Below are 57,670 nucleotides of genomic sequence, written 5' to 3'. Positions count from 1 at the left end.
TCCAACGCAGCGTCCATGTGTAGTTTCCGTCCGGCGGACAGACGTGGCGGTTCGGGCTCTTCCATTCGCAGACCGTCGCCCCGGCACTGACGGTGAAATCGACAATGATGCGATCACCCTGGATGCGGATCGCGCGGATGGCGCCTGGAATCTGTTCAACCGCGTCGTCACCATAGCCATACTGGCGGATGGCGGCATAGTCCTCTGCTTCCACCGGCGACAGGCTGTTCGGGTTCTCCTGGCCGCGCGGATCGATTGCCGTCAGCGCCGTCATCACCGCCACCACATTGCGTTGCGCGAAGCTGCCGCCGGTGTAGGTGGACGTATAGAAGTACACGACCTCGGCACGGCCATCGCCATCGAGGTCGGCAACAGCGGTCCACACCGGACGGAAATCGGATTCAATGTCGTCGCCGGGAATCAGCCGCAGGTTGGCTTCGGCGGCGAGGTAGGCCTGTACCAGGCTGGGCGGCGGCGCCACCCGCTTGGACGCGACAGGCGCGGCCGTCGCCGTCAGGCTGGACAGCGCCAGCGCAGCAAGCACCAGACAGATCGAAGTGGAGCGGAACGTCGCAGGTCCGTGCATGTCGTCCTCCATGAGTGTGCGGTCAGTCTAACCGCAGCTCCGGTGGCGCCCAGTCGTGCACGGCGCGGTTTCGCGCGATGCGTGAAAGGCATCCACACATGGGGTGGATCTACTGCGGGGTGTCCAACTCCATCGCGCGCATCACGATCGGTTTGGCCCAGTCCGGCGTGTGCAGCAGTTCGGCCACCGAGACCGGGTACTGCAGCTGGCCGCGCTCCATCGCCAGCACCGGGAGGGGCTCGGCGCAGCCTTCTGCGTCGGCCGGCGCGCTGTTGTCGTAGACATGCAGCTCAGCCAGGTGCGGCAGCAGGTCCAACAGGTTCTCGCGCGCCGAATCGAAGCGGGCGTGGATCTTTTCCACCGGAATATCGTGGCCACCGGCCTCTACCCGCGCCGCCACGCGGGCGATGTGCAGCTCGACCGTGGCCAGGCCACAGAACCAGATCGCGACGTGATGGTGCTCGCAGGCCTCGCGAAGCAGGCGTGGAATGGTGTTGCCACCCAACGTGGTCTCGAAGGCGAAGTCCGTGCCATCGGCCATGGCCTGGCGCAGGCGGCGGGTGCCTTCCTGCCAGGCCTCGGCATTGGCTTCGGGCAGCGGCCAGCCAGCCTCGACCAGGCGGCGGGTGAACGAATCGGGGTTGAACCAGCTCAGTCCTTCGGCTTCCAGCCAGGTACCCAGCAGCGAACTTTTGCCGGCGCCATTGACGCCGGCCAGCACCAGGATCCGCCCCATCGTTCAGAGCGGACGGCCGAGGGTGACCTTGCGGCCACGGCGGATCGGCTGGCCCAGCACCTTGCCCAGCCCCTCACCGCGCTGCAGGCTGGCCAGGGTCTGGTCGAACTCACCGCGCAGGCGCAGCAGTTCTTCACTGCGCTCACCGGCGTCACCGCCAGCGGCCTTGGCCAGCAGCTCCTGGTACGTGCGGATATCCACGATCACCGCTTCCGGATGATTATGGTTGGTGATGACCAGTGCCTGCTTCTCGCGCACGGTGCGCATCAGGCTCGGCCAGCCACGGGTCTTCACCGACGAGGCCGGGGCCTTTTCGAGGCCAGGCAGATCCAGCGGCAGGGTCATGGCACGGCTCCAGACGGGGATAGTTGAGGCCATTATGCCCAATTTGGCCCAATTGGGGATAAATGGACCTTTACCTGACGGAACCCTCCGCCGCCGCGCCCGGCGCATCGGTCTGCAGCAGGCTGTCGCGCTCCCGCAGCGGGAAGCGGATCCAGGCATCCAGGCCTTGTGGGTCAAAGCGCAGCTCCCCGCTGCCAGCCAGCTCGTACGGCACGCGCTGCTCGATCAGCGCCCGGCCCAGGCCGCGCTGGCGTGGCAGCTCCCAGTCCTCCACCTCGGCATGACGCTCGCACCAGTGCAGGCCCAGCCATGGCTGGCCGGCCTGAACCTGCAGATCCCAGGTGACCTCGATCCGGCCATCCTCATGGGTGAGCGCGCCATGCCTCAGCGCGTTGGTCGCTAATTCGTGGATCGCCAGGGACAGTACTTCGGCTGCTTTCGGCGGCAGCAGCACGTCCTCGCCCTGCAGGCGGTAGGCGGCCGCTGCCGGCGTCTGCGCAGCGATCTCCTCGTCGAGCATGCCACGCAGGCAGACGCCGGCATTGGCACCACGGGTCAGCAGGCTCTGCGTGCGTGCCAGCGACATCAGTCGCCCGCACAATCGTTCAGCGTATTCATCCACACTGCTGACCGACTCGCGGGTCCGCCAGGCAATGGCATGGATGGTCGACATGATGTTGCGCACCCGGTGCTGCAGTTCGGCCAGCAATACCGATTGACGCTCAGTGGCACGCTTGAGGTCGTCGATGTCCACCGCGATGGCAAATACCCCGCTGACCTCACCGTCGCCATCGCGCAGGGGCGCGGCAGCGACCCGGGTCCAGCGCGCGCGGCCATCATCATGCAGGTACTGGAACTCCAGCCCCGGCACCACGGTCTCGCCGCGCATTGCGCGGGCGATGGCGAAGTCGTCCGGTGCAATGGGGGTGCCATCGGGATGGCAGCCGTGCCAGCGATGCTGGTTGTCGGCGTCTCTGGAAGGCACCTTGCCGGTGGGCAGATAGGCGCGCATCTGATCGTTGGACAGCAGCATGCGGCCCTGCAGATCAACAATGCACAGGCCGACCGGCAGCATCCTGAAGGCCAGCTCCAGGCGCCGCTCGCTCTCGCGCCGCCGTAGTTCCTCGCGCTCGCGCGCGGCCAGCGCCAGATGCGCGGCGGTGGTCTCGAACATCGTCACCAGCACGCCGTTGATCCGCCCTTCCTCGCCGCGGATCGGGCTGTAGGTGATCGTGAACCAGATGTCTTCCAGCCGGCCGCGCCGGACCAGCGGGTACAGCTTGTCTTCGAAGGTGAGCGTCTCGCCCTGCCAAACCCGGGTATAGAGCGGCCCGTTGATGTGCCACACCTCGGGCCAGCACTCGCGGGTCGGCTGGCCGAGCCCGCCGGGATGCTTGTCGGCCAGGATCTCAGCATAACCATCGTTGTAGAGCTGCACCAGCTGCTCGCCCCACAGCACGATCATCGGGAAGCCATGGGCCAGCATCAGGTCGACAGTGGCGCGCAGGTGGGGCGGCCACTGCTCACAGGCACCCAATGGCGTGGACGACCAGTCGTGACGGGCGATGCGCGCGGCCATGCCATCGTGGCGCGCATGCAGGCGCGGCGCAGGTGGCATCGAGCCACGCAGCTTGGCAGCGTGGATGCCTTCAGGACGGCGCGACATGCCGCGCAATCAGGCGATGCCCGCAGAGACCTGCGGCGCCGCCACCAGCCCGGCCAGCTGCTGCACCAGGGTTTCGATGTGATAAGGCTTGGTACAGCGCGGCGCGCTGGCGAAGCGGCTGGGCAGGTTGTCGTCGTAACCGGAGGTCAGCAGAAAGGGCGTACCCGCCTCGGCCAGCCGATCGGCCAGCGGATAGACCTGCTCACCGCCCAGGTTGATGTCCAGCAATGCCACATCGATGGGATGGGTATCGACCAGCTGCCCCAGCGCCTGCAGGTCACCTGCCGGCCCCACCACCTGTGCGCCTTTCAGCTCCAGATAGTCGACCAGGAACATCGCGATGGCGAATTCATCCTCCGCCACCAGTACACGCAGCCCTTTCAGGCCCTCTGGTTTGTTGCCCGCTTCCAGCACGACCGGCGCTCCTCGATACACGCGGCCCAGCTCTGCCGCAACGCCCGCAGGATGCGCGAACCGGGCTACAAGAGCGCGTGATGATGGATGAAGATCGCGGCCACGGCCCGTTCACCGCGGCATTGCAGCGGCGTGTTCAGAAGGCCCGCTCCCACTTCAGGCTGAGCAGGCTGCGGTCGTGGCTGTACAGCCAGCCAACGTTGCTGTCGATGCGCGCGTAGCGCAGGCTCAGGCTGGGTACCAGCCCGGCCACGGCAAGGCGCTCGCTGCGCACGATGGCGATCAGGTTCTGTTCGCTGTCCTCACGCCGCGCCTCCAGCAGCGGACTCCACGCGTCGTAGTCGCGCTCGCGCAACGAGACGAATACGGTGGCGGTGGTGCCACTCCATTGCCGCGCTGCACCCAGCCGCACGCCGCGCTGGCGGTAGCCGTTGGCTGGGTTGGCAGCGCTGCTGTCACTCAGGTCCAGCCCGGCAAAGAGGGTCCAGCGCGGGTTGAGCGCACGGAACCAGGTGGCATACACCGCGGCCAGCTCACCGTCGTAATTGCTGGCCAGGCCACGCTGGCGATAGCGCTGGCGCTTCCAGTCGGCCTCCAGCTTGAGCAGGCTGCGCGCGTCCAGCGCATATTGCCATTCGCCATGCAGCCCGCTACCGCCTTGCAGGGCCCGGTTGCCGAGGCCCTGATAGTCATAGCTGGGGGCGATCTGCAGGGTATGCCGTGCGCTACGCCAGCTGTAACCCGCCTGCACGTTGGCATTGAGCTCGTTGTAGGCGCTGTGCCCGCGCCATGCCTGGCCGAATGCGAGGCCACGCACGTACACGCCATGGTGGCCCCTCAGGGCCCAGCGACGTTCGAGGTTACCGTCGTAGTCCAGGCCCATGGCGCGCTGGGCATCGGGAAGATTGCGCTGGATGATGCAGGTGTCGCCTACCCCGAACAGGCAGGTGCGGCTGGCCGAACTGCGGTTGATGTTGTCGCTCCATGCCGGGCCGGCGGACAGCGCGCCTTTCCAGCGCTGGCGCGCCTGCAGCGCAGCCAGATAGGCGTCCACCCGTCCGCGTACACCTGCGGTGGCAGGGTCATCGGCATTGATGCCATCCGCGATCGCCGTGAACAACGCCACCGCATCGCGATCGCGCTGGTCTTCGGCGTAGACGCGCGCAAGTTCAAGGCGGGCCGGCAGGAAATCCGGCTGTGCCTCCAGCAGCGCCTCGTACTCGTTGGCCGCGCGATGGTGATAGCCGGCCACCCGCGCCAGGCCGCCCTGCGCATAGTGGCGCAGCAACGGGTCGTGGCCAGGCAGTTCGATGTATTCATCCAGGAAGCGTTGCGCGGCGCCCCATTGCTGATGCTGCAGCGACAGGTACAGCGCCTGGCCCAGATCGTCGACCGTGCGCTCCACGCGCAGGGTCTGGCCGTCGATGGTGATGGTCGGTCGCTCCGACTCGGCCTGCTGCAGGCGCTGCTGGTCCTGCTGCTGGTGGCGCAGGTCGGTGCCCTGTTCGAGCACGCGGCGAAGATCGTCCTGCTGGGCGCGCACGTCGGCGGCCGCCAGCAGCAGTACGACAAGGAAGATGGGATGGCGCATGGTCGATCCGTGGTGGTGCATGCAGCGGGCCGAAGCAGGGACTGGCGGATCGCGGCTTGTCCCTGCCCTGCCCCGTCAGGGGCGTGGCAATCAGTTCTTGCTGCCGCCGAAGGCGGTATCGTACTGGCTGTTGCCGCTGAAGGTGGCGATACCGGCCAGGGCGGCCGCGTTGGCGCCGAAGAACTGCCCCTGGGTGGTGCCGGCAACGCTGCCGTTGGCGGTGGCCGAACCGGCGAACGATGCGTCGGCACTGTTGATGTTGGCAACGATGGCCAGGTTCAGGCCGTTGCCCGACAGCGCACCATCCAGGGTGCCGGCGCCGAAGTCGGCGTCGAAGGTGCCGCTCAGCAGGTTGCTGCCGTTGAACTTGTTCAGGCCAGCAACGGTGTAGGACGCCACGCCAGCAGGCAACGTGGTGCCGGCGCGGTCACCAACGAAGTAGACCTGGCGGTTGTTGAAGCCACCGGCGGCGCCATCCTTGGACCATTCACCGAACCAGACATCGCCACTGCCGACCTTGACGAAGTTGAAGTGGCCCATGCCGGCGTGGCTGCCCGGTGCGCCGGTGATCGGCATGGCCAGGGTACGTACCGTCACGCCATTGACGGTGGTCGGTGCCGAGTAGGCGCTCAGGCCCTGGAAGTCCACCGGCTTGGCCTGGGACACGGTACCGACACCGATACCGGCCTTGCCAGCGCGGTGCGGGCCGCCATTGACCTGCGATTCGCCAACCGCCACATACAGCTCGGCATCGGTCTTGGCACTGGCGGCACCGACGATATCGGCAGCATGCGCGGCACCGACCAGAGCCAGCGAGGCAGCAACGGCGAGAACCGAACGGGAGATCATTTTCATGGTATTGCTCCTTGGTTGAGGGAACTACGGGTACAACGCTTGAAGGTGGGAGATCAGAAGCGCGCGGTGACGCCGAGCTTCAGGGTGCGACCCGGGGCCGGCAGCGTGGACCGCGTGGCTGGATCGACGTAGTAGCGGTTGCCGAGGTTGCTGCCGACCAGTTCGACGCTGGCATGCTCGTTGAAGCGCCAGCGCGCATAGGCATCGACGGTGGTGATGTTTCCCCAGGTGAACGGCACGTTCTGCCAGAGCAGGCCGCTGCCACCGCTCAGCAGGCGGTCACGGTAGGCCTGCAGATCAGGGTTCTCGTGGCGCTGGTAGTGCACGATGCGGCTGCCAAGCTCCAGGCGCTCATCGAACAGGCGCGTGCCCAGCGACCAGTTGATCGACAGCTTGGGAATGGCCTGGGTCAGCAGGTAGCCACCGACGAAACCATCCTGCACGCAGTTCGGGACCAGGCCGCGGTTCGCATCCAGGAGCACCGCCGTGCTCTCGTCACACACCTCGTTTTCCAGCGTGCGGGTGATGCCCAGATCGGTGAAGAAGCGCCGGTTGTCGAAGCGGGCCTGCAGTTCGATGCCACGGATGGTCTGCTTGTCGATGTTGTCGAACAGGAAGTTGCCATCGCGCTCGATCACGTCACGGGTCTTATGCACGTAGTACGCCAGCTTGACGTCGGCATCGGCGGTGTTGCCGAACAGGGCCGACAGGTTGTGCACGTAGCCCACTTCGTAGTTGTAGGCGTGCTCGGGCTTGAGCGCATGCAGCGGATTGAGGCTGCCGGAGAAGGCGATGGTGCTTTCGAACATGCTCGGGAAGCGCACCGCTTCGCTGTAGCGCACGTAGGCACGGGCGGCCGGGGACAGGTGTGCAGTGGCCGAGAAGGTCGGCAGCCAGGCATGGTCGCGGCGGCGGCTGTTGCGTGCATCGACCGGCTGCGACTGTACGCTGTTGCCGATGTTGCAGACCTGGTCGCTGCCGGCGAACACCGGCTGCACGCCGGGAATGGCCGCCACTTCGCCATTGAGGCAGGGATTGCCGGCGCGGGTGTAGTTGCCATCGGCATCGGGTAGCCAGGGCCGCGTGTACCTGACCGGACGCGGCGTCTCGTACGGTGCCAGCAAGGCACGGATGCTGTCATCGATGAACCAGCCCATGCCGCGCTTTTCCCATACGGCGCGGCGTGCTTCCAACGCGTCGATGCGGGCCTGCAGATTGGCGGGACGGGGCGGCAACTCGTTCACGGTGTACTGCGCTTCCTTGCCACCTACGCCCTTGGTCAGCAGCTCGGGGTGCGCCTCGAGGAAATCGTCGAAGGCCCAGTAGCGGCTGTAGCGTACGCCTGCATTGAGGGTAAGGAAGTCGACCGGCCGCCACTCCAGGGTCAGGTAGCCCTCGCCCTCCTGTCGGCGCCCGGCACGCGGGAACATGCGCCAGCCATCGGTGGTACCGAAGTACGGATCGCTCGAGCCGAGCTTCTCGTACTGCCAGTTGCCGCCCACGGTCAGGTCCAGGGTCGAATGCAGGGCGAAGCGGTTGCTCAGGATCAGGCCGGTGCGGTCGTTGCGCGCGTTGGCCAGCGCGGTGTTGCGCAGGATCGGGCTGGCGTCCGGGTTCCATGCCGGATTACCCACTGCGAAGTTCGGGAAGCCGCCAGCACTGTAGGTATCGCTGTCCGTCTCGGTGCGCCACAGGTTGGCGTAGAGGTCCAGCCAGCGGCTGCCGGCCGGCTGGAAGCGGTATTCCAGGTTCCAGGCATCGGACGCAACCCGGCTGAGCGGCCACTGGATGCGCCCGTAGTCGGGCGCGGACAGGATGCGCGACGGCATGATCTCGCCGTAGTGCGACAGCGTGCGCCGCCAGGTGGCCTTCAGCTGCTGGTCGTCGTTGATCTGCCAGGTTCCCTTGACCAGCCAGGACTCCTGTTCGCTGGATGTATTGGGCACTTCATCGCCCGGTTTGAAGTAACGCGCCAGCGTGGTGATGTAGTCGATGCCCTGGTACTCGTACTGCTCGCGCCGGTCCTGGTCGTAGTACGCGCTCCCCTTGCTGCCGGAGAAGTAGTTGCCCCGCTTGCGCCAGGCGTAGGCGGCCATCAGGTCGACGTTGTCGCCGCGTACGCCCAGTGCCAACCGCCAGGCCTGGTCTTCGCCATCGAAGGGGTTGTTGCCACTGCGCGACTTCACCGGCACCACCAGGGTGCGGTCGTCATAGGGTGAGTTCGGCGAGCCCTGCGGGAACCCCGGCACAGTGCGGTAATCCTCGCCGGTGTGCAGGCGCGGCAGGCGCGGTGCCACCGCATTGCTGCTGCCTTCGATCTTCAGCTCCCCGCCGAAGCGCTCGCCGGCAGCAACAATGTCGTCAACGTCGATGGTCTTGATCACCAGCGCACCGCCGATCCCGCTGTGCACATCGCGCACCAGCCCTGGCCCCTTGATGACCTGGATGCCACCAATCAGGTTGGGATCGATGTAGTTGCGGTTGCTGACGCCGTTGTAGCCGCGCCAGACCGTGAGCGCCTGTTCGCCACCGTCGATGCTGACCGGCACCCGCCCGGGCCCCTGGATGCCGCGGACGTTGACGTCCAGCGCGCCGCTGTTGCGCGCATCGCCGCTGAACACGCCGACCAGATCCTTGACCACGTCGGCCGGATTGGAACCGCGATAGCGCTCCACCCGGTCGCGCCCCGAATACGCCGTGGTCAGGTCCAGCGCGAACACATCATCGTAGCCGCGCCGATCGCGCGCCTCACCCCCTTCCGACTGAAGGCGACCGGCCACGTCCAGTGTTTCGGTCACCCGCACCCCCTCCCCTTCGCCCGCCTCCGCTGCGGCCCGCAGGCTCCAGGTACCGTCCATGCCGCGCTGTGCGCGCACGCCGCTGCCGCGCAGCAGCTGCTGCAGGGCCTGCATCTGGCTGTACTCGCCACTCACCGCACTGGAGCGGCGGCCCTCCACCAGGTCACTGCGGAACACCACCTGCACATCAGCCTGGCGGCCAAAGGCACGTACGGCATCAGCCAGTGGCTGCTCCGGGATGGCGTACTGGCGCACCGGCGCGACGATCGCCGGTTGTGCCTGCACGGCCGGCACCCAGGCCAGCGGCAGCAATGCGGTGGAAACGGCCAGGGCCAGAACGGTGGCGCGACGATGACAGGCGGATGCCGTGGACGGCATGGACAGGAACTCCTCAAGCGTGGCTGGACCACGGGCACATCCGGTGCCGGTGGTGTGTCTGGCTTGAGGAAAAACGGTGTTTCGCTCTGGCTATACCTCTATAGACAGCGGGACACTGCAGGTGCCCACGGTTTTTTCATGTTTTTTTCATGCCGCGTATTCCGCCATGAACCGGCGGCACCTCACCACAGCACCAACGCGCCACCGGGCAAGCGCTGCACGCGCAGTCCTGCCTGTGCGGCCACGGCATCAATGGCGGTCTCCGGCTGCTGCAGGTGGAACAGGCCACTGACCCGCACGTTCGCGCCCTGCCCGCCCAGTACCCAGACCGGTGCACGCCGATAGCGGGCCAGATCGGCGATGGCCTGCGCGGCCGGCAGATTGTCGATCGCGACCTCACCTCGCCGCCAGGGCGCCATGGTCTCGGGGTCTTCCAGCTGCACCGGCTGCAGCCAGCGGCCGTCACGGAACGCCCGTGACTGCCCGGCATGCAGGCGCTGCACACTGCCATCGCCCGGCCGCACTTCGACCACACCCTCACTGACCTGGGTGGTGACCGTGGCGTCCTGCATCGACACACTGAAGGCGGTGCCGATATCACGGACCCGGCCGCCCGCGGCCTCGACCTGGAACGGGCGAGCTTCGTGCGCCACCTGGAACCAGGCCTGCCCGCGCAGAAGGCGCAGGCGACGCTGCTGGCCGTCGAACTCGAGCGCCAGCGCGGTTCCCGCATCGAGCACGGCGGTGCTGCCGTCTTCCAGTTGCACCACGCGTGGCGCATCGCTGCTGCGCAGGTCACTGCGTGCCAGCAGCAGCGCGTGCGGTGCCGCCGTCACCATCAGTGCGACGGCGGCGGCACTGGCCAGCAGCCATGGCAGGCGACGGCGCGGCGCGATCGGGCGCAGGCCCTCGCGATCGGTGGTGAGCTCGGGCAGCGCCGCCAGCACCTCGGGCCCGGCGGCATCCAGCCCCCGCCAGAACGCCGTCTGCTGGCGCCAGGCCAGCGCATGGCGTGGATCGGCCTGCAGCCAGCGCTGCAGGGTTCGTTGCTGGCGTTCCGGCAGCGGGCCTGCACTGCACCGGATCACCCAGCGCAACGCCTGCCTGGCCTGACGCGGCGAGGGTTCGGACGTGGTCATGGTTGTGGCCTGCCGCACCACGAACGGGTGCGCTTTCCTGTTGTGACAACGGCGGGCGCGATCTGCCCACGGCAATCGCCGCTCATCGATGCATTCCCTGCTGGTGCTGCTGGATCAACAGTGCCGCGCGCAGCACATGCTTGCCGACCAGGCTCTTGGAAATACCCAGCCGTGTGGCGATCTCGCGCTCGCTCAGGCCCAGGTAGCGGTTGAGCACGAAGCACTCGCGCACCTGCGCTGGCAGCGCGAGGATGGTCTGGGTGATCTCGCGCAGCTGTGCCTGGTCCAGTGCCTGCGCCTCGCCGTCGTGGCCGGCCTCGGCCATGTCGGCGGCGTACTCGGCCATCGCGCGCCGCTCGCGGGCGTCGGCCTGGCTGCGGTTGAGCGCGTGGTGATAGGCCATCCGGTACAGATAGCCGCGCGGCTCCAGGATCGGTGGATCACCGGGCACGCTGCTGGCCTTCAGGTACAGGTTCTGCAGGGTGTCCTCGGTACTGGCCGGGTCGAGATAACGCGCGATGAAGCGAGACAACGCACGGCGCTCGCGGATCAGCAGCTCGACCAGCACCAGGGCATTGGGAGACATAGGTGCCAAGGCCGGACCGGGGAATGATGGGCGTGATGGCGACGGTCCGGACATGGATTGTGGGCTGCGCGGCCGCAGGCGGCAAGCGAAGGCCCGTCGCGCGGCACCAGGATCATCCACGCATGGCGTGGATCTCCCAGGCGGCGCCGGATCCAGTAGATCCACGCCATGCGTGGATGTGGATGCGGAGCCTACGGTTCGTCCAACGCCTCGAAACGCTCGGCGAGGTAATCGATCAACGCGCGTACCGCCGGCAGCAGCCCACGCCGCGAAGGGAACACCGCATGCACGATGCCGTGCTTCGGCACCCACTCGGGGAGCACCGGCAGCAGCGCCCCGCTCTCCAGCTCATCGGTGATCATCATCCGCGGCAGCATCAACAGCCCGACCCCGGCCACCGCGGCTGCGCGCAGCGCGATCATGTCATCGCTGACCAGGCGCGGGCGGTGATGCACGCTGGCCTGGATCTCGCCGGGCCCACTGTATTCCCACACATGCTGCTGACTGGGCGAGGCCAGATCGACGGTCGGCATCATCGCCAGGTCGGCCGGCACCTGCGGCGTACCCAACCGTTGCAGCAGCGCCGGGCTGGCACTGGTGCACCAGACCCGGCGTGCCAGCACGCGCACCACCAGGTCGCTGTCTTCCAATGGCGGCGGCCGTACCCGGATCGCCACGTCCACACCCTCGCCCACCACGTCCACGCGGCGGTTGGTGGCGTCCAGCTGCACCGTCACCTGGGGGTGCAGGGCCAGGAAGTCGGCCAGCATCGGGCCGATGCGCGCGTGCAGGATCGCGATCGGGCACGCCAGGCGGATGGTGCCGCGCGGCTCGGCGCGTGACATCGCTATGGCTTCTTCGGCCGCCTCCGCCTCGACCAGCATTGCCTTGCAATGGCGGTAGTAGTCCTGGCCGACCTCGGTGACCGAGAAACGCCGGGTCGAGCGCTGGATCAGGCGCACGCCCAACCGTTCTTCCAGCAGCGCGATGCGCCGGCTCAGTTTCGACTTCGGCATGGCCAGCGCCCGCCCGGCCTGCGAGAAGCCGCCGTGCTCGACCACCATGGCGAAATAGAACAGGTCGTTGAGGTCACAACGGCGGATATCTGCGATGAACACGGGGCGATCTCCTGCGGCCCATGGCCTGCCGCCATTGTTCACCAGATAGGACTATGACGGCAAATATTGGCGTCTACCAGCCCAATTGTCGCGGCGATATCGTCTCCTGCAACGAAGAACAGCGGCCGGCAGCCCCGGCCAGGAGATCGCCATGAAGCGTGTCACCGGTACCTACAGCGCCCCCCGCCCGCACTGGGTGGGCGATGGATTCCCCGCCCGCTCGATGTTTTCCTACAACACCCACGGCCAGCACCTGAGCCCGTTCCTGCTGCTGGACTATGCCGGCCCGTACAGCTTCGCCCCCAGCGATACCCCGCGTGGGGTCGGCCAGCATCCGCACCGCGGTTTCGAGACGGTCACCATCGTCTATGAGGGCGAGGTCGCCCACCGCGATTCAACCGGGGCCGGCGGCACCATCGGCCCGGGTGACGTGCAGTGGATGACGGCTGCCTCCGGCATCCTCCACGAGGAATTCCACACGCCGGAATTCAGCAAGCGCGGCGGCACGCTGGACATGGTCCAGCTTTGGGTCAACCTGCCGGCGCGGGACAAGATGGGCGCACCGGGCTACCAGACCCTGCTTGACGCAGAGATCCCCTCGGTGGATCTGCCTGAGGGCGCCGGCCGCGTGCGTGTCATCGCGGGCCGCTTCGACGGCCACGCCGGTCCGGCACGTACCCACACGCCGATGGATGTCTGGGACATCCGCCTGCAGCAGGGCCACCACGCCGAACTGCCGGTGGCCGATGGCCGCACGCTGGCGCTGGTGGTGCTGAAGGGCTCGGTCCGGATCAACGGCGGCCAGCCGGTCGGCGAGGCGCAGCTGGTCACCTTCGATCGCAGCGGCGAGGACGTGTTCGTCGACGCCGACAGCGACGCCACTGTGCTGCTGCTCAGCGGCGAGCCGATCGACGAGCCGGTGGTGGGCTACGGCCCGTTCGTGATGAACAGCCAGGCCGAGATCAGCCAGGCGGTCAACGATTTCAACAGCGGCCGTTTCGGCCAGATCGCGCACTGAGCGCTTCCGCGCGGCGGGTGATGACCCGCCGCGCCAACGGGCCATCGCCCACCTTCCCCAGGAGACTGACCATGAGTACCCCCGTCAACTTCAACGGTGCCCGCCCGGTGATCGATCCGGACAACGCCGCGATGCTGCTGATCGACCACCAGAGCGGCCTGTTCCAGACCATCGGTGACATGCCATTCACCAGCGTGCGCGCCCACGCCACTGCGCTGGCGAAGATGGCCACGCTGGCAAAGATGCCGGTGATCACCACCGCCTCGGTCCCGCAGGGCCCGAACGGCCCGCAGATCCCGGAGATCCACGACGCGGCCCCGCATGCTCAGTACGTGGCGCGCAAGGGTGAGATCAACGCTTGGGACAACCCGGAATTCGTTGCTGCAGTGAAGGCCACCGGCCGCAAGCAGCTGATCATCGCCGGCACCATCACCAGCGTGTGCATGGCCTTCCCGTCGATCGCCGCCGTGGCCGATGGCTACCAGGTGTTCGCGGTGATCGATGCCTCGGGCACCTATTCGAAGATGGCCGAAGAGATCACCCTGGCCCGCGTGGTGCAGGCCGGCGTGGTGCCGATGGACACCGCCGCGGTGGCCTCCGAGATCCAGCGCACCTGGAACCGCGACGATGCCCAGCAGTGGGCCGAGGTCTACACGAAGATCTTCCCGAACTACCAGCTGCTGATCGAAAGCTACCTGAAGGCGCAGGACGTGCAGAAGAACCAGGAGCAGCTGGATTCGCAGCGCAGCTGAGCTGCCCCCGGGGTGCCGGCCAGCCGCCGGCCCCCTCCCAACCGGAGACCCACCATGTCCAGTGAACCGATCCGCGACCCGGCCAGCGACCACCTGCTGACCCCGCAGAATTCCGCCTTCATCATCATCGACTACCAGCCGGTGCAGGTGAACTCCATCGCCTCGATGGACCGCCAGCTGCTGGTCAACAACATCGTCGGCACCGCCAAGGCCGCAGTGGCCTACGGGCTGCCGATCGTGCATTCGACGGTGAACGTCAAGACCGGCCTGAACAAGCCGCCGATTCCGCAACTGCGCAAGGTGCTGGGCGACTACCCCACCTACGACCGCACCACCATCAATTCCTGGGAGGACGTCGAGTTCCGCAAGGCGGTGGAGGCGACCGGCCGTCGCAAGCTGATCATGACTGCGCTGTGGACTGAGGCCTGCCTGACTTTCCCGGCCCTGGATGCGTTGAAGGAAGGCTATGAGGTGTATGTGGTGGTCGACGCCGTCGGTGGCACTTCGCTGGCGGCGCATGATGCCGCGTTGCGGCGCATCGAACAGGCCGGTGGCCAGCTGATCAGCGTGCCGCAGCTGTTCTGCGAGCTGCAGCGCGACTGGGCCCGTTCGGAAACGGTGCCGGCGTTCATGAACCTCTTCATCGAAACCGGTGGTACGGCAGGCATCCAGTTCTCGTACGATCGTACCGAGTGATCGGGTGGCGGCGCCGGTCCTGGCCGACGCCGCCTTTTGGAGCAGTCGAGCATGGTTCGACGCTACAGACAGATGGAGAATGTGATGGCCTACGCGCGCATTGTTTCGACCGGCGACAACTACCTGCACCACATCAGCAATGGCAGCTTTGATGTGGACGCGGACGAGCCCGCCTCGCTGGGCGGCCAGGGCAAGGGCTTCGCGCCCTTCGATCTGTACCTGGCCTCGCTGGCGGCCTGCACCGCCATCACTCTGCGCATGTATGCGCAGCGCAAGGGCTGGGAACTGGGCGAGTTCCATGCCGAGCTGCGCTCGGAACGCGACGAAGATGGACGCTTCCACGTGCACCGCGTGCTGCATGCCAGCGCCGAGCTGAGCGATGCGCAGTGGCAGCGGTTGCTGGAGGTGGTGGAAAAGACCCCGGTGACGCTGGTGATGCGCGAAGGTGCGCGCATCACCAGTGAGCGCGGGGGCGCAGCGTAACCCCATCCACGCGTGGCGTGGATCTGCTTCAGCGCCGCGAATGCAGCACGGTGCGCTGGCGCATCGCGTTGAATTCCTGCTCCACCTGCTGGATGTCCTCGGCCTGGAAACCGGCCGCATCCAGCAGCTGGTCGGCGGCAGCCGCCGCCAGCGGGTCATCGTCGCGCTGGCGCCAGCAGCGCGCCGGCAGGAAGTAGCCCACTTCGCTGCGCCCGCGCATGATCACCACCGGCCGGCCTGCGTACAGCAGGAACTCGGCCAGGTGCTGGCGCAGGCCCTCTACTGAAACATAGGCCGGTCCAACACCCAGCATCTGGCTGGACGGTTCGGGACTCTCGAACAGCTTGCGACGGCTCATCCACTCCTCCTTTTGAACAACGCGTGGTCTCCTTTCCTTAGACGGGCGCATCGCTGCGCCCCCGCCACGTACTACGTGATCCGCATCACGCCGGCCACTCAGAACCCGGTATTGAACTCCAGCTGGAACACGTCGATCGACAGCGGTGCACCGGACACCTCCTTGGCCGCCATCCACTTGCCGCTGATCCAGCTGCGCGCATCCAGCGCATAGGCACCGCCCACGTAGTAGCCGCGGGCGTTGGTGCCACCCAGGTGGAAGTTCGGGTCGTTGTAGGCATCGGGCAGCGCGTCGGCCTCGATGTGCTTGTAGCCCAGCAGCGCCTGCCACTGGCCCTTCTCCTTCAGCTCGGTGGCACCGAAGGTGGCCTGCACCATCCACGCGGTGTCGCCGCTGCGGAAGGTATCGATGCTGGCGGTGCCACCGGCGCCGTAGTTGTTGACGATGCCGTTGTTGGCACGATTGAACATGGCCTGCTTGTCGTAGGCCAGATTGCGGATGTAGTCGCCATCCAGGCGCAGGCCCATACCCTGCGCCAGCTGCGTATCCCAGCGCAGGTTGAGCGTGGTCAGGCGGAACGCCGAGGCCAGGCCGACATACTGCGGGATGGGCGTGTTGGCCGGGTCCAGCGGATTGCGCGCGATGTCGCGGATCAGCATCAGGGTGTTGCCCTTCTGCATGAACGCCGGGCGCGACCAGTCAGTGTCGCAGCCCACCGCACCCGAGTACAGCGAGCACGTTGAGGACAGGCGACCGCTGATGTTCTTGAAGTCGTAGTAGCCCAGCGCAGCACGCAGCGCGTTGTCGTCGTTGAAGCGCCAGTTCACGCCCACCTGCGCGCCGGACAGCCACTTGTTCTCGTTCGGGGTCTTGACCCGGCTCTGGCTGGGCGAACTGTCGGAGGTGTATTCCAGCGGCACCACCGCGAGGTTGCCGAACAGGTCGAGGTCGCCACCGTCGAAGTCATACTTCAGGTTCGCGGCCAGGCCATCGAAGTTGAGGTCGTTGGAGAACAGCGTGTCGCTGGTCCAGAACGGATTGCCGAAGCGGCCGCCACGCACCGTCACCCAGTCCGCCGGGCTGTAGGCCAGCCACGCCTGGTCCAGCCACACGTCCTTCTTGCTCAGGCCGCCGCCCAGCTGTTCGGTGGTCGACACCGGGCCATTGCTGCTGCCACTGGCCAGGCGCACTCCCGCCGTGGTGTGCTGGCCAATGGTCGCTTCGATGCCGAGGCGGGCACGGATGCGCCACAGGTTGCGGCGGTCCTGGCGGGTGTTCAGCAGCGGCGGCAGCTGCAGGTTGGTATTGGTATTGGTGTCGAAGCCGTTGCCGGCGTTGATTGACGACCAGTTGCTCACGATGTCGCTGTTGCGCTCGGAGTAGAAGCGCGACTCGCTGCGCACGCGCACATCGCCGGTGACCTTGATGCGCTTGGTCCACTCGGCCACTTCGTTGGGTGCCGCCCAGCCTTCCGATTTCGCCTGCGCCATCACGTCCTGGCGCACTTCGTCACGGATACCGTCGCGCACGCTCTGCGGCACGTACGGCACGCGCACGTCACCGGCCTCCAGGGCCACGCCACCACTCGCCGCGGCGCTGTCCGTGGCTGCAGTGCGCTGTGCGGCCGCCGCTTCGGCTTCGGCCTGTACCAGCAGTGCCTGGCCGTCTTCGGATTTCAGTGCACCGCTGGCGATCAGACCCTTGATCAGCTTGACCATGGTCGTTTCGGCAGCCATCGCACCGGCCGGGGCGGCCAGGCTGAGCAGCACGGCGCAGCACAGCAGCGCCCGTCGGGCCGGCCGCGGGCGGCGGGAGTCGGTTCGTGCACGGACGTGGTCGTTCATCACGGTTCTCATCGAAAGAAGGGAAATCACGGAGGTCGGGAATCAGGCCCCGGGCCGGCGGCCCTGGATCAGGACGCGGGCGGGGAAATCAAGCGACGGCGGCGGTGCCTGGTCGACCTTGCCGATGCGTCGCAGCGCGTCGAGCACGGCCGCGTCGGCCTCCTCGTTGCCACTACCGCGTACCAGCTCGACCTTCTCCAGGCGGCCATCGCTGGCCAGCCATACGTTCACCTGCAGCTGGAATGCCAGGCGCTTGACCTTGTCGTCGCGCGAGATCGCCTGCTGCATCAGGTAGCCCAGGTAGCGACCGTAGGTGGCGTTGCCAGCGCCACCACGGCCGACGCCGGATGAACCGCCACCACTGCCGGACTGGATACCGAAGTTGTCACCACCGGCCTGCGCGTCGGCATTCATCGTCACCGGATCGCTGTTATCCGGCGTCGGCGTCGGCTCTTCGGCCGGCGTCGGCTGATCCAGCGGCTCCGGTTCGGGCATCGTCTCTTCCGGCGGTGTCTCCGGCTCCGGTGGTTTTTCCGGGGGCGGCGGGGGCGGCGGCGGAGGGGGGGGCAGCGCCAGCATCGGCGGCTGCACCACCGGCCGACGGGTGCTGGCGGTGTCCTTGAACAACAGCCACCACACCGCGATGCCGAGCACCAGCAACGCGGCCAGCACCAGTGCCACGGTCACCAGCAACTGGCGACCGCGCATGCCGGGCTCCGGTCGAGGGGGTTGATGGGCCGTCATGCCTCAACCCTGCGCCTTGCCGGTGACCAGGCCGACCTGGGCCAGCTCCAGCCGCCGCAGCAGGTCCAGCACCTCGACCACGCGGGCGTACTGCACCTGCGCATCACCGCGCACGATCACCGGGAAATCCGGCGTGGTCGCGCGTTCGGTACGCAGCCGGTCTTCCAGCTCGGCCATCGTCACCGGGTAGGCATCCAGGAACACCTGGCCACTGGGGTCGATGGTGATCGCCTTGGTCTTCGGCTTTTCCAGGGCCACGCTGTTGCTGGCCTTCGGCAGGTTGACCTCGATGCCGGGGATGGAGGCGTTGCTGGTCAGGATGAAGATCACCAGCACCACCAGCAGCACGTCGACGAAGGGCGTTACGTTGATGCCCTTCTCGCGCTTCTTGATGCCGAACTTCGCCTTCTGGCCCATGGCGCGCCCCTCAGCCCTGGACCGCGGCCGGGCCGCGCCCGTCCTGCTCTTCGGCCAGGCGCGCGGCGAACTCGTCGATGAACACCGCCATGTCCGCGCCGATCGCTTCGGCACGCGCACCCAGGTAGTTGTAGCCGAACAGTGCCGGGATGGCGACGCCGAGGCCGGCAGCGGTACACAGCAGCGCCGCGGCCATGCCCGGCGCCACCGAGTTGATGTCCACTGCGCCGGCCATCGCCGCCACCACGAACACCAGCATGATGCCGATCACGGTGCCGAACAGGCCCACGTAGGGCGCACCTTCGATGGTGGTCGACAGCCAGTTCATGCGCCGCGCCATCGCCTCCTGCTCGCGCACCATCACCGCATCCATCGAGGCACGGATCGCGGCGATGGTGGCGCCACTCAGGTAGCCACTGTTGCCGTCGCGCTGGTGGCGCTGCTGCATTTCATCGATGGCCACCTGGTAGATGCGCCACAACGAGCCATCGTGCATCGCAGTCGGTGCCTTGCCCTGGCGATCCATGTCCGACAGGGTGCGCAGCGGCACGCCGGACAGCTTGCCGAAACTCTCGGTGAACACCGCATTGGCCTTGCTGGTACGGCCGAAGTGGCGGCTCTTGGCGATCATGATCGCCCACGACAGCAGCATCATCAGGCCAAGGATGGCGACCACCACCCAGGCATCGAACGGCATCGCCTTGAGGATGAAGGCGAAGTGGCTCTGGCCAGCCGACTGCTCGTCGGCACCGTAGCTGATCAGGCGTGAATCGGCGCCCTGCGCGGTGGCGTCGGCCAGCAGCAGCGCCGCCGGGCGTGCCACCCGCGAGACGCGCAGCTCATCCAGCGCTCCTTCGAAGTTGGCCAGCGGCTGCGCCGCACCCGGGGCATCGGCGCCGACCACCGGCGCGCTGCCCAGCGCCGGCAGCTCGCCGCTCAGCTGGGCCACCACACGGCCGTTGAGGTACAGCTGCAACGCGCCCTTCTCCGCCGTCAGCGCCACGTGCGCCCACTGCCCTTCCGGAATCGGCTGTGCAGGCGTGCTGCGCTGGCCGTTGAGCTGCACGAACGGCACCCGGTTCTCGATACCCAGCACCAGCTCGGACGCGCCATCACGACGGGCGTAGATCGCCTGCGCGGCATTGTTGCTGCCCGGCTTGATCCAGGCCGAGACGGTCAGCGGCGCACCCGCTTCCTGGGCCAGCGACGCGCTGGCGGGCAGTGGCAGCGGGCCCGCACCCAGTTGCACGCCACGACCGATCACCGCGCCCTCGGACGGCGGCACGACGGCGCCGGCGTTGTTGCCGTAAGCGGTGGTGTCGCGCGCCGGCGCATTGGCCTCGGCAAAGTGGTAGACCAGCGTGTAGTCCGGGTCGAACACCTGCTGGCCGTTGCCGCTGGCCGGTGCCTTCTCATTGCCGTAGTACATCCAGATCGTCTGCGGCGCGGCGGCGCTGACTGCTGGCACGTCCACCCAGACCAGGGCCAGGCCCAGCTTGGGATCGAACTGTTCGATCTGATGGGCCAGCACGGTGCGGCCATCGCCCGACACGAAGCGCAGGTCGTTGCCCGCGTCCTGGGTACCGTCGAAACCGAAGTTGCCGGTATGCAGGCGCAGCAGCAGCGGCGTGCGGCCCGGGTCACCGGCCAGGCCCGCGCCCTGCGGGCCGGCGTCGACGGTGATCGGCTTGCGGTACTTCCATTCGGCCTGCCACCAATTGGCATCGGCCGCAGCAGCAGGCAACGCAACCAGCGCGGCCAGCAGCAGCAACACTCGGGAAAGCAAACGGTCCATGCGAGGGGTCTCCGGAGAACGCATGTTCAAGGGATGGGTCAGTAACTGGTGCTGATGTTGAAATGCAGGCGCGGGTCGTCCTTGCGCGTGACCGGGCCATCGGCATAGGGCCAGGCGTAGTCCAGGCGCAGCTGCAGGTGCTCACCCAGGCGCAGCTGCGCGCCCAGGCCGACCGAGGCCAGGTTGTACTTGTCACGCTGTTCGGGCAGCGGCTGGCGCAGGCGCAGGTAGGCGGCGTCGGCAAAGCTGTAGACGCGCAGATCCGTGCCGCTCCACAGCGACCACGCCGGGGTACGCCATTCCAGGCTGGCCAGGCCGCCGTAGTCGCCGATCGCCTCGGCCGACAGATAGCCGCGCACGGTGTACATGCCACCGGCGGCGAACTGCTCGGCCGACACCAGCGGTGCGTCGGTCACCTGCAGCGAGCCGCGCGCGTACCACTGCCAATCGCTGCCGAAGGTGTGGGTGTTGGCCACATCGGCCTTGAACGCGATGAAACTGGGGTCCGCCCAGTAGCGCTTCTGCCCGAATCCGATGGCATCGCTGCCATAGCCAAACAGGCGGCGGGTACCGGCCACCAGCTGGGTGTTGATGCTCAACTGATCCTGCTCGCCCTGGCGCACACCGACAAACGCCAGGGTGATCGGCGCGTACTTCAGCGGCGTCTTCAGGCTTTCCTTGCCCATCTGCGTGTCTTCCTCGGTGTCCTTGAAGTCCACGCCGAGGCTGAGCTGGCGCCACCACTGGCTGCTGCCGGCCAGTCGATAGTTGAGCTTGAGACCGATCGAATGGCCGTTGCCAATCACATTGGTTCCGGTGCCGGTACCGACCTGTCCGCCCGCGTTCAGCACGCGGCTGTCGGACTTGTAGCCGGACGCTTCCAGGCTCCACGGCGTGCCCTCGAACGGCATCATGTACGAGGCCGAGAACACCTTGGCCTGCTTGGTATCTTCCGGCGCCAGGTACACGCCGATGTTGGCGCTATGGCCGCGCTTCCACAGGTTGTCGTAGGCCAGCGATGCACTCAGGCGCAGCTTCTCGGTATCGGCGCTGTGGTCGTTGTTGAGTGACGCGCTGGCACGCCACGGCGACTTCTCTTCGACCTGCAGGTCCACATCCATCGTGCCCGGCACCTGGCCCTCGCGCACCAGCGGCATCACCTGGCGACGTCCGCCTTCATTCAGCGCGGTCAGTTCCTTCTGCGCCTGTTCGAAGTCCGGCACCTTGCCCTCGGCAAGTGCCGGCACGCGTTCGCGGATGCGTTCGGGCGATTCGTGCTTCGTGCCTACGACCCGCAGCTGCCCGATCGGCGTCTGCTGCACCTTCAACAGCACGACGCCGCCACTGACCTGCTGCTCGGGCAGCTCGACGTAGACCGACTGGTAGCCTGCCTGCTGGTACAGCGCATTGACGGCATCGCGCGCCTTCTCGACATCGGCCAGGGTCTTGCCCGGGCCGAGGAACGGCTCCACCGCACGTTCGATCTGGCGCGGATCGAGCACGGTGTTGCCGCGCACGATGTATTCATTGATGTTCACGCTGGGCGCAGGCGCCGCGTCCTGCGCGAACAATGGCAGCGGCATCGCGGCCAGAGCCAGCACCAGCGGATGCAGGCGCAGCGGAAGGCGGACGGCTCGGCACGGAACAGGAGTCATCGAAGGCATCGCGTCGTATCGAAGGGAGTGGCCAGGGAGCGGCGCGTGGGTCTATCAACAGGACGTGTACGTCGCGTCAAAACCGCCAACAGTTTTGTGACAGTGCTGTCATCTTTTGACAGCGCCGGAACAGTTGCAGGCGGACACTGTCTTCGCCATACGTCTTCATTGCTGAGCGTCGGTTTTCGCAGGAGATTCAAGATGAGTGAGTCGTTGAAGGCGGGCCTTCGCCCTGCCCTCGCCCTTGCCTTGTTGCTGGCGTTGCCATCGGCCTGGACCGGAGAGGCGAAGAAACAGGACGATGCCGCACCCTGCATCGAAGTACAGGTCAACGGCGAGCGCATTCCCGCCTGGGAGTGCCTGCAACGCAAACTGGCCCCGGCGCCGAAATCGGCGAAGTCACCGGCGCTGCCTGAAGCCGAACGCCTGATGCGGCAGCCGGGCAACCAGCTGATGCAGTACAACCTGGAAGGCACACGACAGCGCATGGGCGATGCCTTTGGTCGTTCGGTGGAACCGCAGCGTCCGGCGCGCTGAGCCTGCGCAGCTGTGGAGCCGGGCCCGCGCTCGGCAGGATTTTGTAGAGTCGAGCCATGCTCCACTGGATTTTGTAGAGTCGAGCCGTGCTCGACTGTTCTTCCAGACGCAGCCGAGCGCGGGCTCGGCTCTACAGGGAGCCGGCGGGCACGATGCCATCGCTTGGCACCGCTGGCAGCGCGGGCACCGGCAGGCTGCGCGTTTGCCCGGCTTGGTTCAGTTCCACAGCGCTGGCGCTGATGCTGGCCAGTACCGTGCAGGGTCCGAGTCGTTGGCCGGGCGCATACGCTTCCGCTGGGCGTCCATCTACCGAGAGCAGGGCCAATGGCGCATGGTCACCCGCCATCACGCCCAGCACGACCACCTCGGTCTGCACCGCGCCGGGAGACAGCAACCGCACCAGTGGCAGGCTGGCCACTGCATCGAACATCGGCCGTACCGGCGCCTCGGCATGCGCTTCGTTCGCGGCCGCCGCTGGCGCCACCGCAGACAGGGTGACGCTCCAATAGGCCACCACGGCCAGCAGCAGCGTCGCCGCCAGCAGGGTCAACATCCGATTCCGATCCCAGCGCCTGCCGTCCATGTTCCACATCATCGCCACGTTCGTGTCCGCCTACGCTAGCAGGTGCGGCTGACGCTTTTGTTTCATCATGCGGGCCTACGCTGGCAGGTATCGGCCAGGACAGGAGGCAACGTCGATGCAGCGTGTGCCGCGTGGGTTCACCCTGCTGGAACTGATGGTGGTGCTGGTGATCATCGGCATCTGCACAGCGGGCATCGGCCTGGGCCTGGGCAGCCTGCTCGACCCGGGCCGGCAGCTGCGGCAGGAAGGCGAACGACTGGCGCAGCGCCTGCAGGTGGCGCGCGACGAGGCCCGCATCGATGGCCGCCCCCTGCGCTGGCAGGCCGACGCCGCTGGCTATCGTTTCAGCCGCCTCGAAGGCAGCCGCTGGGTCACCGTTGAACGCGATGATCTGCTGCGTCCACAGAAGTGGCAGGCTGCAGGCATCGCGGTGCAGCCCACCAACGCCATCGAGCTGAGCCCGGAGTGGATCGGTACCGCCTGGGAGCTTGGACTGTCGCTGGACGGCCGCGCACTGCGTCTTCGTGATGATGGCAGCGGACAATTGCAGGTCGTGCAGTGAAGCAGACGGCGCGCGGATTCACCCTGATCGAGGTGCTGATCGCGCTGGCGATCGTATCGATTGCGCTGGCTGCGGTGATGCGCTCGGTGGCAGTGGCGACCGACGATCAGTCACGGCTGCGCGACCGTCGCCTGGCGCTGTTGTGTGCGCAGGACCGCTGGCAGGAGCTGCGCCTCGCCGGGCAGCCGCCGCAGGATGCCCGGCAGCGCTGTGTGCAGGGACGCGGCAGCTTCCTGGTCCTGCAGCATCTGGGCACCGGCAGCGACGGGCAGCCGCAACTGGAATTGACCGTGGTGGCCGAAGATGCACCGCGGCAGTCGCTGGCCCGGATGCAGCTGCCGTGGACTGCGGCGCAATGAGGCGCGCCGTGCGTGGCTTCACCCTGATCGAGGTGATGATCGCGATCACCATCATGGGCGTGCTGGCGCTGATCTGCTGGCGTGCGCTGGACAGCGTGGCCAACAGCGATCAGCGCCTGCGCCAGGCCGATGCCGAGACCACGACGGCGCTGCGCGTGCTACAGCAGTTCCAGCGCGATATTGAAATGCGTGCCGACGATGCGCTGATGAATGGCGCGGTGCGCCCGGCAGATCGTCCGCAGCGACTGCTGCCCCCGTCGCTGGTGAGCGAGCAGCACCCGGATGGCAGCTTCGCGCTGGAGATCACCCGCAGTGTCGGCAGTGATGGGCGGCACTGGCAGCGGGTGCGCTGGTGGCGGCAGGGCAGCACGCTGTGGCGGGCCAGTGGTGCGGCTACGGACCGGTATCCCCTGCCCGCACCGGATCCGTCGAAGGGCCTTGCGGTGGCGCGCGATGTGCAGCGGTTCGAGGTGCGGGCGTGGCAGCCTGGAACGGGATGGGCCGTGTTGCCGAGCGAGGGCGAGGTATTGCCGGCCACCGGACTTGAACTGCGGTTGGGACTGCGCGATGGGCGCGGGCCGTTGAGTTACCGGCGGGTGCTGGAGTTGTAGGATTCGGTCGTGGTAGCGCATCCACGCATGGCGTGGACCTACGGCCGGGCGGCTCCTGCTGCCACGCCTGCTCTGGTGGGTGCCGACCGTTGGTCGGCACTGAGGCTGTCCGGGCATCCACGCATGGCGAGGATCTACTGCCGACCAAGGTCGGCATCTACCGTGACACATGCGCGCGTCCCTCCTACCGCCGGGTGCTCTCCTGCACCCGGCGGCGCTGTGTCGGTGGTCCTCACCGCTGATGGCCGCTCCCTGCCCTCCGTGCCGTCCTGGCTGGGGCCGCCACCGTTCCCTGGCGGCTGGCCCGATGCTGCAGCCCGATGCGCTGCATCGGGCAATGCGTGCCGACCAAGGTCGGCACCTACCGGGGCGTGCTATGCCTATCGGCGCTGCGTGCCTTCGTCGCGGCTTGCCTGCGGGAACTGGAAGGCGCTGTTGGCGTCGTAGCCGCTGTTGGCGGTCGTGCCGCGCGCCGGCGGCGCAATGCTGCTGGTGCCGCTGCCGAAGCCGAGAATCTGCACGCTGATCACTGACGGCTGGTTGCGCCGTGCGTCGTCCTGGCTCTTGCGCATCACGTCCTGTGCCGCCTGGCTGGCGCTGTTCGCTGCCGCACTGGCCGAAGCCAGCGCATTGACGTTCACCGTGGCCAGCACCGGCAGGCCCTTGCTCTCGCCCTGTACCTGGATGTTGGCGGCGTTGAGCACCTGCAGCGCCGCCAGATTGATGTTGCCCGAGACGCGGATACCGGCCTCACCCGCATCGATGGTGCCCAGCGGCGCGATCAGGTCGACGTCGCCCGGCGGCACTTCGGCGATGGGGTTCAAGGTCGCAATGCCTGCGCCACTGGCGGGAGCCTGCGGCGACAGGATCACATTGCCCCAGCCGTCATAGAGGCGACGCGGTGGCGTGTACAGCAGCGTCGTCTGCGAACCGCGACCGGCATTGATGTCACCCTGCTCCGACCAGGCCAGGATGTCGCCGCCGAACGTGGTCATCACCCGCGACAGGCCCAGCAGGACGCTGTCCTGGCTGAACAGGCGGATATCGCCCTGCCCCTGGGTGACGAGGCCGGCGCTGGCAGGCGGCACCACGCCCTGTACGCCGACCACGATCTGTCCGCCCGGTGCCATCAGTTCGACGTTGCCGCCCGCCTCGGTGCGCACGCCGGAACCGCCGTACATCACGATATCGCCGGTACGGTCGATCGTCGCACCGGCCGCATTCCTGTCCGGCATCAGCGTGGCGATGGCTTCGCGCCCGCGCAGGTAGGAGCCGAAGCGGGGCCCTTCTGCATCGGTGTACTCACGCCCACCTTCGCGCAGTTCGGCGTAGTACACCTGACGCAGGAAGATGCGCTGCTGTTCCTGCGGCAGTGCGTCGAATGCAGCCAGCGCCCCGTCGCCGTCGGCAGCCACGCCGAAGCGCTGCTGCAGCCACTGCTTCAGCTCCTGGTTGTAGACCTTGACTGCCTTGCCCGGCTGCGACGCGAGCGATTGCGCGGGATCGGCAAGGTTGACTGGGTCCAGATAGCGGGCACGCAGGGCCGCGAAATCGATCTGCTGGTTGCCGGCCGTCAACGCGATGCTGGCGCCGGGACGGGCATCGCCCTGCACGATGCCACCGAGGCTGACGATGCTGCCCGCATCCTCCTGGCGCAGCTGGCGGCCGGCACTGATCTCGGTGTCGCCGGGGCCGGCGATGGTCGCGTTCAGATGCACGATGTCGCGGCCCGCCGCCACCACCGTGATGTCGGTGGGCGCGGTGTTCAAAGCGGTCATCGACACCCCGAGGATGTCCCGGCCTGCCCGCAGTTGCACGGCGCCGGCGGCCTCGAACCAGTTCAGCTGCGTGCGCCGCCCCCCGTTGGCATCCAGCGTGCGTTGGGCGCCGGTGGCCAGACCGATGATGTCGCCCTGCACCGCGTAGAAGCGGCTCGGTGCCAGTGCCGCAGAGACCGTGGACAGCGGTGTACCGGGGCCGAAGGCGAACAGCGGAAGCGATGCCTGCGGCGATGCAATGTTGCCGTCCACCGACGGGTTGTGACGCGAGCGGGTCACATTGCCGCTGGAATCCCCCTGCTCGGCCATGAATGCAGGGTCGAAGGGTCCCGGCAGGCGCGCGTCGCTGGCGGAGCGCGCGATCTGGGTCGCGCCACGCTGGGCGAAGATGCCGCCACCGGCCAGGACGTCCAGCCGTCCTGTCGCCGAGGGTGCCAGCAGGATCACATCCTGCGTCCCCGGCGTGGTGCTGATCCGGTGCAGCTTGACGTCGCCCTGCGCAGCAATGGCGCTGAAGCGCGAAGGATAGAGCCAGTAGTTCAGCAGCTCCTCCCGGCTCCCCGGTGCCAGCGCAACCTGCTCGGGCCACAGATTGCTGCCGGTCACGTTATCCGGCCCGGCCAGGCCCGGCGCCAGGTCGCCACCGGCACTGAACAGGTCCACGGCGGTCGTGTCGGTCCACAGGGAGAACCAGGTGCTGCCCGCAGCGCGGCTGCCGTTGTCGTGCACCACCGCGCTGTAGTTGGCCAGTGGAACCCGACCGGCATCGGCGACGCCGCCGAGCACGACGTCACCCCGCGCCTGCAGCTGCGCGACCGCATCGCCCAGCACCAGCACCGGCCCGCCCATCGGGCGAGCGGCGTCGGCGGCGAACAGATCGGCCGCACGCAGCTGGCCCAGCGTCGCGTAGCTTTCCAGGGTGACGCCCATTGCACCGATGCGTCCCGCATCCAGCTGCAGGCTGCCACGCAGATTGCTGAAGGTACCGTTGAGGTCGAGATTCTGTCCCGCCCTGGAGGCATTGAGGCTGGAGAACGTCGCCCGCAGATTCGGATTCAGTGCGCCACCGATACGCAGTTGCAGGTCGCCGCCGCCGGTCAGGTGCAGCTGGCCATCGCTGACCCGGCCGGTCGATCCCACCGCCGCGATGATCGCACCCGAGCGCGGTGCGATCGTCGAGTCCAGCGCGTCACCTATCGCATCGCGCACGCCGGCGTCACGCCCGGCCTCCAGCGTCAAGTTGCCGCCGCCCAATGTACCGAAGCCGGTGAAGCCGACCATCCGCGGAGAGGCGCCAGCAGCAGCGGACACGTTGGTGTAGGCGCCAAAGTTCACCCACCAGCTGGTCGGCACCGGCTCCACGCCGGTGGTGCTGCCGGTTCCCTGCCGCCACAGCCAATTGCCGACCGCGGCACTGGAGTACAGCGCCCAGTCACGCTCGCTGGTGCCCGACTCTGCGCGCCCGGTCCAGACGTCACCGACGATATCTCGCCCGGCTTCGACGCGCAGGTTGCCGCCATGATCGGGATACCAGGCCTGATAGCCGGCCAACGCGGCATCATAGCTGCCCGGCACCAGGTTCGGACCCAGCAGTGCGGTGTTCCTGGGGGCTGCTGCACGGGGCGAATTGAAGGCAGCGTCGCGGCCCTCGCCCAGCGTGGTGGGAGTGCCCGCCGTGTACACACCGAAGCCGGACTTCATCACGACATCACCGGCAGCGAGCAGTTCCAGGTCCCCCTTGCCGGTGCGCAGCACGCTCCAGGCCGGCGTGCCCGCGCGCTTGCCGTAGGTGGTCACTTCGGTCTGCGTGCCACCGCCGGCGCAGTAGCTGGGTGCGGTGCTGCAGAACTCGTCTTCGGTCATGCCGAACATCGCCGCGAAGTCCTTCGCAGGGGTGCCCACGTAGGACTCATCGCCCCAGTAATCCAGCGAGCCCTGCGCGGCCACCTGGCGGGGGGCCGGGCCGCAGTAGTCAGCCGACATCGCACAGAACTCATCTTCGGTGAAGCCGTACATGTCGGCCAGCTCCGCGATCGGACGGCCCGCATAGGAGGTGTCGCCGATCCAGTCCAGCGATGCCCGCTCAGTCAACGCACGATCACCCACCCAAATGATTTCGGTCTTGACCGTACCGATTGAGCCCTGGTGGGTGTCGGCCAGCACCACGCTGCCTTCGGCGCCCCAGCGCCGGCTGCGTGGATCGGCCGCCCCGGAATCGGCACCGGCAACCACGGTCAGGTCCCAAGATGTGGTGCCCTCGGCCAGCATCGGCGCCAGCGCCCAGTTGCGCCCCTGGTTGCCGTTGGCATCGGCCGGCCGCAGATTCACCGGCCCGTTGCCGGGCAGCTCCACCTTGGTCAACGATGGGATGTAGGCGCCCACCTTGAGCTCGACTTCGCGTGCCAGGCGCAGCGCAACCGGCAGCACCGCGCCGGCGGGCCACTCCTGTGCCGCCATCTGTACGGCGCTGCGCAGGCGGAAGCCGGCCCCCAGGCGCGCACCGGCCGCCAGCACCAGCGGCTTCTGCAGCACGGTGCCCGCCGCCAGCGTCTGCCCGGAGTCGGTGGTCACCGCCGCACCCAGCACCGTGCCCGCAGGCAGGCGCAGGGTCTGCGAGATCACCATCGGCGCGGGCAGCACGGTACCGACCGGAAGCGTTACCGATTCGACCGGCACGTCATAGTTCAGGCGGGTGCCGGCCTGGAACTCGGTGCCGGGCTGCAGCTTCACTCCGTCCACCGGCACCACCAGGTCGCCACCGAAGGGGGTGTGCCCGGCGCTGCCATTGCGAGCCTCATACAACTGCCAACCGCCCTCGTCCGGCGTGGACGGCGGCGGTGCGAAACCATCGTTGATGCTGCCATGGACGTTGATGTTGCCTTCGGCGCGCAGTACCAGCGAAGCCGATTCACCGAAGCCACGCCGCGATGGATCGGCGCGGTTGGCTTCGGGCCCGTAGCGGTAGCCGGACAGATCGATGTCGCCGGCAATGGTCAGGTCGCCCTCGGGATTGGCCTCGCTGCGCCGCGCCACCACCTGCACGCCGGGACGCAGGCGGACGTCGCCCAGCGCGGCGGTGCGCTGCTGCAGATCCGGATTGCCCAGCGCGCCATCGATCCAGGCCACGCTGTGCGGATCGACCACCTGGTCCAGCCACTGCTGGGTGACCAGCTGCGCGCGGTTGCCGCGCACATCAGCGGTGCTGGCCAGGGGCGCATCGTCGTAGCGACGGACACCATTGAGCTGGATGTCGGCCGCGCCATCGATGCGCAGGCCGCTGGCCGCAGCAATCGCCGCGTCGTTGCTGCCCAGCCGCGGCACATCGATCTTCAGCGAGCCCCGCGCCATGCCGTCGTTCTGTCCAGGGCCGTCACCGAGGGCAACGTCGCTGCCTGCACGCATGTCCAGGTGCGCCGCGCTGCCCAGACCAACGGCGCCTTCGGCGCTGCCCAGCGTGATGGTGGCCCGGTTCGGACTGTCGATGATCTTGCCATGGCTGTCCACGCGCAGGCCGGTACCGTGCGCGTCCAGCGTGCCGTCCACCTGCAACTGATCACGGGCGTACAGGCGGATGCTGCCGACCTGCTCGCCGCTGGCGTCGATGCGGCCGGCCACGGTCATGCTGCCCGCGTCGACACTGATGTCGACCCGGCGCGCCTTCACTTCGTCGCCGATCCGCAGATCGCCTTCACCGATCTGGAAGCTGCGACCACCGACGACGCCGCCGGCGGTCAATCGCTGGTTGAGGCCGGTGAAGTCTTGCAACTGGCGTGCCCGCACCACAAGTTCACCACCGTCGTAGGGCACCAGCGTGTCACCGGCATCGTAGCGGCCACTGGCGGTGCCCTGCAGATCACCCGCCAGATCGGCTCGGCCGGCCATTGCGGTGACCGTCATGCGCCCGCCGCGGTTGTTGCGGGCGGAAACATCGATGCGGGAGGCCGCATCGGTGCGGATGTCCCCCGTGTCGCTGGACAGCAGGACATCACCGCCCCAGCTGAACTTGTCCACGTCGTACAGCGAGACCTTGCGCCCGGCAAGGTCCAGCGCCGCCCGGCTGCCAAGCGTGATGCCCTCGCGCGCGTTCGCAGACAGCCGTCCTGAAGCCAGCGCGATCGTGCTGTCCAGCGTGATCCGGTTGGCGTCGATGCTCAGCTCACTGCCCAGTGCATCGCCACCCGCCTTACCGGTGCCCCCCTGCAGGCGGAAGTCGCCGCCGGTGCGCACGCGCAGCTGCGCGGCGGGATCGGCGGTCAACAGCGGTGTATCGATACCCAGGCTGCCTCCGCTGTACTGCCAGCCCTTGTCGGCCAGATAGTCGCCGCGCTGCTGGAACACGTCCAGCGTGCCCTGCGCGGAGAACGACAGCTGCTCCGAAGCACTCAGGTTCAGCGCACTAAATCCGAGTACCTGACGGTTGGCAGGCACCTCGGAGCTGGGACGGCTGAACGGGGCGCGCGCCAGCTGCAGGTTGCGGGTGACGATGTCCAGCTGCCCCGCGCCGAGCCGGTCCACCATCGGATCGGCCGGCGGCACCGACGCATCGCTGCCCGGCGCCTGCGTCGCCGCCAGCGAACCGTCCCAGACCAGTGTGTCCACCAGGATGCGCGCACGGTCGCTCGCCGCACCATAGCCATGGATGGCCTGCGCGCCCAGTACCAGCGTCTGCAGGCCACCGCGGCCGGTGGCACTGTCGCGCGCATCCAGGTCGACGCTGCCGAAGACGTTGACCGAATCCCGTGCGACCAGGCTCAGCGTATCCAGCGCCGGTGCGCCGGTGGCATCATTGCCGCGCAGCAGCTGCTGCAGCACGGACTGGTTCATGGTCATGCCATTTGGCAACGCCCCTGCGGCCGCCGCCTGCGCGATCGCCTCGGCGGTGCCGAGGTTGAGCGCCGCCATGCTCACGCCAAGCTGACGCGTGCCATAACGGGCGGAATCGCGCATCTGCAGCACACCATCGGTGGCCACCCCGATGCTGCCATCGGACACCAGCCGTGCCTCGCCTTCGCAGTCGTTCTGGCAGCCGCCGATGTCGATCGCGACCGGCCCGGCCGCCACACCGGTCGTACCGGTGATCAGGTTCAGGCGCTGGTTCGAGACGGCCAGCAGGCCGCCATTGACCTGATAGGGCACGGTCGGCGCGGACGCGCTGTCGCGTGCGAAAGACAAGGTGTCGAGTGTCGCCCCGGCTTCGACCAGGATGCCGCTGCCACCGGACGCCGCAGCCACCAGTATCTCCGGTGCCTGCAGGGTCGCACCGGAGCGGATCGCCACATCGCGCACCGAGCCGGACACCGCCACCAGCGAAGCCGACTCGTTGAACTGTCCGCCGATCACCATGCGTTCCGGCCGCAGCGCATTGAGTGCGTCGTCGGTGAAGGTCGCGCCGCGATCGTGCGCCTGCGACGGACTGCCGGCAGCAGCGACCTCCAGCGAACCCACGGCCGGGCTGGCGAGCGTGGCGACCAAGGTACCGCCGCGTCCCTTTTCATTGGCCGCGGAGAAACGCGCCGTGCCGGCGAAGTCGATGGCCGCGGTTCCCTCGCGACCAGCGCCTTCACCCAGTGCCAGGGTCAGGCCCAGCGCATCGATGGTCTGCCAGCCGCGCGCCTCGCCACGACGGTCGGCGGTGGCCTGCACGAAGCTGTTGTAGCTGGTTTCGTTGTAGCCGGAATGCCGGCGTACCACCGCCGCCGGCGTCAGCAGGATATCGGTGAGCAGCGGCGACGCCACCCCGCCCAGTGCCGATCCCTGCCGGCCGGACACGCGCCAGGTACCGGTGCCGGTCTGGATCGGCTGTGGCACGCCGGAGGTCCCCGTCGCGCCCAGCTCGACGCGGAATGCACCCGGCTGCAGCGCGAAGCTCGCCGGCAGCAATGTGTAGGTGCCCGCAGGCAGGCCGGGAACGCCGGCGGGTACGGTGATCTGCTGGCCCACCGCTGGAGCAGCGAAGCCATCATCACTGCTGGGTGCGAAGCTGCCGGCACGTCCCGGCACGATCGCGTACACCGGGTTGCCGGAGGCACTGAACGCATAGCGCGGGTTGGCATCGGCCAACGCGGTGCGCAGCACGTCGACGGAGCCACCGCGGCCTGAGACGAATGCCGCGCCGGTCAGTTCGCCGCCACCTGACACGTCCAGCAGCGCACCGGCATGCACATCCACGTCGTTGGCGGTAAGGGTCACGCCCTTGGACGCAATGCCGGCCGGCGTCAGTGACTCCAGGCTGCTGCTGCCCCTTCTCCACGACACACCGTCCACGGTACCGCCGTAGGGCAGCGCCAGACCTGCGCCACTGGTGGAGGTGATGCTGCTCGGCAGCACCTCCACCCGGCTGGCGCGTGTGCCGCCCAGGACCAGGCCGCCCAGCTGCAGCGCCCCCATCGGCGCCTGCACGTTGCCGCCCTGCTGCACGGTGGCTGCCACCAGCTGCAACGCGCCCAGCGCTGACTCGGGCGGAGTGGTCGCCGCCGTACCCGTACCCCGGATGCGCAGCACCGCATCCGGATCTGACCAGTATCCGGGCGTCGCCACGGTCGCCGCAGACGCACCCGCGACCAGATAGCCCGTCGCACCGGAGGTGGGGTACAGCCGGGCGGCACTCACGTCCATCGACCCGCTCGCCATCAACGCACTGATCGATCCGCCGTTGGACACCGCGTTGAGCAGCCGCACGTCGCTGCGGCTGTCGAGCACGACCTGGTTGAAGCCGGGCAGCCAGGTGACATCACGGATGTCGATCAGATCAGCCCTCGCCGACAGCACGTGGTCGCCTTCCGCAGCCGACGCCACGGTATCGGTGACCACCAGGTTCTCACCCGGCAGCGACTGCCAGTGCGACTGTGCCAGCAGCAGGTGCGGAGCACTCAGCGAAATGCCGCTGGACTGCGGTGCTGCCACGGCCATGCCGAGGCTTGACTGCCCCTGTCCGTAGATGCGCAGGCTCTGGCCCATGCGCAGGTCGACATCGCCCTCCGCGCGGACGTCACCGAATACGGACAGGGTGTCGAAGCCACCGGCCTGGATCTGCTCCACCGACAGCGCCGCGTGCCCATACTCCAGCCGGTCCGGCAGCACCGCGTCGGCCGGGCTGCGCTGGCTGAGCGTAATGCCGCGCGCGCGCAGCACCTCCTTGCTCGCGCCGCGCGCATGAACACTGCCACCAAAGGCCACGCCCAAGGTGCCGCCATGCGCGCCACTGCCGCCGGCAGAGGCATCCATTGCGCCGTCCAGGTACAGAGCGTTGGCCGAACGCAGCACGATCTGCCCGCCGTCGCTGTCTACCCGGGTGCGCCCCTTCCCGTCGACATCCAACGGCGCCGAGGCGCCCGCTGCCCGCAGCTGCGCGCCACGCTCGAGCACGACGAAGGCTTCAGGCGGACGGTTGTCCACCGACGCGGAGCTCTCCCAGTCGAGCGCGCCGCCGATCTCGATGCGCCCCCCCGCCCGCACCTGTCCCTGCAGGCGGCCACCGGCGTCGGCCAGTGACACCGCATCCGCACTGGCATCCAGCAGCGCACCGTCGGCGAACCGCCAGGTCCGCTCGCTCCGCTGCCCGGCATAGAGCGTGGTCGGCAGGCGCACATCGTCGATGCTGATGCGTCCTCCCTGCGCACGCAGCGTGCCTTCCACATCGATGTTGCCGGCGCCGAGCAGGGAGATCGCCTGCCCCGGGTCGACCTCGATCAGTGCGGCCTTGCCCACCCGCAGGTCGCCGCCGACGCTGTTGCGATCCGAGCGCAGGCTCACGCTGGCACCGCTGCGCTGGCGGACCAGCCCGCTCATCGGATCGGCACTGTAGAGCGGTGCCAGCCAGCTCTCCAGTGCCTCCTTCCGGTCCGTCGCGACGCGCGCGTCTGCGGTCATCCGAAGGCCCGGCATGCGCGCTGCCAGCTGCGTGCCATCGGCAACCTCCAGCCCTTGATGGCCATTGATGTCGTACTGGGCAAAGCCACTGCCGAACAGGCCGGCATCCACCTGCAGCGCTGCTGGGTCCGCCGGATCCGCATCGCCCACCCGCACCCGGCCACCGGTGCCCAGCGAGAACGTGCCGCTGCCCTGGCCACGGCCACTGAACCGGCTCCCCTCGCCCAGCTGCACCCGGCCACTGCCGTCGGTCGCAACTGTGCTGCTGTTCGCCTGCAGGCTGACGCTGCCCCCTTTGCCGATGCGGCCCTTGCCGCGCAGGTCCAACGCGGCGCCGGCCTCCACGTCAACCGTTGCCTCGGCGCCCACGACCACGTCATGACTGTTGCTCAGGCTCAGGCGACCGCCATCCGTCCAGGCACCGCTGGCGTCGAGCGGCATCGCCAGTGACGCATTGCTCCATTCACCGGAGAGATCGATCCGCGTGCCGTCGGCAATGGCGGTGCGGGCGCGGCCATCGTGCAGCAGCGCCGTCGGCCGGCCCTGGACATCCAGCAGGTTGCCCGCCGACAGCTGGCCGCCGGCAATGCCGATGTCGCCTGCCAGTTCCACCTCGCTGCCGGTCAGATTGAGCTGTCCGCCTGCCTGAAGGCGAAGGCTGCCATCGATGCGGATGCGATCGGCGGTCGCCAGGTCGATCCGTCCCCACTGCTGGGCACTCAGCTCTGCGGTATCCAGCCACACTGTGTCACGCCGCTCCTCGTTGACCGGCGCCAGCAGCGACCACGCCGCCTTCGTCGGAGCCTTGTCATCCAGGCGCACCTCCGAGCCGAACACACCGCTGCGGCCCTGGCCGTCGTAGCGCCCCAAGTACAGCTGCGCGTTGCGTGCGGCCGCCGTCTGCGCCTGCGCATAGCCCTCCAGCGCGGAATCCGGCCTGCGGTTCTGCTGCGCGCCTTGGAAGGTGGCAGTCTCAACCTGCCCATCCAGCACCGCGGTCGGTGCGGAGACGATCAGGCGTCCTGCGTCGCGGCCGACCGTGTACCCGTTATCGACACGCTGCGCCGCGAATACGATCGGATCACGGAAGGTCTCGGTGATGCCCCAGCGCTCCTGCTTTACTTCGTGGCCCCTGTACAACCCATCGAACAGCATCTCCGCCGGCGCATCATCGAGGCGGTAGACCTGGCCATCGACGCCGCGCACCCAGCTCTGCCGGATCACGCCGCTCTGCACATCCAGGCTGCCGCCGGCAAGGTTGATGCGTGAGCCGCCATGCGTGATCACTTCCCTGCCGCCCAGCAGGACGGTGCCTCCCTGCGCGGCCCATTCGCCGATCGAGTGCCCCTGGTTGTCGAGGTAGCCGCCCACTTCCAGCAGGCCACCCGCCGCGTACCAGCGCTCACCCTCGTAGCCCCCGGTACCGGCCGGAACGTGGACCAGCCTGCGGCGGTCGACCCAGATCTCGCTGCTGGTCAGCTTGCCGCTGTCGCGGTTGTCCAGGGCGTCGCGCAGTTCGTTGCCCTGCACCTTGACCTGGACATTGTTGCTCTCCATCGACACCTGTACGCCCACTGCGCCGGACACGTCCACGCGCGCGGCGTCGCCTACGTAGCTGCGGGCCGCCGCATCGGCGATGATCTGGCCGCCCGTGGCAACCGTCAGCGAATCCGCACTGAAATGGATGTTGCCACCCGAAACGATCTCCACCCGCGACTGGTCCCGGCGATCATTGTGCTGGGACAGATTGTCGAAGGTTGCCGAGCGCGCGCCGGCGCGGATCGCGTCCTGCTCTGCCGACTCCTTGATGAGGCTGTTGCGCTGGGTATCCAGCACCGTGGCCTTGCCATCGTCCTCGATCAGCACCGCCGTGGTGGCTCCATCGGCAAGCGTGACGCTGCTGCCGGCATCACTGGCCGAAGCCAGAAGATGCACGGTGCCGCGCTGCGCAAGCGTGGTGCTGGCCACGGCCACACCGGCCTGCTCGACGCTGCGCCCGGCCAGGGTCACGTCACCCTCGCGGGCGCGCAGCAGGCCGGTGTTGCGCACGCTGCCAGCCGTGCTGCCAGCGATGAAGCGCGGCGCGATTTCATTGCCGCGGGTGGTGGAGCTGGTATTGGTCGCCGTACCCACGCCGCGCCGGATCACGAAACTGTCACCGGCAGCGAGCTGCACCTGGCCTTTGCGCGCCTCGATCTGGCCGGCGTTCTCCACGCTGTGTCCCGCCAGCAGCACGTAGCCACCGCCGCGCGTCGCACTGGTCGGCTCATGGGTCGCGATGCGGGCGCCCTGCTCCACCATCACCTTGCCGAATGCATCGCTGAGCGCGCTGCTGCTGGCGTCGGGGCTGTACAGGCCGTTGTCGCGGAACTGCGCATCGCTGATCCGCGCTGCGGCTGCCAGCAGGTTGCGTACATTGACCTGGCTGTTGTTGCCGAACACCACGCCATTGCGGTTGGCCAGGAACACCGTGCCGTTGGCGTTGAGCTGCCCCAGGATCTGGCTGGGCCGCGCAGCCGGGTCGTTGACCCGGTTCAGCACGGCCCAGTCAGGGTTCTGCAGGAAGTTCAGCGTGGTGTTACCGCCGATGTTGAAGGTCTCCCAGTTCAGGATCGCCTTGTCCGCGGTCTGCTCGACCGTGACCTGCACCCGTCCGTCGCTGCCCTGCGACTGGATCGCCTCGCGCGCGTTGAGCCAGCCACGGGTCAGCGGGTTCTGGTCGACGCTCAGGCCGTCCTTGCTGAGGCCATCGGCAACGATGAAGCCAGCCTCGCGGCGCGCCTGCCGCGCCTTTTCCTGCAGTCGCTGCTGCAGGGCAATCGCCTGCGCTGCGGTGCCGAGATTGTCGATCGACTGCTGCAGCTTCTGCCGTGCTGCATCCTGCTGCTGGGCCGGCAACTGGAACTGGATCGGCACGCCGTTGGGCATGCGGCCACTCTGTGCCGCGCTGCCCTGGGCCGCACCGCGGTCGGCGAACCAGCCCGGGCTGAACGCCTGCTGCGCTTGGCTGGCCGGGGCCACCATGCTGCCCAGTGCGACCGCGATGGCCCACGCCATCGGATGATTGCGGCGCATCGGCGCGGCCGGATGAAAAGCGGACGGGAGCGGGTGCGACATCGGAACCTCATCAACCTGGTGGGCCGCGGCTGCGGCGACGATCGGGGAGGCACGCGCAACGCATGCCCTGCCACTGATAGACGGTTCACGTGACACGAAGCCGACAGCGAAGCGCTGCGGCGGCGGGCACCGTCGCGGAAATGGCGACGCCGGCCCAGGGGGCCGGCGTCGGGTCAAACAGAGTTCAACCGGTGTTGCGGATTACAGCGGACGGCCGATGCCCGAGCAGGTGCTCGGATTGTTCAGGCCGGCTGTGCTGCTGGCCAGCACGAAACGGTTGCGGATCGCATCGCGCCACATCTTGGGCAACGGGGCGAAGCCATGGCCGGTGATCGATGCCTCGTAGGCTGCCGGGTAGGCCGCCGAATAGTGGCGAGCCAGGAAACCCCTCAGCTTATTGGCAACCGTCTGATCCTTGTAGCACTGACCAATCAAGAGGTACGTGTAGCCGATGATGGGGTAGATGACTGAAGGATTGCCCATGTAGGGAGCCCAGTTGGCAGGGTCCTGAGCAGCGATGCCGGACGGAGGATCGAAAACAGTCAGGATGAATTCCCATTGCGCCCGATCCGGCGAGAAGCCTCTGACCTTTGCGACCTTGGTCGCATCGGTCAGGCTCGGGATCACGTCCGGCCCGGCGTAGCCGATACGGCCTTCAAACGCGTAGACAGCGTTGTACAGCGAGGTGTCCCCGGTGGCCGGGGCGGCCACCAGGAACCCCGGCAGGCTGCCGTTGGCATCGCGCTTGTAAAGGTCGGCGAAGGTCGACTTGATGGCGAACGTGCCGCCCACCAGGTTCGAGGTCTCAGCCCGCTCACGGGCGCAGTTAGTGGCAAGGAATCGGGTGAGAATCTCGCTGGTTCCGCTGCTTTCCGGCCGGTACACGACCTGGATCGGGCCGCTGCGGTCGGTGTCGATGGTCGACCAGTCGCTGATCGCACCCGAGAACACGCCGCAGATCTGCGCCACGCTCAGGTCCACCGCCGAACCGGCCTTGTTGAACGGGATGGTGACCGAGGTGGCCACCGACGGCACCTGGATCAGCGCGCCGTAGCGGTTGGCGTTGGTCGGCCGGTTGAAGTTGGTGGTGTAGGTACTCAGCTCGGCGCTGCTCAGCACCGAATCGCTGCCAGCGAAATGGACGGTGCCGGTGGTCGAGAACAGCGCCGAATTGTTTTCCAGAAACGCCTTCTTGCCGGTACCCGATCCGGTCACGGCGTAGCTGAAGTTCGCCGGCAGGATGCTGTCGGCCGAACCCTTGTAGAGGTCGGCGGGCAGCGAGGCACCGCCGCCGGTAACGGTCTGCGCCGAGGCGGCGCCCACGGTAGCGAGCAGCATGGTGGCAACCAGCGCGGCGAGAGTCTTGTACTTGTACATGATCTTCTCCTGAAGGGTTTACTGCGAAGGGAAACGCCAAGGGAGGTACCGTTACTGCACGCCTACTGTCATCTCCCAGCCCGCTGCATGAGGACACGTCCATCCTCATTCGTGCCTACGCGAGCTCTGCAGCGCAGCCCCGTGTTGCCGGACCACCAACCGCAGCTGGAGGCGTCCGACGTCGTGCATTCGCCTGATGCGAGTGACCGCGCACTGGACCGCACCGGCGGCGGTGATCGGAGACACGCGCAACGCATGCCCTGCCACTGATAGACGGTTCGCGTGACATGAAGCCGACAGCGTGCAGCGGACCATGACGTTGCACGCCGCACGGCGGAAATGGCGACGCCGGCCATAGGGGCCGGCGCCGGGTCAAGCTGGGTTCACGCGGTGCTGCGGATTACAGCGGTCGGCCGATGCCCGAGCAGGTGCTCGGATTGTTCAGGCCGGCCGCGCTGCTGGCCAGCACGAAGCGGTTGCGGATCGCATCGCGCCAGGCCTTGGTCAGCGGGATGAAACCATGGCCGGTGATCGACGCCTCGTAGGCCGCCGGGTAGGTCGCCGGATAGTGACGGGCCAGGAAGCCGCGCAGGCTGGTGGCAACCGCCGAATCCTTGTAGCACTGGCCGATCACCAGGTTGGTGTAGCCGGCAATCGGATAGCCGGCCGACGGGTTGCCGAACACCGGCACCCAGTTGGCGGGGTTCTCGGCAGCGGTGCCGGTCGGCGGAGCGACAGTATCCAGGGTGGCCTGCACGCTCACCTGGTCAGGCGAGAAGCCCTTGACCTTGGCAACCTTGGTCGCATCGGTCAGGCTCGGGATCACGTCCGGGCCGACGTAGCCGATGCGGCCATCCGCCGCATAGACAGCGTTGTACAGCGAGGTGCCGCCCGTGGCCGGCGCGGCAACCAGGAAGGCCGGCAGATTGTTGTTGGCATCGCGCTTGTACAGGTCGGCGAAGGTCGACTTCACGGCGAACGTGCCGCCGACCAGGTTCGAGGTCGCAGCCGGCTCGGCGGCGCAGGCGGCAGCCAGGAAGCGGGTGAACATTTCGCTGGTTCCGCTGCTCTCGGTGCGGTAGACCACACGGATCGGACCGCTGCGGTTGGCGTCGATGGTCGACCAGTCGCTGATCGCGCCCGAGAACACGCCGCAGATCTGCGCCACGCTCAGGTTGACGGCCGAACCCGGCTTGTTGAACGGGATGGTCACCGAGGTGGCCACCGACGGCACCTGGATCAGCGCGCCGTAGCGGTTGGCATTGGTCGACTGGTTGTAGTTGGTGGTGTAGGTGCTCAGTTCGGTCGCGCTCAGCACCGAGTCGCTGCCAGCGAAATGGACGGTGCCGGTGGTCGAGAACAGCGCCGAATTGTTCTCCAGGAACGCCTTCTTGCCGGTGCCCGAACCGGTCACGGCGTAGCTGAAGTTGGCCGGCAGGATGCTGTCAGCCTGGCCCTTGTAGAGGTCGGCCGGCAGCGATGCACCGCCGCCGGTAACGGTCTGCGCCGACGCGGCGCCCACGGTAGCGAGCAGCGCGGTGGCAACCAGCGCGGCCAGGGTCTTGTACTTGGTCATGATCTTCTCCTGAAGGGTTTACTGCGAAGGGAAACGCCAAGGGAGGAACGGTCATTGCACGCATGCTGTCGCCAGGGGCCTCCCAGCCCGCTCTGCGACGACGTGACTATGCTGGTCCGTGCCGATGACAGGCCGCTTAAGAAACCTGTGGAAGATCGAAAAAAGGTGTGGAGGATTGTGTGGAGAAATCCAGGCACCAGTAGATCCACGCCATGCGTGGATGTGCCGCCCATGTCGCGCGTCGGTTGATCCATCCACGCATGGCGTGGATCTACTGCACCAGCTGATTCATTTCCATGATCGGCATCAGCACGGCCAGCACGATGGTCAGCACCACGCCGCCCATCACCAGGATCATGGTCGGCTCCAGCAACGCGGTCAGTGCCATCGCGCGGCGCTCGATCTCGCGCGAGATCGTCTGTGCCGCGCGATCCAGCAGTGGCGCCAATGCGCCGGTCTTCTCGCCACTGGCTACCAGATGCACGAGAATCGGCGGATACACCTTCTGCACCTTCAGCGCAGAGCCAAGCGCGGCACCTTCGCGTACGCGCGCGGACACGTCATCAGCGCAACGCGCCAGCAGCGCATTGCCAAGCGTCTGCCGCGCCGCTTCCAGTGCACGCAGCAGCGGCACGCCGGCATCCAGCAGGATCGCTAGGGTCGAGGCAAAGCGCGCACTGTTCACACCCAGTACGAAACGACCGACCATCGGCACCCGCAGCAACATCGCGTCCCAGCGCAGGCGCAGCTCGGGCCTGCGCAGAGCCAACCGCCATGCCACCACCAACGCAGCGATGCCGAGCCCCGCCCACACTCCCCAGATGCGAACGAATGCACTGGCCGCCAGCATCACCTGGGTCAGCATCGGCAGCGTCTGCCGTGCCTGCACGAACGCGGTCACCACCTGCGGCACTACGTAGCTGAGCAGGAAGATCACGATCGCCACCGACACCAGGCTGATTGCCGCTGGGTAGATGAAGGCGGTCAGTACTTTGGCCTGCAGCGCGTTGCGTTCTTCGATGTAGTCGGCAAGGCGCTCCATCACCCGCGCCAGGTCACCGGAGTCTTCACCTGCGCCCACCAGCGCCCGATAGATCGGCGGGAAATCGCGCGGCCGCGCGGCCAGCGCAACGGTCAGGCGCTGGCCGGCACGCACGTCGGCGCGTACGGCGGTGAGTGCCTGGGCCACATGCGGGCGCTCGGCCTGTTCGATCACCGCAGTCAATGCGGCTTCCAACGGCAGGCTCGCGGCCAGCAGGCTGGCCAGCTGGCGCGTGGCCCAGGCCAGCTCGCTGGCAGACAGCCGGCGGGCGCCCCAGCCACTGCCCGCACCGCGCGCCGCGCTGACCTGCACGGGTGTCAGCCCGCGACCGCGCAGCAGCTGGCGTGCGCCGCGCGGGCTGTCGGCGTCCAGCTGACCCTTCTCGATGCGGCCCTGCGCGTTGGCAGCCTGGTAGTCGAACAGTGCCATGCAGGCCTCAGTCGTCGCCGGTGACGCGCAGGATCTCTTCCAGCGTGGTCACCCCGCTGTCGACCCAACGCTGGCCGTCCTGGCGCAAGGTCCGCATGCCGGCACGCCGCGCAGCCTCGCGCAGCGCAGGTTCACCCTGCCCTTCATGGATCAGCGCACGCACGCGATCGTCGACCACGAACAGCTCGTGGATGCCGGTACGCCCCCGGTAGCCGCTGTTGGCACAGGCCGCGCAGCCCACCGCGCGCCACACGGTACGGCCCTCGCCGTCCACCTCGGCGCGCCGGCACTGCGTGCACAGCCGCCGCACCAGCCGCTGCGCCAGCACGCCGCGCAGCGACGAGGCCAGCAGGAACGGTTCCACGCCCATGTCGGCCAGGCGGGTCACCGCCGAGATCGCGTCGTTGGTGTGTAGGGACGCCAGCACGCCATGGCCGGTCAGCGACGACTGCACCGCAATCTGTGCGGTTTCCAGGTCGCGGATCTCACCGATCATGATGGTGTCCGGGTCCTGGCGCAGAATCGCGCGCAGCGCCGTGCCGAAGCTCATGCCGATACGCGCGTTGACCTGGATCTGGCCGATGCCGGCGAAGTCATACTCCACCGGGTCCTCCACGGTGAGGATGTTGCTGGTGCTGCTGTCGAGCTGGCCCAGCGCCGCATACAACGAGGTGGTCTTGCCGCTGCCGGTCGGGCCGGTGACCAGCACGATGCCGTGCGGCTGCCGGATCAATCCGGTGAACGTAGCCAGGGTGTCATCGGCCATGCCCAGGCGCTGCAGCTGCAGACGGCCGGCATCCTTCTCCAGCAGGCGCAGCACAGCACGCTCGCCATGCCCGGTCGGTACCGTGGAGACGCGGATATCCAGCGGCCGCCCCCCCACCCGGATCGCGATGCGCCCGTCCTGCGGCAGGCGCTTCTCGGCAATATCGAGGTGGGCCATGATCTTGATGCGCGACACCAGCGCCGCGTGCAGTGCGCGCCGCGGCTGCACCATGTCGCGCAGGGTGCCGTCCACGCGGTAACGCACCACCGAGTGGGTCTCGAATGGCTCGATGTGCAGGTCGCTGGCGCCATCGCGTGCGGCCTGTGCCAGCAGCGCGTTGATCATGCGGATCACCGGCGCATCGTCCTGCGCGTCCAGCAGGTCGGTGACTTCCGGCATGTCCTGCATCAGCCGGTCCAGATCGACTTCGCTTTCAGCGGCACCGACCACGGCAGCGGCATCGCCGCCGTCACGGTACTGCTCACCCAGCCGCTGCTGCCAGGTCGCGGCATCCAGTGCCTGGAACGGCAGCGGACCATGCCGTCGGCGCAGTTCGGCCACGGCCCACGCCGCGGTTTCGGCGGTACCCAGCAGCACCGACTCGCCGCCAACTTCGGACAGCATCACGCCGTGGCTGCGCACCCAGGCGTACGGCAGTGGCGCGGCGGTGCTCACGGCCCGATCACCAGTTCCGGCGTGTAGCCCAGCCCGCGCAGCTGCTGCAGCGCCGGATCCAGCGTCGCCGGGTCGCGCGGCAATCGCACCCGCAGGCGTTGCCCGCTCTCACCCGGCGTCGCTTCGGCATAGGCCTGCAGGCCCAGTGCCCGCACCTGCGCCACGCCCTGGCTGGCACGCGCGGGGTCCAACCCCTGCGCGAACTGCACCAGCTGCGCATCGCCGTCACCGGACGGGTACAGCGCCGCCAGGCTGCTGTTCTGCAGCGGCTGGCCCTGGCCATCGCGCGCATTGCCCTGGCCGAGTACAGACAGGTCCTGCGGCGGCAGTTGCGGTGCCGACAGCGCCGGCAAGGCCCAGCTCTGCACCGGTTGCGCGCCGGCCTGCGCGTTGCGCATGTAGTCGTAGCGGTCGCGGGTCAGGCGCTGGCCAGCGGCGGGGTCGCGCACCACGTGCGGCCGCAGGAACACCATCAGGTTGGTCTTGGAGCGCTTGCGCGTATCACTGCGGAACAGCGCCCCCAGCACCGGGATCTTTCCCAGCCCCGGCACCGCGTCACGACCGTGGCTGACGTTGTCCTCCAGCAGGCCACCCAGCACCATGATCTGGCCATCGTCCAGCAGCACGCTGGTATCCAGCGCTCGCTTGTTGGTGATGATGCCGGCCGTGCTGTTCGCGCTCTGCGCGTCGATGCTGCTGACTTCCTGGTAGATGTCCAGCTTCACCGTGCCGCCCTCGGAAATCTGCGGGCGGACCCGCAGCTTCAGGCCCACATCCTCGCGCACGATGGTCTGGAACGGGTTGTTGCTGCCGCCGCCACCGTCAGTCACGTAGCGACCGCTGACGAACGGCACGGTCTGGCCGACCATGATGCTGGCCGCCTCGTTGTCCAGCGTCATCAGGTTCGGCGTGGACAGGATGTTGGCACCACCCTTGCTCTGCAGTGCGTTGGCCAGCGCCTTCATGTTGAGGATCTGGCCGACACCGGGCAGATTGATGGTGCCGTCGATCACCCCGATCTTCAGACCGTCCTTGGGCAGCACGTCCAGGGTGGTGCGCGCGGCGGTGTTCAGGCCGCTGCCGCCGGTGACACCACCGAAATGGGTGCCGCCGAAGGTGCGGCCATTGCCCAGCATCCACTGCACGCCCAGTTCGGCCGCGTCGGTCTGGTTGACCTCCACGATGAGGCTTTCCACCAGCACCTGTGCACGGCGCTGGTCGAGCTGGTCGATCACCCGCCGAAGGTTGCGGTAGACCGGCTCCGGCGCCGAGATCAGCAGCGTGTTGGTGGCCACGTCGGCCTGCACCGAAATGCCGTTCTGGCTGAAGCCCGTGCTTCCGGCGTCGATCGGGTCGCGGCGGTTCGGGTCCAGCCGCTGCGATTCCAGCGCATTGCCACCGGTCTTGGCCTGCTGTGGCTGCGACGGCTGCGCGGGTGTGGAACGGTTTGCATCGCCGGGCAGTGGCGTGATGCCTTCGTTGCTGCCCATTGCCGGTGCATCGCTCTGCCCGGCCACCACGCCGCGCAGCACACCGGCGAGCTGGTTGGCCTGGGCATTGCGCAGGTAGACCACATGCAGGTTGCCGGACTCGTCCTGGGCACGGTCCAGCTTCTCCACCAACTGCCGCGCCAGGCGCGTTCGGCCCGGGCTGCTGGAGCGCAGCAGCACGCTGTTGCTGCGGGGGTCGGCCATCACCACCACCTTCTGGCTGGGCTCGGCGCCCTGCGCATCCAGCAACGGCGCGACCATCGCCGCTACGTCAACGGCAATGCCCTGCTGCAGCTTCACCACATCGGTGTCCATGCCGGCCGGTGTATCGACGCTGGCGATCACGCGCGCGATGCGCTCCAGGTTGTCGGCATAGTCGGTGATCACCAGGGTGTTGTTGCCCGGGTTGGCGGTGATCGGATTGTCCGGGCTGATCATCGGCCGCAGCACCGCCACCAGCGCAGCCGCGTTCTCGTAGCGCAGCGCGAAGGTACGCGTGGCGACCTCACCCCCTGCACCACCGGTGCCGACGCGCCCTCCCAACAGCTTGGCCTCGGCCTGCGGCACCACCCGGCTGACGCCGCCGTTCTCGACCACCGCGAAGCCACGCATGCGCAGCGCGCCCAGCAGCAACTGATAGGCCTGGGTATGGCTGACCGGGCCATCGGAAACCACCGTCATCTTGCCGGTCACCCGCGGATCGACCAGGAACTGGCGCCCGGTGAAGCGCGCCGCCATGCGCAGTACGCCGCCGATATCGGTATCCACCAGGTTCAACTGCACCGGCTCATCACGGGTGTCCTGCGCCAGCACTGGCGCCGGCACGTGGGCCATGCCCACGATCAGGGCCAACGCAGTGCTGCAGGCAAGGCTGCGCATCGCCCTCATGAATGGCCACCCGCAGTGAGTGCCACCACGATGTTTCCGGATATCCGTGCCGCCGGCATGTTCGCATCCCCTGTGCGTGTCAGTTGCAGCTGCTGCAGTTCGATGGCCGGATCGGCCAGCACGGGCAGCAGCCAGTTCCACAGCGCGTCAGCAGGTACAGCCTGCACCTGCAGGTGCCAACGCCCGTCGCGTGCTTCGATATGCAGTCCATCGGCGAGGCCGGCGGACTTGATTCCATTACGCAGCGCGGCCAGCGTCGGGCGCTGCCCCTGCGCCTGCTGCTGGCGCTCGCGCGCCCGCAGCAGTGGTGCCAGTACACGCGCCTGCGCCTGCAGCCGCGGCAGCTCTGCCTGCCAGTGCGTGCGCAGCTTGAGCAGCGGCTCCAGCCACAACATCCACAGACCCGCCGCCAGCAGCGCCACCACCATCACCCACAGCATCAGCCGGTCGCGCGGCGGCAGGCGCTGCCAGCGCTGCTGCAGGTCCGCCAGTTCCCCGCCCAGTAGCACGGTACGGGTCGTCACTGTCCAGCTCCACTCACCCGCAGGCGACCACCCGCTTCGCGCGCCAGCTGCAGGCCCTGCGCCTGCACTGCCTGCTGCCAGTGCTCAAATCGCTGGGGATCATCGGCCAATGCCCGGGCGTCGGCATCCAGCTCCATCTCCAGTTGCCCGGGTTGGTAATGCAGACTGCGCACCTGCCCCGCCAGCTCTGGAACCGCCTGCAGCGTGCCGGCTACCTGACGTAGCAGCGGCGGCAACGGCGGCGCCGGCAGTGGCACGGCGAGTGCTCGCCTTGCCTGCAACACCGGGTCCACCACGTCGGTGATCTCCGGGAAGCGTGCGCTGAACTGGCGCGCCATGTCCTGTTGCAGGGCCTCGCCCGCACTTCGCCACCGCGAGACCTGCAGCTGCAGACCGAGCGCGGCCAGCAGCATCGCCGTCAATGCCAGCCCGATCGCAAGCCGCGGCACTTTCTGGCCCGCGCCGGGCAGCGGCAATGACCAGCCTGGCAAGGGGCCAGAGGCCTGCCGTTCGTGGGTGACGGCGGTGGCCGGCAGGCTGTCCGGCCATGTCGGCGGCACATCGTCGATCCACTGCACGGCCTGCACACCGGCCTGTTGCAGGCGCAGGGCCAGCGCCTGCAGCACCGCACAGGCATCACGTCCGCCATACCATTGAACGAAACCCCGATCGCGCCCGCTGCGTACCAGCAGATGCTCGCCGCTGACCTGCAGCGTGGCATGGCCATCCTGCCAGGGCAGCAGCAGCGGCGTTGGATACAGTGCCTGCAGCCGCAGTGCACACGAAGCCAGCAACTGCTGTGCCTGCAGAAGCGCCTGCTGGCCCAACCAGGCCACAGGAACCGTGCCGTCCGCCGCCTGCGCACCGTGGGCCAGCGCCACCTCCTGCAGGTCATCCAGCAGCATCGCCTCCACCTCGCCCTGCAGCGCCGACTGCAGGCGGCGCCCGGACAGCGGGGGCAGCTGCAGTTCCAGCAGGATCAGGTCGTTCGGATCAAGGCAGGCATGCACCGCAGCCTGCGGATGCCGCAGGCCCAGCGCCGCCAGCGTGTCGCAACCGTGAGCCAGCACCTCGCCCTTGCGCAGCTGCGCCCAGTCCACCGCGCTGTCGGCGCGCAGACGCTCCAACGCCGGCAGGCGCACCCGAAGCTGCACGTTCATGCACCGATCCTCGTCCACACGCGTTGCACCCGCACGCCATCATCGCGGTACTCGCGCCAGAGCAACGCGCGAAAATCAACCGCGCTGCCGTCAGCCTGCACCTGGCCGACTGCCAGGAACCACTCGCTATGGATACCCAAGGGAAGCACCGCCATCTGTTCGTTGCTCAGTTGGAGTCGGTTGGCGATGTCGCCGCGGTTGAGCAGCCAATGGCCAGCGTCGCGCTCACCGAGCAGCGACTGCAGACGTGCCGGCTCGACCGCAGGCGTTACCGCCTGCAGAACGCGCAGGTCGCAGGTGTTGGCGTTGACCAGGGTCTGCGCCGGCAACACCACGGTGCGCCGCGCCAGCGCCTGCACCGCCACCGGATCGGCACCAGGCAGCGCCTGCACGATCAGTGATTCGCGCGGCAGCGGCGCCTGCGCCTGCATGTCGCCATCGCGCAGGCGCGCCTGGATGTGGTCCGCGGCGGATGCGCATGCGCCCTGGCCCAGCCCCTGCCCGGCACACAATGCGATGAACGCGCGCCGCGCCTCGGGGTCCGGCCTGCCCTGCGCCAGAAGGTTCCGCAGGTTGAACATCGACTGCGCATCGACCAGCTGCAGCTCCACCGGCAACGGCGTCTGCAGTGTCAGCGGACGCGCCCAGCGCCCGCTGCGCACCGTGGTCAGCTGCTCCTTTACATCCTCACGCAACTGCTGCGCCGCACGCTCCAGCGTTGCATCCACGGCCATGCGTACCTGTGCGCGCAGCTGGTCGCCACGCAGCGCACGCAACTGGGCCGACTGCCGGGTCAGCAGTGCAGTGGCAATCACCGCCACCAACGCCACCACCAGCAGGGCGACAATCACCGCCATGCCAAGTTGACGGGTGCACGGGACCGAACGCGTCCGGGCTGTCATCAGCACGCCTCACAGCTGCCAGGAGCCGATATCCGCGTTCCCGGCGTCGCCACCGGGCTTGCTGTCCGCACCCAGCGAGAACACATCGATGTCGCCATGGTTTCCTGGAATCTGATATTGGTACGGATGGCCCCATGGGTCATTCGGCAGGCGATCCAGATACGGCGTCACCGGCATCGCACCGCTGCCCTGCGGCGGCTTCACCAGCGCCTGCAGGCCCTGCTCGGCACTGGGATAGCGACCGTTGTCCAGCTTGAACAACTTCAGCGCCTGCATCAGCGCCGCGATGTCCTGGCGCGCCGCAACCACGCGCGCCTGGTCGGGACGGTCCATCAACCGCGGCACGATCAATGCGGCAAGGATGCCGATGATCACCACCACCACCATGATTTCGATCAGGCTGAAACCCTGCTGCCGAGCCCTGCGACCACGAACCTGCCTTGCCATTGTTCCGCCCTCGTCATCCTGGAAGAGACCGCTGCGCCATGGTCAGCGGTGCATGTGTCAGTACGATAAACATCCGCCGGAAATCCGCTGCGCGTGTGGCTGTGCAGGCGCAACACGTGCAGCCGGTGCACATGCTGACTCGAACAGATGCTGCGGCACGCTGGCCAGCGCATCGTCGATGCAGCCGCGCAGCAACGGGTGCGAGCAGGCCTGCAGCAGCCGAACGCACTGCATCGGCGACCACGCTGTTCCATGATCGAGGCCGATGAACATCCGATAGGCCTGGTGATAGCGCAGGTCGTCGTACACGCGCTGGGCACTGTTGAGATCACGCATGACCACCAGCAGGGCCGCGCGTTGCAGCGGCCGCGCATCGCCTGCATCAAGCGGCAGCGCGTTCATGGCCGCTTCGGGCCAGGGCCGCAGCTGCAGGTCGAGGGCTTTCCGCAGCGCCACCAGTGGGTGCGCACTACCATCCAGTGCCGCCCAGCGCGCCGCATCCGCCCAGGCGTCACTGGACAGCACCCAGACCCACGAATGCCCATAGCGCTGCACGTTCAATGGCGTATGCCGTGCCTGCTCCAATGACTGGCTCAGGTGACGATCCAGCTCCAGCATGCTGATCCTGCGACTGTCTGCCATCGGCGCCGCCCGTGCTCCGCGACGCATGGTGCGCCGTACTCTGGAGAAGACGTCAGCAAGGCAGGTGAAACGACAGCGCACATGCAGCTCTGTGCGCTGCGTGGCGCTTCATCGACAACGTCATCGCAGCGTCATCTGCCTGCAGGCTTCGCGCTCCAGTCGCGGTGCTTCGCCCCCGCAACGGCGCGCCAGTATCGCTACATCGCTGCGTGCGGCGAACGTTGCCAGCGCATTGGACATGTCCACGTCATCCAGCCATGAGGCCATCGCAACACGCAGCGCCGGCAGCTGCCAGCCATCCATCACGCCATGGGTGCCAGCCACGAACCAGTGCCAAAGACGATGATGCTGTACCTGCTCGTGCAGTTGCACGAGATCGTCGATACCGTGCATGCCCATCAGCAGCAGCACGCGCGCCATCGCCGCAGGCGGCAACGTGCCGGCCTCAGCGAGGGGCAGCGCCTGCTGCTGCAGGCGCAGCAGCATCGCCAGCGGGTGCGACTGCGGATCGAAATCCAGCAGCACCGCCTGTCGCTGCCACTGCGCATCGGACACCACGCACACCCATGGCGAGCCGTAGCGATGCACCATCAAGGGCCGTCGCTGCGTGGTTTCCAGCAACGCCGACAGGTTGCGGCGCAGATCCAGCACACCGATGGTCTCGTTGCGCATCCTTGGCGTCTCCTTGCTTGCAACAGCCCTGCACGGCGCGCACGGCCAGCGTCTTCATCTAACCAAGGACGGCAATGCCACCCGGAAAGCGACGCAGATCCAGCGACATCGTCAGTCGCAGCTGCTCCAGCGCCGCGTCCGGATCATCGATGCGGAAGCGGCCGCTGACCGGGGCCCGCGCCAATGCCGATTCGCCCAGCAGCACCTTGCCGCGGCGGTAGCGGTTGATTTCATCCACCACCTCGCGCAATGGAGCGCGGCGGAACACCAGCATGCCCTCGGTCCAGGCGCTCACTTCCGAGGCCAGGGCTTCGGCCACCACGCCACTGAGGCGCTCGTCGTATTGGGTCTGCTGGCCCGCCTGCAGCTGCAGGCGGCCCTGCGGGTGCTCGATGCGGGCGCTGCCCTGCAGGCAGGTCACCCGTACCTGGCCGTGGGTGTTGCGGACGTCCAGGCGCACCGCACCTTCATCGGCAATCACGCAGCCCGGCCCCGCGAACAGGGCGAGGCGCAGGCCTGCCTGGGTTTCGATCGCGGCCTGGCCCTGCACCAGCTCGAAGCCTTCGCCCTGCGTGTCCGAACGACGGCGCAGGCTGCTCTGCGTATCCAGTTCGATCTTCAGCAGCGGCAAGGGCGCGATCTGCAGTCGCTCACCGGTGCCGGTGTGGAAATCGGCCGCCATCGCCGTCACCGAGGGCCACAGCCCCAGCGGCGGGCGGATCGCCGCCACCACCACCAGGCTGGCCGGTGCGGCAATCGCGGCGCCCAGGAAGGCGCGCCGGCTCCAGCGCTGGGACGGCGTCGGCGCGACCGGCTGGCGCGCAGCGGCGGGCAGCTGTTCGCCTGCCAGGCGTACCTGCTCCCATTGCCGGCGCGCACGGCCGAATGCTTCGCGATGACGCGGATCAGCCTCGCACCACTCGCGGAACCTGCGCCCATCGGCGGCGGTGGCCTCGCCCGAGGTCAGCCGCACCACCCACGCGTGGGCCTGACGCTCGACGGCATCCAGCGGGCGTTGCGGGCGATCGTCAGGATCCATGGGGGCTCATGCCGGACCCGCACGCTGCGGGGTTCTGCTCGGCGTCAAAGTGTAGACGGATGCCGTCGCTCAGAACCGCACCTGACGCCCCTGTCCACTGCGCTCGGCCAGGTAGTCCTGGGCCGCTTTCAGCTCGCGCTGCACAAGCCGCAGCGACACGCCCAGCTGGTCGGCGACGTCGCGCTGCTGCAGGCCATCGACGCGGATCGCCAGCAGGATGCGGCGTCGGCGCTCGGGCATGCGCTGCAGCAGGCCGACCATGTCTTCCAGCGCGAAATCCAGTTCGGCCGCCTGCGCCGGGCCCGGTGCCGGGTCGGCCATCTCCATCAGCGTATCCACCTCTTCCAGGCTCAGCAGGCGGTGGTCGGCACGCTGGCGGTCGATCACCGTGTTCATCGCCATGCGCAGCAGGTAGGCCGCGGGGTTCTGCACCGCATCCAGGCGGTCACGGCGCGCACTCAGGCGCATCCAGGTGTCCTGCAGTGCATCCCCGGCCAGTTCTTCCGAGCCCAGCTTGCGTACCAGGCGGCGCTTCAGCTCGTCGTAGGCCCCCAGAAGGTGGTCCATCAGGTCAACTGCCCCAGCCGTACCGTTGCTCATGTTCGAATCCTTGAAGTCATGGAAGGGGCGCGCGCCGGCCACAGTCGTGGTCGGTGCCGGAAGGTCGGATCTGCAGCGTCACCGGCTGCGGCAGCGCGGCGGCATCGGGCGCCAGTACCAGGCCGTGCAGCGCGTGAAGCAGGCGCGCATCGCGGCGGGCACTTCCGCTACCCGACAGCAGCTCGGGCTGCTGCACCCGGCCTTCGCCGTCGACGCGGAAGCGCAGCGTTGCGGCATAGCGGCCGGGCGCGATCTCGGGGTCGTCACAGAACGCCGCACGCAGCCGCTGCTGCAGGCCGCCATAGCGTCGCCGACCCTCGGCATCCGGGAGCTCGGCGCCAATACCGGGTTCGGCTGCCGCGGGCGTGCCCCGGCGCAGCACCACGCGCTGCTCGCCGATCACCTCGGCCTCGATACCGGAATCCTGCAGCAGCATCTGCAAGGCAGGCAGCGGCGCAAGGCTGGCGCGCAGCGCATGGCTGCTACGGCCGGCGGCAAGATCGCCCGGGTACATCACCGACCACCCGCTGATGACACTGAAGCGCTCGACCGCCTGTTCCAGCGGCTGCGCAGGGATGTCGTAGGCATGAACACCGTCCTGCGCGGCAGCGGCAAAGGACAGCAGCAGCCATGCGGCGATGGCCACTTTCCAAGTTCTGACCGCATGGTGTCCATTCAGCCCCCTGACGTAGAACACATGACCCTCGGCAGCGACAGCAGCTGCAGTGGACGCGCGCCACGACCGGAACCCCGGCCCGCGCACGACCAGCAAGCGGGCTCAAACCGTACCGGGGGCACATGTCATTGCGATGACCGCCGCCCGCAGCCGGCGTGGAGCCAGGCCTCGTGAACCCAGTCACCCATCAGGCATCAATGAATCGAACAGACATGTCCATCTGCTCCCGGGGTCAGAGCCCGTTGCACAGCAACGGGATCCGACCCCAACAGGTCGCGGGGAACTGTCAGGCGCGGGGCGGTGTGGGCAGGCAGGACCGTTGGCGCCATGGATGGCGCCATCGAGCCCCCATGGATGGGTCTACGGCGTGTCCTGCCTGGCCACACCGCCACGCCGCCCTGGGAACATCGCCGTTGCGGTTGCTGTTGCTCCTGAGGTTGCCGGCCAGCGGCCGGCACTACCGCGGGTGCCCGGTGCAACCCGGCCGCAAACCCCATCCCTCAAAGCGGCAGCTGGGTGGTCTGCTTGATCCGCTGCATCGGGATCTCGGTCTTGGTGTTCTGCACCCCGGCAATCCGGTTCAGGTGCTGCATCTGGAACTGCCGGTAGGCATCAAGATCGGCCACCGCCACCCGCAGCAGGAAGTCGCAGTCACCCGCCATCAGATGGCATTCAAGCACTTCCGGGAAAGACTTGATGCTGTTGATGAAGTGGTTGGTGGTGTCCTCGTCCTGCCCGCGCAGCCAGACCCGCACGAACACCGTGAAGCCACGACCCACCTTCGCCTCATTCAGCAGGGCAACGTAGCGGTCGATGTAGCCGCCCTCCTCCAGCAGCCGCACCCGCCGCAGGCAGGCCGAGGGCGAAAGGCCCACCAGCCGGGCCAGCTCCAGGTTCTGCAGCCGTCCGTCACGCTGCAGGGCATCGAGGATGCGGCGATCGAGGTTGTCGAGCTGATACTGCACGGAATTTCACCTTTGGCGACCTTGGCCGCATGGAATCTCAATATTCCCGAATTGAATGGCATCAACGCAACCCGATTTCGCGATCGGACCGCTAGCATGGGCCACCCCCACCTCGTTGTGCCGTTCCATGGACGCCCGTACCACCCTCCCCTTGCCCGATACCTGCGATACCGCCCCGCGCGCCGAATTCCTGCGCGGCCTGCGCGCCGCCGTACCGGTGATGATCGGCTTCATTCCCTTCGCCCTGGTGCTCGGCGCCCAGGCCGCCCAGAAAGGCCTCAGCGCCCTGGAAGTGCCGCTGATGACCGGCCTCAACTTCGCCGGCGGCTCGGAGTTCGCCGCCGTCGAACTGTGGACCTCGCCGCCGCATATCGCGCTGATCGTGGCGATCACCGCGCTGGTCAACAGCCGCCACCTGCTGATGGGCGCCAGCCTGGCCCCGCTGCTGCAGCACCTGCCGCGCCGCCGCGTGCTGCCGGCGCTGTTCTTCATGTGCGACGAGAGCTGGGCGATGGGCGTGGCCGACGCGCGCCGCCGTGCGCTCGGCTTCAGCCTGGCCTATTACCTGGGCGTATCGGCAGGCCTGTACACGGTCTGGGTCGCCTGCACCGCGCTGGGCGCGATCGTTGGGCCGATGCTGGGCGACATCCACGCCTACGGCTTCGACATGGCCTTCCCGGCCGTGTTCCTGGTGCTGCTGCGCGGCATGTGGCAGGGCATGAAAGCAGCGCGTCCGTGGCTGGTCAGCCTGGTGGTGGCCGCGGCCACCTACCTGCTGGTTCCCGGCGCCTGGTACGTGGCCAGCGGCGCGCTGGCCGGCCTGGCCGCAGCCTGGCTGCTGGCGGAGGACGCGGCATGATCTTCAACGGACTGATCCACTGGACCTCGGTGCTGACCATCGTGCTGATGGCCGCTGCCACCTACCTGACCCGCATCATCGGCTTCCTCGCACTGCGCAACCGCACACTGAGCAAGCGCGCAGTGACGGTGATGGAAGCCGCACCCGGCTGCGTGCTGATCTCGGTGATCGCGCCCGACTTCGTCGCCGACAAGCCCGCCGACCTCGCCGCGCTGGCGATCACCCTGCTGGCCGCCACGCGGTTGTCGATGCTGCCGACCGTGCTGATCGGCGTGGTATCGGCCGGTGTGTTGCGCTATCTGATGGGCTGACGCACGCGCGAGGTCCCCACGCGGTGTGATTGGCGGCGCGACGGTCGCTATCAGCTCGACCTGCACATTTGCGTGCCGCCTCAAACGTGGCCCGGAGCCACCTACTGGAGGTTTTTGAAAAAATTCCGATTGCCTGATCGAGCCTGAGCCGGTACGGATCGACTGCCGAATCAGCGGGTTGAGCTGATCGATCAATCGACGTCCAACGTGGAGAGTACCAATGAGCAATCTGCGAGTTGTCGTGGCAGCAATCGGTATCACCCTCACATCTACTCGCGGGCTGCCCCTCTGAAGCTGCGCCGTCAGTCCAGGCGTGCCCAACCGGGCCTCCCCCTCGGGCTCTATGCTGGGCTGGCGGCAATCCTTCTGGCCACAAGTGCGTGCCAATCCATCCAGCTGCCTCCCCGAAACCTGGTCAGTACCGATGGAGGGTATGCCACCCTGCTGCGAGGCCCTTCCTCACATCTGAAGATCAGCACAGTGTCGATGCTTCCCGGCCCGGAAAGCTCGGAGTTCCCAATCGGTCCATCGAGTGCAGGTGGTCATCCGTCGCAACTCGAGTTCTCTGGGCAGATCGAGCGCTTTCGGCCATGCAGGCGTCACGGCTCTGCGAGGCCGCCGCACGATCCGCTGGACTGCCGCTCCAGGCCAATGGGCAGGAACGGACGCCTATGCGCTATCAGTTGACGATCGTAAGTGACGGAGGCGGCATCTGGCGACAGCTGCCAGGACCAGAGCCGCAGGGTCAGATGGTCAGCTTCTGGTTTCCCTCCGGTCCCGACACCGACTCGCTGCGCAGGCGCGTGATCGCCACCACCGCCCATGAGTTCCAGCATATCGCCACCGCATTGGCAGGACAGCCTCGGCGCGGCGCGCAGCGCGAACCAGACGCCTATCTGGCAGGCGCATGTGCCCAGCTGATGATCGAAGGCGCCGTTGCACGTACGGATCTGCCTGGCGGACACGATCCGCGAGCTGATCCGTTTCTGCCATCGGCAGCCAGGCGCTCCGCGCATGCAGGCAGTACGACCGGGGGAGCGCTGCTGCGGTTCTTCGGTGACGCGGACACCTTGCACATCAATGAGGGAGGCCGCCACCTGATGCGGCATTGCCACGAGACGATCGGCTTTCCCCTGCAGCAGTGAACGCGCCCTGCGACACCCAGTCGCAGCCGATCCCGCCACCCACTTGATCAATGTCAAACCGCCCGCCGCCGTGCGGGCGTATTTCTATGCAGGACCCGAACACGCCGGCGTTACCGGCATCCACAAGGACCCTGCGATGAGCTACACCCCCGACAACGCCCAGCTGCTGAATGCCATGCAGAACGTCATGGTGATCTCCACCACCGACCTGCAGGGCAACATCACCTACGCCAATGACCTGTTCTGCACGCTCACCGGCTTCGCCCGCGAGGAGCTGATCGGCCAGCCGCACAGCATCGTGCGCCATCCGGATGTGCCCAAGGCGGTCTACAAGGACATGTGGGACACCATCAAGGCCGGCAAGACCTGGACCGGCATCGTTCCCAACCTTGGCAAGGGTGGCGTGCTCTACGTGGTCGACACCACCGTGCAACCGCTGTTCGACGCCGACGGCAACATCACCTCGTACATCAGCATCCGCCGCGTGGTGAACGACCTGATGCAGAACTACGACCTGGTCGAGTTCAGCAAGGAAAAGTTCGACGACTTCTACGAGGCCGCGTGAACGCCCTCCCGACCAGTACGCCCTTCAGCCGCCTGCTGGTGGGTTTCGCGTCCGAGTCGGGCAATGCCCGCGCCCTGGCCCAGCGCCTGGGCGCGGACCTGCAGCCGCACAGGCCGCAGGTGCTTCCGTTCAACGATATCGACGTGGCCAGTCTCGGCCAAGGCGATGTACTGCTGGCGATTTCCAGTTCCTTCGGTGACGGCGAACCGCCAGCCAACGGCGAGCAGTTCTTCGAAACACTGCGCCAGACCCCGACGCTGAGCGGCCTGCGCTATGCAGTATTCGGCCTTGGTGACACCGGCTACCCCAGTTTCTGCGGCTTCACCAAGGCGCTGGATGCCGCGCTGAGCGAGCGCCAGGCGCAGCCGCTGATGCACCGGGTGGACGCCGACCTGGGCTACGAGCAGTTCTTCCAGCAATGGCAGCCGGTGCTGGGCCAGGTGCTGGACGGCGACGTGAGCGCTGGCCAGGACCTGCGCCTGCAGGTCACCGCCTATGGCGAAGACAATGCCTTTGCCGCGCGCCTTCTCGAACGCCGCCGCTTGAACAGCAGCAACCCGGCCGCCTGGCACCTGCAGCTGGATATCGCCGGCAGTGGCATGGTGTATCGCGCCGGTGACACCCTGCACGTGGTCCCGGAGAACGACCCCGTGTTGCTGCAGGCGCTGGCTACCTGGTACGGCGACGCCAGTGCCGTCGCCACCCTGCATGACCGCGAGCTGCGCCTGCTGAGCAAGGGCGTGCTGCGCGAACTGGCCAGGCTCGGTGGCAGCGAGGTGCTGAAGGGCCTGTTGAAGGTCAGCCAGAAGCGCGAGCTGGACGCCTACCTGCACGGGCTGGACCTGCTGGACGTGCTGCAGGACCACGCCACGCCGGACAGCGTGCCGCTGGCCCGACTACGCGAACTGCTGTCACCGCGACTGCCGCGCGCCTATTCGATCGCCTCCCACCCCTGCGACGACCAGCTGAGCCTGTGCGTGCGCGAAGTGCGCTACACCCTGCGCGGCCGCGAGCGCTTCGGCACTGCCACCGGCAGCCTGCTGCACGGCGGCGAGCATGCCCGTGTGTACTGCCGCTCCAATCCCGGCTTCCACCTGCCCGATACCGGCGAGGCGCCGCTGCTGCTGGTCGGTACCGGCACCGGTATCGCGCCGTTGATGGGCCTGATGCAGGAGCTTCAGGCCAACGCCTGCCAACGCGAAGTGCACCTGGTGTTCGGCGAGAAGCACAGCCAGCACGATTACCTGTATCGCGAGCAGCTGCAGGACTGGCACACGCGTGGCGTGCTGGCCGGCCTGCATACCGCGTTCTCGCGCGATGGCGCCGAAAAGGTCTATGTGCAGCATGTGCTGCAGCAGCGCGGCGATGAAGTGCGCGACGTGCTGGCCCGCGGCGGGCATCTTTACCTGTGCGGCAACAAGCGCCATCTGGAAGGCGCGGTGCGCGAGGCCATCGATGCCATCGTTGGCGAAGGGCACTGGGACACATTGCGTAGTGAAGGCCGCACTCACTGCGAGCTGTATTGATCCA

General features: G+C 67.7%; 47 protein-coding genes. 13 read left to right on the top strand and 34 right to left on the bottom strand.

All coding sequences use genetic code 11. The features are described 5' to 3' along the window. From N7573_RS13955 to N7573_RS13905, 11 genes are all read right to left on the bottom strand, one after another. On the bottom strand, nucleotides 1-586 hold a 586-nt coding region (locus tag N7573_RS13955; RefSeq protein WP_279943197.1), incomplete at its 3' end, for a hypothetical protein. A 109-nt stretch (nucleotides 587-695) separates the two neighbouring features. After that, the gene (locus N7573_RS13950; protein ID WP_049399751.1) at nucleotides 696-1,322 is read right to left on the bottom strand and encodes an AAA family ATPase; all 627 of its coding nucleotides are present in this window, start codon (nucleotides 1,320-1,322) and stop codon (nucleotides 696-698) included. 3 nt (nucleotides 1,323-1,325) lie between these two features. Further along, nucleotides 1,326-1,667, bottom strand: a complete 342-nt coding sequence (locus N7573_RS13945; protein ID WP_005413623.1) for a type II toxin-antitoxin system prevent-host-death family antitoxin — start codon at nucleotides 1,665-1,667, stop codon at nucleotides 1,326-1,328. Nucleotides 1,668-1,737: 70 nt separating this feature from the next. Next, complete coding sequence (locus tag N7573_RS13940; protein WP_279913146.1) at nucleotides 1,738-3,333, bottom strand: PAS domain-containing protein; 1,596 nt, start codon at nucleotides 3,331-3,333, stop codon at nucleotides 1,738-1,740. Between the two features lie 9 nt (nucleotides 3,334-3,342). Further along, complete coding sequence (locus tag N7573_RS13935) at nucleotides 3,343-3,747, bottom strand: response regulator (RefSeq protein WP_019337750.1); 405 nt, start codon at nucleotides 3,745-3,747, stop codon at nucleotides 3,343-3,345. Nucleotides 3,748-3,883: 136 nt separating this feature from the next. Next, nucleotides 3,884-5,338 (bottom strand): surface lipoprotein assembly modifier, encoded by a 1,455-nt coding sequence (locus N7573_RS13930; protein WP_279913148.1) that lies wholly within the window; start codon nucleotides 5,336-5,338, stop codon nucleotides 3,884-3,886. 90 nt (nucleotides 5,339-5,428) lie between these two features. Beyond that, entirely contained in the window at nucleotides 5,429-6,193 is a 765-nt protein-coding gene (locus tag N7573_RS13925; RefSeq protein WP_032129432.1) for a Slam-dependent surface lipoprotein, read from the bottom strand. A 53-nt stretch (nucleotides 6,194-6,246) separates the two neighbouring features. After that, nucleotides 6,247-9,369 (bottom strand): TonB-dependent receptor, encoded by a 3,123-nt coding sequence (locus N7573_RS13920; protein ID WP_279913150.1) that lies wholly within the window; start codon nucleotides 9,367-9,369, stop codon nucleotides 6,247-6,249. Nucleotides 9,370-9,551: 182 nt separating this feature from the next. Continuing rightward, nucleotides 9,552-10,508, bottom strand: a complete 957-nt coding sequence (locus tag N7573_RS13915) for a FecR domain-containing protein (protein ID WP_279913152.1) — start codon at nucleotides 10,506-10,508, stop codon at nucleotides 9,552-9,554. A gap of 82 nt (nucleotides 10,509-10,590) precedes the next feature. After that, nucleotides 10,591-11,094: an RNA polymerase sigma factor gene (locus tag N7573_RS13910; RefSeq protein WP_279913154.1), complete on the bottom strand. Its 504-nt coding sequence runs from the start codon at nucleotides 11,092-11,094 to the stop codon at nucleotides 10,591-10,593. Between the two features lie 191 nt (nucleotides 11,095-11,285). Next, entirely contained in the window at nucleotides 11,286-12,212 is a 927-nt protein-coding gene (locus tag N7573_RS13905) for a LysR family transcriptional regulator (protein ID WP_071227968.1), read from the bottom strand. A 151-nt stretch (nucleotides 12,213-12,363) separates the two neighbouring features. Here N7573_RS13905 and N7573_RS13900 point away from each other — a divergent pair, with 151 nt between their 5' ends. The 4 genes from N7573_RS13900 to N7573_RS13885 all read left to right on the top strand — a co-directional run bounded on the left by N7573_RS13900 (nucleotide 12,364) and on the right by N7573_RS13885 (nucleotide 15,161). Then, the gene (locus N7573_RS13900) at nucleotides 12,364-13,230 is read left to right on the top strand and encodes a pirin family protein (RefSeq protein ID WP_032129427.1); all 867 of its coding nucleotides are present in this window, start codon (nucleotides 12,364-12,366) and stop codon (nucleotides 13,228-13,230) included. Between the two features lie 71 nt (nucleotides 13,231-13,301). Further along, nucleotides 13,302-13,982 carry a hydrolase gene (locus N7573_RS13895; RefSeq protein ID WP_279913156.1) on the top strand — a complete coding sequence of 227 codons (681 nt, stop codon included), beginning with the start codon at nucleotides 13,302-13,304 and terminating at the stop codon, nucleotides 13,980-13,982. 54 nt (nucleotides 13,983-14,036) lie between these two features. After that, a complete protein-coding gene (locus N7573_RS13890) occupies nucleotides 14,037-14,678 on the top strand; it encodes a hydrolase (RefSeq protein WP_005409869.1) in 642 nt (213 codons plus the stop codon). 84 nt (nucleotides 14,679-14,762) lie between these two features. Further along, nucleotides 14,763-15,161, top strand: coding sequence for an OsmC family protein (locus tag N7573_RS13885; protein ID WP_071227964.1), 399 nt, complete (start codon nucleotides 14,763-14,765; stop codon nucleotides 15,159-15,161). A 28-nt stretch (nucleotides 15,162-15,189) separates the two neighbouring features. Here the strand turns inward: N7573_RS13885 and N7573_RS13880 are convergent, their stop codons facing one another. The 6 genes from N7573_RS13880 to N7573_RS13855 all read right to left on the bottom strand — a co-directional run bounded on the left by N7573_RS13880 (nucleotide 15,190) and on the right by N7573_RS13855 (nucleotide 21,974). Further along, nucleotides 15,190-15,519: a hypothetical protein gene (locus N7573_RS13880; protein WP_005409871.1), complete on the bottom strand. Its 330-nt coding sequence runs from the start codon at nucleotides 15,517-15,519 to the stop codon at nucleotides 15,190-15,192. A gap of 98 nt (nucleotides 15,520-15,617) precedes the next feature. Continuing rightward, entirely contained in the window at nucleotides 15,618-17,363 is a 1,746-nt protein-coding gene (locus tag N7573_RS13875) for a putative porin (protein ID WP_279913157.1), read from the bottom strand. Nucleotides 17,364-17,405: 42 nt separating this feature from the next. Beyond that, nucleotides 17,406-18,071: a cell envelope integrity protein TolA gene (locus tag N7573_RS13870; protein WP_279943196.1), complete on the bottom strand. Its 666-nt coding sequence runs from the start codon at nucleotides 18,069-18,071 to the stop codon at nucleotides 17,406-17,408. A gap of 39 nt (nucleotides 18,072-18,110) precedes the next feature. After that, complete coding sequence (locus tag N7573_RS13865) at nucleotides 18,111-18,524, bottom strand: biopolymer transporter ExbD (RefSeq protein ID WP_005409874.1); 414 nt, start codon at nucleotides 18,522-18,524, stop codon at nucleotides 18,111-18,113. Nucleotides 18,525-18,534: 10 nt separating this feature from the next. Further along, on the bottom strand, nucleotides 18,535-20,319 hold the full coding sequence (locus tag N7573_RS13860; protein WP_279913773.1) for a MotA/TolQ/ExbB proton channel family protein: 1,785 nt from the start codon (nucleotides 20,317-20,319) through the stop codon (nucleotides 18,535-18,537). A gap of 38 nt (nucleotides 20,320-20,357) precedes the next feature. Next, the gene (locus tag N7573_RS13855) at nucleotides 20,358-21,974 is read right to left on the bottom strand and encodes a ShlB/FhaC/HecB family hemolysin secretion/activation protein (RefSeq protein ID WP_279913771.1); all 1,617 of its coding nucleotides are present in this window, start codon (nucleotides 21,972-21,974) and stop codon (nucleotides 20,358-20,360) included. A 201-nt stretch (nucleotides 21,975-22,175) separates the two neighbouring features. Between N7573_RS13855 and N7573_RS13850 the strand changes: the two genes are divergently transcribed. Continuing rightward, nucleotides 22,176-22,511, top strand: coding sequence for a hypothetical protein (locus tag N7573_RS13850; RefSeq protein ID WP_279913770.1), 336 nt, complete (start codon nucleotides 22,176-22,178; stop codon nucleotides 22,509-22,511). 130 nt (nucleotides 22,512-22,641) lie between these two features. Here the strand turns inward: N7573_RS13850 and N7573_RS13845 are convergent, their stop codons facing one another. Next, nucleotides 22,642-23,106 (bottom strand): general secretion pathway protein, encoded by a 465-nt coding sequence (locus tag N7573_RS13845; RefSeq protein ID WP_279913769.1) that lies wholly within the window; start codon nucleotides 23,104-23,106, stop codon nucleotides 22,642-22,644. Between the two features lie 103 nt (nucleotides 23,107-23,209). Here N7573_RS13845 and gspH point away from each other — a divergent pair, with 103 nt between their 5' ends. From gspH to N7573_RS13830, 3 genes are read left to right on the top strand one after another with little or no spacing between them, the layout of a single operon-like run. Further along, on the top strand, nucleotides 23,210-23,656 hold the full coding sequence (gene gspH / locus N7573_RS13840) for a type II secretion system minor pseudopilin GspH (RefSeq protein WP_279913767.1): 447 nt from the start codon (nucleotides 23,210-23,212) through the stop codon (nucleotides 23,654-23,656). Continuing rightward, nucleotides 23,653-24,015, top strand: coding sequence for a type II secretion system minor pseudopilin GspI (gene gspI / locus N7573_RS13835; protein WP_032128115.1), 363 nt, complete (start codon nucleotides 23,653-23,655; stop codon nucleotides 24,013-24,015). Before gspH ends, gspI begins: the two co-directional genes overlap by 4 nt. Next, on the top strand, nucleotides 24,012-24,626 hold the full coding sequence (locus N7573_RS13830) for a prepilin-type N-terminal cleavage/methylation domain-containing protein (protein ID WP_279913766.1): 615 nt from the start codon (nucleotides 24,012-24,014) through the stop codon (nucleotides 24,624-24,626). The genes gspI and N7573_RS13830 overlap by 4 nt, the downstream gene beginning before the upstream one ends. A gap of 380 nt (nucleotides 24,627-25,006) precedes the next feature. On the opposite strand, the gene N7573_RS13825 is transcribed toward N7573_RS13830, so the two are convergent. The 16 genes from N7573_RS13825 to N7573_RS13750 form a co-directional block, all read right to left on the bottom strand. Then, nucleotides 25,007-37,390, bottom strand: a complete 12,384-nt coding sequence (locus N7573_RS13825; RefSeq protein WP_279913330.1) for a filamentous haemagglutinin family protein — start codon at nucleotides 37,388-37,390, stop codon at nucleotides 25,007-25,009. A 201-nt stretch (nucleotides 37,391-37,591) separates the two neighbouring features. After that, the gene (locus N7573_RS13820; RefSeq protein ID WP_049463623.1) at nucleotides 37,592-38,767 is read right to left on the bottom strand and encodes a substrate-binding domain-containing protein; all 1,176 of its coding nucleotides are present in this window, start codon (nucleotides 38,765-38,767) and stop codon (nucleotides 37,592-37,594) included. 400 nt (nucleotides 38,768-39,167) lie between these two features. Beyond that, complete coding sequence (locus tag N7573_RS13815) at nucleotides 39,168-40,343, bottom strand: substrate-binding domain-containing protein (RefSeq protein ID WP_049463074.1); 1,176 nt, start codon at nucleotides 40,341-40,343, stop codon at nucleotides 39,168-39,170. A gap of 271 nt (nucleotides 40,344-40,614) precedes the next feature. Continuing rightward, nucleotides 40,615-41,814: a type II secretion system inner membrane protein GspF gene (gspF, locus tag N7573_RS13810; protein ID WP_049463073.1), complete on the bottom strand. Its 1,200-nt coding sequence runs from the start codon at nucleotides 41,812-41,814 to the stop codon at nucleotides 40,615-40,617. Nucleotides 41,815-41,821: 7 nt separating this feature from the next. Continuing rightward, nucleotides 41,822-43,255, bottom strand: coding sequence for a type II secretion system ATPase GspE (gene gspE / locus N7573_RS13805; RefSeq protein ID WP_049422991.1), 1,434 nt, complete (start codon nucleotides 43,253-43,255; stop codon nucleotides 41,822-41,824). Further along, nucleotides 43,252-45,633 (bottom strand): type II secretion system secretin GspD, encoded by a 2,382-nt coding sequence (gene gspD, locus N7573_RS13800; protein WP_279913373.1) that lies wholly within the window; start codon nucleotides 45,631-45,633, stop codon nucleotides 43,252-43,254. The genes gspE and gspD overlap by 4 nt, the downstream gene beginning before the upstream one ends. Continuing rightward, nucleotides 45,630-46,157 (bottom strand): type II secretion system protein GspM, encoded by a 528-nt coding sequence (gspM, locus tag N7573_RS13795; RefSeq protein ID WP_279913374.1) that lies wholly within the window; start codon nucleotides 46,155-46,157, stop codon nucleotides 45,630-45,632. Before gspM ends, gspD begins: the two co-directional genes overlap by 4 nt. Continuing rightward, nucleotides 46,154-47,317: a type II secretion system protein GspL gene (gene gspL / locus N7573_RS13790; RefSeq protein ID WP_279913375.1), complete on the bottom strand. Its 1,164-nt coding sequence runs from the start codon at nucleotides 47,315-47,317 to the stop codon at nucleotides 46,154-46,156. The genes gspM and gspL overlap by 4 nt, the downstream gene beginning before the upstream one ends. After that, nucleotides 47,314-48,219 carry a type II secretion system minor pseudopilin GspK gene (gspK, locus tag N7573_RS13785; protein ID WP_279913376.1) on the bottom strand — a complete coding sequence of 302 codons (906 nt, stop codon included), beginning with the start codon at nucleotides 48,217-48,219 and terminating at the stop codon, nucleotides 47,314-47,316. Before gspK ends, gspL begins: the two co-directional genes overlap by 4 nt. Before the next feature lie 9 nt (nucleotides 48,220-48,228). Beyond that, entirely contained in the window at nucleotides 48,229-48,666 is a 438-nt protein-coding gene (gene gspG / locus N7573_RS13780; protein ID WP_106468221.1) for a type II secretion system major pseudopilin GspG, read from the bottom strand. A gap of 57 nt (nucleotides 48,667-48,723) precedes the next feature. After that, complete coding sequence (locus tag N7573_RS13775; protein WP_106468222.1) at nucleotides 48,724-49,308, bottom strand: hypothetical protein; 585 nt, start codon at nucleotides 49,306-49,308, stop codon at nucleotides 48,724-48,726. 120 nt (nucleotides 49,309-49,428) lie between these two features. Further along, complete coding sequence (locus tag N7573_RS13770) at nucleotides 49,429-49,980, bottom strand: hypothetical protein (RefSeq protein WP_279913377.1); 552 nt, start codon at nucleotides 49,978-49,980, stop codon at nucleotides 49,429-49,431. 58 nt (nucleotides 49,981-50,038) lie between these two features. Continuing rightward, nucleotides 50,039-51,019: a DUF4880 domain-containing protein gene (locus tag N7573_RS13765; protein WP_279913378.1), complete on the bottom strand. Its 981-nt coding sequence runs from the start codon at nucleotides 51,017-51,019 to the stop codon at nucleotides 50,039-50,041. A gap of 69 nt (nucleotides 51,020-51,088) precedes the next feature. Next, the gene (locus N7573_RS13760; protein WP_032128154.1) at nucleotides 51,089-51,619 is read right to left on the bottom strand and encodes a sigma-70 family RNA polymerase sigma factor; all 531 of its coding nucleotides are present in this window, start codon (nucleotides 51,617-51,619) and stop codon (nucleotides 51,089-51,091) included. A gap of 16 nt (nucleotides 51,620-51,635) precedes the next feature. After that, nucleotides 51,636-52,316, bottom strand: coding sequence for an STN domain-containing protein (locus N7573_RS13755; RefSeq protein WP_343238951.1), 681 nt, complete (start codon nucleotides 52,314-52,316; stop codon nucleotides 51,636-51,638). A gap of 479 nt (nucleotides 52,317-52,795) precedes the next feature. Beyond that, nucleotides 52,796-53,260 carry an Lrp/AsnC family transcriptional regulator gene (locus N7573_RS13750; protein WP_005413654.1) on the bottom strand — a complete coding sequence of 155 codons (465 nt, stop codon included), beginning with the start codon at nucleotides 53,258-53,260 and terminating at the stop codon, nucleotides 52,796-52,798. A 127-nt stretch (nucleotides 53,261-53,387) separates the two neighbouring features. Between N7573_RS13750 and N7573_RS13745 the strand changes: the two genes are divergently transcribed. The 5 genes from N7573_RS13745 to N7573_RS13725 all read left to right on the top strand — a co-directional run bounded on the left by N7573_RS13745 (nucleotide 53,388) and on the right by N7573_RS13725 (nucleotide 57,666). Then, nucleotides 53,388-54,119, top strand: coding sequence for an AzlC family ABC transporter permease (locus tag N7573_RS13745; protein WP_014037422.1), 732 nt, complete (start codon nucleotides 53,388-53,390; stop codon nucleotides 54,117-54,119). Next, complete coding sequence (locus tag N7573_RS13740) at nucleotides 54,116-54,430, top strand: AzlD family protein (RefSeq protein WP_032128129.1); 315 nt, start codon at nucleotides 54,116-54,118, stop codon at nucleotides 54,428-54,430. Before N7573_RS13745 ends, N7573_RS13740 begins: the two co-directional genes overlap by 4 nt. Nucleotides 54,431-55,101: 671 nt before the next feature. Beyond that, nucleotides 55,102-55,575, top strand: a complete 474-nt coding sequence (locus tag N7573_RS13735) for a hypothetical protein (protein WP_257472282.1) — start codon at nucleotides 55,102-55,104, stop codon at nucleotides 55,573-55,575. A gap of 136 nt (nucleotides 55,576-55,711) precedes the next feature. Beyond that, entirely contained in the window at nucleotides 55,712-56,140 is a 429-nt protein-coding gene (locus N7573_RS13730; RefSeq protein ID WP_005409905.1) for a PAS sensor domain-containing protein, read from the top strand. Beyond that, on the top strand, nucleotides 56,137-57,666 hold the full coding sequence (locus N7573_RS13725; protein WP_279913896.1) for a sulfite reductase flavoprotein subunit alpha: 1,530 nt from the start codon (nucleotides 56,137-56,139) through the stop codon (nucleotides 57,664-57,666). Before N7573_RS13730 ends, N7573_RS13725 begins: the two co-directional genes overlap by 4 nt. Nucleotides 57,667-57,670 lie beyond the last annotated feature (4 nt).

The organism is Stenotrophomonas sp. GD04054, assembly GCF_029836955.1.
Taxonomy (GTDB): Bacteria; Pseudomonadota; Gammaproteobacteria; order Xanthomonadales; family Xanthomonadaceae; genus Stenotrophomonas; species Stenotrophomonas maltophilia_A.
The sequence above is the reverse complement of the archived record's forward strand: the minus strand, read 5'-3'. Positions and strand labels throughout refer to the sequence as shown.

Excerpts from the sequence above, each read along its gene's own strand:
- N7573_RS13950 (WP_049399751.1), bottom strand. The coding sequence starts at position 1,322 with ATGGGGCGGATCCTGGTGCTGGCCGGCGTCAATGGCGCCGGCAAAAGT.
- N7573_RS13945 (WP_005413623.1), bottom strand. The coding sequence starts at position 1,667 with ATGACCCTGCCGCTGGATCTGCCTGGCCTCGAAAAGGCCCCGGCCTCG.
- N7573_RS13940 (WP_279913146.1), bottom strand. The coding sequence starts at position 3,333 with ATGTCGCGCCGTCCTGAAGGCATCCACGCTGCCAAGCTGCGTGGCTCG.
- N7573_RS13930 (WP_279913148.1), bottom strand. The coding sequence starts at position 5,338 with ATGCGCCATCCCATCTTCCTTGTCGTACTGCTGCTGGCGGCCGCCGAC.
- N7573_RS13925 (WP_032129432.1), bottom strand. The coding sequence starts at position 6,193 with ATGAAAATGATCTCCCGTTCGGTTCTCGCCGTTGCTGCCTCGCTGGCT.
- N7573_RS13920 (WP_279913150.1), bottom strand. The coding sequence starts at position 9,369 with ATGCCGTCCACGGCATCCGCCTGTCATCGTCGCGCCACCGTTCTGGCC.
- N7573_RS13915 (WP_279913152.1), bottom strand. The coding sequence starts at position 10,508 with ATGACCACGTCCGAACCCTCGCCGCGTCAGGCCAGGCAGGCGTTGCGC.
- N7573_RS13910 (WP_279913154.1), bottom strand. The coding sequence starts at position 11,094 with ATGTCTCCCAATGCCCTGGTGCTGGTCGAGCTGCTGATCCGCGAGCGC.
- N7573_RS13900 (WP_032129427.1), top strand. The coding sequence starts at position 12,364 with ATGAAGCGTGTCACCGGTACCTACAGCGCCCCCCGCCCGCACTGGGTG.
- N7573_RS13895 (WP_279913156.1), top strand. The coding sequence starts at position 13,302 with ATGAGTACCCCCGTCAACTTCAACGGTGCCCGCCCGGTGATCGATCCG.
- N7573_RS13890 (WP_005409869.1), top strand. The coding sequence starts at position 14,037 with ATGTCCAGTGAACCGATCCGCGACCCGGCCAGCGACCACCTGCTGACC.
- N7573_RS13885 (WP_071227964.1), top strand. The coding sequence starts at position 14,763 with ATGGCCTACGCGCGCATTGTTTCGACCGGCGACAACTACCTGCACCAC.
- N7573_RS13880 (WP_005409871.1), bottom strand. The coding sequence starts at position 15,519 with ATGAGCCGTCGCAAGCTGTTCGAGAGTCCCGAACCGTCCAGCCAGATG.
- N7573_RS13875 (WP_279913157.1), bottom strand. The coding sequence starts at position 17,363 with ATGAACGACCACGTCCGTGCACGAACCGACTCCCGCCGCCCGCGGCCG.
- N7573_RS13870 (WP_279943196.1), bottom strand. The coding sequence starts at position 18,071 with ATGCGCGGTCGCCAGTTGCTGGTGACCGTGGCACTGGTGCTGGCCGCG.
- N7573_RS13865 (WP_005409874.1), bottom strand. The coding sequence starts at position 18,524 with ATGGGCCAGAAGGCGAAGTTCGGCATCAAGAAGCGCGAGAAGGGCATC.
- N7573_RS13860 (WP_279913773.1), bottom strand. The coding sequence starts at position 20,319 with ATGGACCGTTTGCTTTCCCGAGTGTTGCTGCTGCTGGCCGCGCTGGTT.
- N7573_RS13855 (WP_279913771.1), bottom strand. The coding sequence starts at position 21,974 with ATGACTCCTGTTCCGTGCCGAGCCGTCCGCCTTCCGCTGCGCCTGCAT.
- N7573_RS13850 (WP_279913770.1), top strand. The coding sequence starts at position 22,176 with ATGAGTGAGTCGTTGAAGGCGGGCCTTCGCCCTGCCCTCGCCCTTGCC.
- N7573_RS13845 (WP_279913769.1), bottom strand. The coding sequence starts at position 23,106 with ATGATGTGGAACATGGACGGCAGGCGCTGGGATCGGAATCGGATGTTG.
- gspH (WP_279913767.1), top strand. The coding sequence starts at position 23,210 with ATGCAGCGTGTGCCGCGTGGGTTCACCCTGCTGGAACTGATGGTGGTG.
- N7573_RS13830 (WP_279913766.1), top strand. The coding sequence starts at position 24,012 with ATGAGGCGCGCCGTGCGTGGCTTCACCCTGATCGAGGTGATGATCGCG.
- N7573_RS13825 (WP_279913330.1), bottom strand. The coding sequence starts at position 37,390 with ATGTCGCACCCGCTCCCGTCCGCTTTTCATCCGGCCGCGCCGATGCGC.
- N7573_RS13820 (WP_049463623.1), bottom strand. The coding sequence starts at position 38,767 with ATGTACAAGTACAAGACTCTCGCCGCGCTGGTTGCCACCATGCTGCTC.
- N7573_RS13815 (WP_049463074.1), bottom strand. The coding sequence starts at position 40,343 with ATGACCAAGTACAAGACCCTGGCCGCGCTGGTTGCCACCGCGCTGCTC.
- gspF (WP_049463073.1), bottom strand. The coding sequence starts at position 41,814 with ATGGCACTGTTCGACTACCAGGCTGCCAACGCGCAGGGCCGCATCGAG.
- gspD (WP_279913373.1), bottom strand. The coding sequence starts at position 45,633 with ATGAGGGCGATGCGCAGCCTTGCCTGCAGCACTGCGTTGGCCCTGATC.
- gspL (WP_279913375.1), bottom strand. The coding sequence starts at position 47,317 with ATGAACGTGCAGCTTCGGGTGCGCCTGCCGGCGTTGGAGCGTCTGCGC.
- gspK (WP_279913376.1), bottom strand. The coding sequence starts at position 48,219 with ATGACAGCCCGGACGCGTTCGGTCCCGTGCACCCGTCAACTTGGCATG.
- gspG (WP_106468221.1), bottom strand. The coding sequence starts at position 48,666 with ATGGCAAGGCAGGTTCGTGGTCGCAGGGCTCGGCAGCAGGGTTTCAGC.
- N7573_RS13775 (WP_106468222.1), bottom strand. The coding sequence starts at position 49,308 with ATGGCAGACAGTCGCAGGATCAGCATGCTGGAGCTGGATCGTCACCTG.
- N7573_RS13770 (WP_279913377.1), bottom strand. The coding sequence starts at position 49,980 with ATGCGCAACGAGACCATCGGTGTGCTGGATCTGCGCCGCAACCTGTCG.
- N7573_RS13765 (WP_279913378.1), bottom strand. The coding sequence starts at position 51,019 with ATGGATCCTGACGATCGCCCGCAACGCCCGCTGGATGCCGTCGAGCGT.
- N7573_RS13760 (WP_032128154.1), bottom strand. The coding sequence starts at position 51,619 with ATGAGCAACGGTACGGCTGGGGCAGTTGACCTGATGGACCACCTTCTG.
- N7573_RS13745 (WP_014037422.1), top strand. The coding sequence starts at position 53,388 with ATGGACGCCCGTACCACCCTCCCCTTGCCCGATACCTGCGATACCGCC.
- N7573_RS13740 (WP_032128129.1), top strand. The coding sequence starts at position 54,116 with ATGATCTTCAACGGACTGATCCACTGGACCTCGGTGCTGACCATCGTG.
- N7573_RS13735 (WP_257472282.1), top strand. The coding sequence starts at position 55,102 with ATGCGCTATCAGTTGACGATCGTAAGTGACGGAGGCGGCATCTGGCGA.
- N7573_RS13730 (WP_005409905.1), top strand. The coding sequence starts at position 55,712 with ATGAGCTACACCCCCGACAACGCCCAGCTGCTGAATGCCATGCAGAAC.